The 57,671-nt window shown below is 66.7% G+C and carries 38 protein-coding genes (2 of these 38 running past the window's edge); 20 read left to right on the top strand and 18 right to left on the bottom strand.

The window, feature by feature from the left end:
* Positions 1–1,121 carry the 5' portion of a molecular chaperone HtpG gene (htpG, locus tag H7A87_RS12035; protein ID WP_119128594.1) on the bottom strand. 784 nt of this gene lie to the left of the window's left edge, so the window shows 1,121 of its 1,905 coding nt (coding positions 1–1,121); the start codon lies at positions 1,119–1,121; its stop codon lies off the left edge, out of view.
* A 171-nt stretch (positions 1,122–1,292) separates the two neighbouring features.
* On the opposite strand from htpG, the gene rsmD reads away from it, so the two are divergent.
* The 6 genes from rsmD to H7A87_RS12005 all read left to right on the top strand — a co-directional run bounded on the left by rsmD (position 1,293) and on the right by H7A87_RS12005 (position 7,370).
* Entirely contained in the window at positions 1,293–1,982 is a 690-nt protein-coding gene (gene rsmD, locus H7A87_RS12030) for a 16S rRNA (guanine(966)-N(2))-methyltransferase RsmD (RefSeq protein ID WP_180497019.1), read from the top strand.
* Positions 1,979–2,485 carry a pantetheine-phosphate adenylyltransferase gene (gene coaD, locus H7A87_RS12025; RefSeq protein WP_104582103.1) on the top strand — a complete coding sequence of 169 codons (507 nt, stop codon included), beginning with the start codon at positions 1,979–1,981 and terminating at the stop codon, positions 2,483–2,485. Before rsmD ends, coaD begins: the two co-directional genes overlap by 4 nt.
* A gap of 47 nt (positions 2,486–2,532) precedes the next feature.
* A complete protein-coding gene (locus tag H7A87_RS12020; protein WP_180496655.1) occupies positions 2,533–3,030 on the top strand; it encodes a hypothetical protein in 498 nt (165 codons plus the stop codon).
* 231 nt (positions 3,031–3,261) lie between these two features.
* Positions 3,262–3,546, top strand: a complete 285-nt coding sequence (locus H7A87_RS12015) for a YfhL family 4Fe-4S dicluster ferredoxin (protein WP_029220241.1) — start codon at positions 3,262–3,264, stop codon at positions 3,544–3,546.
* A complete protein-coding gene (gene ggt, locus H7A87_RS12010) occupies positions 3,543–5,321 on the top strand; it encodes a gamma-glutamyltransferase (RefSeq protein WP_115677463.1) in 1,779 nt (592 codons plus the stop codon). Before H7A87_RS12015 ends, ggt begins: the two co-directional genes overlap by 4 nt.
* 288 nt (positions 5,322–5,609) lie before the next feature.
* Positions 5,610–7,370, top strand: a complete 1,761-nt coding sequence (locus H7A87_RS12005; protein WP_119128598.1) for a glycoside hydrolase family 9 protein — start codon at positions 5,610–5,612, stop codon at positions 7,368–7,370.
* A gap of 241 nt (positions 7,371–7,611) precedes the next feature.
* On the opposite strand, the gene upp is transcribed toward H7A87_RS12005, so the two are convergent.
* Positions 7,612–8,244 (bottom strand): uracil phosphoribosyltransferase, encoded by a 633-nt coding sequence (gene upp, locus H7A87_RS12000; RefSeq protein WP_119128599.1) that lies wholly within the window; start codon positions 8,242–8,244, stop codon positions 7,612–7,614.
* Between the two features lie 151 nt (positions 8,245–8,395).
* On the opposite strand from upp, the gene H7A87_RS11995 reads away from it, so the two are divergent.
* The 4 genes from H7A87_RS11995 (at position 8,396) to H7A87_RS11980 (ending at position 14,419) form a co-directional block, all read left to right on the top strand.
* The gene (locus tag H7A87_RS11995) at positions 8,396–10,957 is read left to right on the top strand and encodes a TonB-dependent receptor (RefSeq protein ID WP_180496653.1); all 2,562 of its coding nucleotides are present in this window, start codon (positions 8,396–8,398) and stop codon (positions 10,955–10,957) included.
* A gap of 11 nt (positions 10,958–10,968) precedes the next feature.
* Positions 10,969–12,090 carry a phytase gene (locus H7A87_RS11990; RefSeq protein ID WP_232087849.1) on the top strand — a complete coding sequence of 374 codons (1,122 nt, stop codon included), beginning with the start codon at positions 10,969–10,971 and terminating at the stop codon, positions 12,088–12,090.
* The gene (locus tag H7A87_RS11985; protein WP_119128854.1) at positions 12,087–13,466 is read left to right on the top strand and encodes a metallophosphoesterase family protein; all 1,380 of its coding nucleotides are present in this window, start codon (positions 12,087–12,089) and stop codon (positions 13,464–13,466) included. Before H7A87_RS11990 ends, H7A87_RS11985 begins: the two co-directional genes overlap by 4 nt.
* A 245-nt stretch (positions 13,467–13,711) precedes the next feature.
* Positions 13,712–14,419 (top strand): glycosyltransferase, encoded by a 708-nt coding sequence (locus H7A87_RS11980; RefSeq protein WP_104582108.1) that lies wholly within the window; start codon positions 13,712–13,714, stop codon positions 14,417–14,419.
* Positions 14,420–14,673: 254 nt separating this feature from the next.
* On the opposite strand, the gene H7A87_RS11975 is transcribed toward H7A87_RS11980, so the two are convergent.
* A complete protein-coding gene (locus tag H7A87_RS11975) occupies positions 14,674–16,170 on the bottom strand; it encodes an aminotransferase class III-fold pyridoxal phosphate-dependent enzyme (RefSeq protein ID WP_119128600.1) in 1,497 nt (498 codons plus the stop codon).
* Positions 16,171–16,292: 122 nt separating this feature from the next.
* Between H7A87_RS11975 and H7A87_RS11970 the strand changes: the two genes are divergently transcribed.
* The 6 genes from H7A87_RS11970 to secF all read left to right on the top strand — a co-directional run bounded on the left by H7A87_RS11970 (position 16,293) and on the right by secF (position 22,736).
* Complete coding sequence (locus H7A87_RS11970; RefSeq protein ID WP_104582110.1) at positions 16,293–16,724, top strand: Lrp/AsnC family transcriptional regulator; 432 nt, start codon at positions 16,293–16,295, stop codon at positions 16,722–16,724.
* Between the two features lie 171 nt (positions 16,725–16,895).
* Positions 16,896–17,966 carry a tRNA preQ1(34) S-adenosylmethionine ribosyltransferase-isomerase QueA gene (gene queA / locus H7A87_RS11965; RefSeq protein ID WP_119128601.1) on the top strand — a complete coding sequence of 357 codons (1,071 nt, stop codon included), beginning with the start codon at positions 16,896–16,898 and terminating at the stop codon, positions 17,964–17,966.
* An 81-nt stretch (positions 17,967–18,047) separates the two neighbouring features.
* The gene (gene tgt / locus H7A87_RS11960; RefSeq protein ID WP_119128602.1) at positions 18,048–19,193 is read left to right on the top strand and encodes a tRNA guanosine(34) transglycosylase Tgt; all 1,146 of its coding nucleotides are present in this window, start codon (positions 18,048–18,050) and stop codon (positions 19,191–19,193) included.
* 131 nt (positions 19,194–19,324) lie between these two features.
* Positions 19,325–19,678, top strand: a complete 354-nt coding sequence (yajC, locus tag H7A87_RS11955; RefSeq protein WP_104533651.1) for a preprotein translocase subunit YajC — start codon at positions 19,325–19,327, stop codon at positions 19,676–19,678.
* A 185-nt stretch (positions 19,679–19,863) separates the two neighbouring features.
* Positions 19,864–21,708, top strand: coding sequence for a protein translocase subunit SecD (gene secD / locus H7A87_RS11950; RefSeq protein ID WP_180496651.1), 1,845 nt, complete (start codon positions 19,864–19,866; stop codon positions 21,706–21,708).
* A gap of 59 nt (positions 21,709–21,767) precedes the next feature.
* Positions 21,768–22,736 carry a protein translocase subunit SecF gene (gene secF, locus H7A87_RS11945; protein WP_119128604.1) on the top strand — a complete coding sequence of 323 codons (969 nt, stop codon included), beginning with the start codon at positions 21,768–21,770 and terminating at the stop codon, positions 22,734–22,736.
* A 2,066-nt stretch (positions 22,737–24,802) separates the two neighbouring features.
* On the opposite strand, the gene H7A87_RS11940 is transcribed toward secF, so the two are convergent.
* The 4 genes from H7A87_RS11940 to ptsP all read right to left on the bottom strand — a co-directional run bounded on the left by H7A87_RS11940 (position 24,803) and on the right by ptsP (position 31,589).
* Positions 24,803–26,080, bottom strand: coding sequence for a carbohydrate porin (locus H7A87_RS11940; protein ID WP_180496649.1), 1,278 nt, complete (start codon positions 26,078–26,080; stop codon positions 24,803–24,805).
* Between the two features lie 186 nt (positions 26,081–26,266).
* Positions 26,267–28,003 carry a fructose-specific PTS transporter subunit EIIC gene (locus H7A87_RS11935; protein ID WP_119128606.1) on the bottom strand — a complete coding sequence of 579 codons (1,737 nt, stop codon included), beginning with the start codon at positions 28,001–28,003 and terminating at the stop codon, positions 26,267–26,269.
* A 113-nt stretch (positions 28,004–28,116) separates the two neighbouring features.
* On the bottom strand, positions 28,117–29,073 hold the full coding sequence (pfkB, locus tag H7A87_RS11930) for a 1-phosphofructokinase (RefSeq protein WP_119128607.1): 957 nt from the start codon (positions 29,071–29,073) through the stop codon (positions 28,117–28,119).
* Positions 29,070–31,589 carry a phosphoenolpyruvate--protein phosphotransferase gene (gene ptsP, locus H7A87_RS11925; RefSeq protein ID WP_119128608.1) on the bottom strand — a complete coding sequence of 840 codons (2,520 nt, stop codon included), beginning with the start codon at positions 31,587–31,589 and terminating at the stop codon, positions 29,070–29,072. Before ptsP ends, pfkB begins: the two co-directional genes overlap by 4 nt.
* Positions 31,590–31,750: 161 nt before the next feature.
* Here ptsP and H7A87_RS11920 point away from each other — a divergent pair, with 161 nt between their 5' ends.
* Positions 31,751–32,740: a LacI family DNA-binding transcriptional regulator gene (locus tag H7A87_RS11920; protein ID WP_104582121.1), complete on the top strand. Its 990-nt coding sequence runs from the start codon at positions 31,751–31,753 to the stop codon at positions 32,738–32,740.
* A 277-nt stretch (positions 32,741–33,017) separates the two neighbouring features.
* Here the strand turns inward: H7A87_RS11920 and H7A87_RS11915 are convergent, their stop codons facing one another.
* Genes H7A87_RS11915 through H7A87_RS11905 form a run of 3 tightly spaced genes read right to left on the bottom strand, consistent with a single transcriptional unit; the run spans position 33,018 to position 38,179 of the window.
* Positions 33,018–36,188 (bottom strand): multidrug efflux RND transporter permease subunit, encoded by a 3,171-nt coding sequence (locus H7A87_RS11915; RefSeq protein ID WP_104582122.1) that lies wholly within the window; start codon positions 36,186–36,188, stop codon positions 33,018–33,020.
* Positions 36,189–36,200: 12 nt separating this feature from the next.
* Positions 36,201–37,505: an efflux RND transporter periplasmic adaptor subunit gene (locus H7A87_RS11910; protein ID WP_119128609.1), complete on the bottom strand. Its 1,305-nt coding sequence runs from the start codon at positions 37,503–37,505 to the stop codon at positions 36,201–36,203.
* A gap of 14 nt (positions 37,506–37,519) precedes the next feature.
* On the bottom strand, positions 37,520–38,179 hold the full coding sequence (locus H7A87_RS11905) for a TetR/AcrR family transcriptional regulator (RefSeq protein ID WP_119128610.1): 660 nt from the start codon (positions 38,177–38,179) through the stop codon (positions 37,520–37,522).
* Positions 38,180–38,469: 290 nt separating this feature from the next.
* Between H7A87_RS11905 and H7A87_RS11900 the strand changes: the two genes are divergently transcribed.
* Together H7A87_RS11900 and H7A87_RS11895 are read left to right on the top strand one after the other, a co-directional pair.
* A complete protein-coding gene (locus H7A87_RS11900; protein WP_119128611.1) occupies positions 38,470–43,479 on the top strand; it encodes an NAD-glutamate dehydrogenase domain-containing protein in 5,010 nt (1,669 codons plus the stop codon).
* Between the two features lie 517 nt (positions 43,480–43,996).
* Positions 43,997–44,293: a hypothetical protein gene (locus H7A87_RS11895; protein WP_119128856.1), complete on the top strand. Its 297-nt coding sequence runs from the start codon at positions 43,997–43,999 to the stop codon at positions 44,291–44,293.
* A gap of 268 nt (positions 44,294–44,561) precedes the next feature.
* On the opposite strand, the gene H7A87_RS11890 is transcribed toward H7A87_RS11895, so the two are convergent.
* The 3 genes from H7A87_RS11890 to H7A87_RS11880 form a co-directional block, all read right to left on the bottom strand.
* Positions 44,562–45,563: an NADP-dependent oxidoreductase gene (locus tag H7A87_RS11890; protein ID WP_119128612.1), complete on the bottom strand. Its 1,002-nt coding sequence runs from the start codon at positions 45,561–45,563 to the stop codon at positions 44,562–44,564.
* A 226-nt stretch (positions 45,564–45,789) separates the two neighbouring features.
* Positions 45,790–46,578, bottom strand: a complete 789-nt coding sequence (locus H7A87_RS11885; RefSeq protein WP_119128613.1) for an SDR family oxidoreductase — start codon at positions 46,576–46,578, stop codon at positions 45,790–45,792.
* 48 nt (positions 46,579–46,626) lie between these two features.
* Entirely contained in the window at positions 46,627–47,709 is a 1,083-nt protein-coding gene (locus H7A87_RS11880; protein ID WP_115677447.1) for an alkene reductase, read from the bottom strand.
* Between the two features lie 131 nt (positions 47,710–47,840).
* On the opposite strand from H7A87_RS11880, the gene H7A87_RS11875 reads away from it, so the two are divergent.
* Positions 47,841–48,416, top strand: a complete 576-nt coding sequence (locus H7A87_RS11875) for a TetR family transcriptional regulator (RefSeq protein ID WP_104647918.1) — start codon at positions 47,841–47,843, stop codon at positions 48,414–48,416.
* A 91-nt stretch (positions 48,417–48,507) separates the two neighbouring features.
* Here the strand turns inward: H7A87_RS11875 and H7A87_RS11870 are convergent, their stop codons facing one another.
* The 5 genes from H7A87_RS11870 to H7A87_RS11850 all read right to left on the bottom strand — a co-directional run.
* Positions 48,508–49,944 (bottom strand): DHA2 family efflux MFS transporter permease subunit, encoded by a 1,437-nt coding sequence (locus H7A87_RS11870; RefSeq protein ID WP_119128614.1) that lies wholly within the window; start codon positions 49,942–49,944, stop codon positions 48,508–48,510.
* A gap of 482 nt (positions 49,945–50,426) precedes the next feature.
* Complete coding sequence (locus H7A87_RS11865) at positions 50,427–51,419, bottom strand: HD domain-containing phosphohydrolase (RefSeq protein ID WP_119128615.1); 993 nt, start codon at positions 51,417–51,419, stop codon at positions 50,427–50,429.
* A gap of 31 nt (positions 51,420–51,450) precedes the next feature.
* Positions 51,451–55,545, bottom strand: a complete 4,095-nt coding sequence (locus tag H7A87_RS11860; protein WP_119128616.1) for a CHASE domain-containing protein — start codon at positions 55,543–55,545, stop codon at positions 51,451–51,453.
* Positions 55,546–55,697: 152 nt separating this feature from the next.
* On the bottom strand, positions 55,698–57,002 hold the full coding sequence (locus tag H7A87_RS11855; protein ID WP_119128617.1) for a DUF445 family protein: 1,305 nt from the start codon (positions 57,000–57,002) through the stop codon (positions 55,698–55,700).
* A 377-nt stretch (positions 57,003–57,379) separates the two neighbouring features.
* Positions 57,380–57,671 carry the final stretch of a plasmid replication/partition related protein gene (locus H7A87_RS11850; protein ID WP_119128618.1) on the bottom strand. Its footprint extends 566 nt past the window's final position, so 292 of the gene's 858 nt are visible here — the last part of the coding sequence; the start codon falls outside the window, past its right edge; its stop codon occupies positions 57,380–57,382.

The following is a 57,671-nucleotide window of genomic DNA, read 5'->3' as shown; positions in this document are numbered from 1 at the left end:
GGCTTGTCCTTGGCCAGTTTCTCCAGCATGTCCAGCGAGCGCTTGGTCAGTGCCGACTTCATCGAATCCACGACCGGGCCGGATTGCAGGATCTCGCGCGACACATTGAGCGACAGGTCGGATGAATCCACCACGCCCTTGATGAAACGCAGGTACAGCGGCAGGAACTGCTCGGCCTGGTCCATGATGAAGACGCGCTGCACGTACAGCTTCAATCCCTTGGCCGAATCGCGGTGATACAGGTCGAACGGGGCGCGGCCGGGCACGAACAGCAGCGAGGTGTACTCCAGCTTGCCTTCGACCTTGTTGTGGCTCCACGCCAGCGGGTTGCCGGCATCGTGGGCGACGTGCTTGTAGAACTCCTGGTACTCGGCGTCCTTGATTTCGGACTTGGGCCGCGTCCACAGCGCGCTGGCGCGGTTGACCGCTTCCCATTCGGGCTCGGCCGGCGCGTCGGCTGCTTCGCCGTGGTGCTCCTTGCGCATCTCGATCGGCAGGCCGATATGGTCGGAATACTTCTTGAGGATGCCGCGCAGCGTCCAGCCGTCGGCAAAGCTGTCCTCGCCGTCCTTCAGGTGCAGCACGATGCGGGTGCCGCGCTCGGGCTTGTCGACGCTGGCCACTTCGAACTCGCCCTCGCCACGCGAGGACCAGTGCACGCCCTCGTTGGCCGGCAGGCCGGCGCGACGCGAGTAGACATCGACCTGGTCGGCGACGATGAAGGCGCTGTAGAAGCCAACGCCGAACTGGCCGATCAGGTTGGCGTCCTTCTTCTGGTCGCCGCTCAGATGCTTGAGGAAGTCGGCGGTGCCGGACTTGGCGATCGTGCCCAGATGCGAGACCGCGTCCTCGCGGCTCATGCCGATGCCGTTGTCGTCGATGGTGACGGTGCGCGCGTCCTTGTCGTAATCCACGCGGATGCGCAGCTCGCCGCCGCCTTCCAGCAGCTCCGGCTTCACCAGTGCCTCGAAACGCAGCTTGTCGGCGGCGTCGGCGGCATTGGAGACCAGCTCGCGCAGGAAGATTTCCTTGTTCGAGTACAACGAATGGATCATCAGCTGCAGCAGCTGCTTGACCTCGGTCTGGAAGCCAAGCGTCTGCTTGTCGGTTTCAACGGTCATTGGGGTCGTGCTCCATGGTGGCCCAGGCCGCAACGCGGCCGATGGCCTGGGGGATGAGGCCGTGTGGGGATTTTTCAAGGCGAGCGTGCGCCAGATCGCCTGCGTCGATGCCGGTTGGGGAGGGCGGTTGCGGCAATCGCGGCGGTATCATGGCCGGCCAACCGTCCTGCCCTGAGCCATGTCGCCATCCGTGCCGCCGCTGTCCCGCCCCCGTTCGCCCGCACCCGGCGCGTGGCGATGAGTCGCCCCGCACGGCCGGCGCCACGCGGCGCGGAAGGGCAGGTGCGCATCGTCGGTGGGCGCTGGCGCAACACCAAATTGTCGGTGCCGGACCTGCCCGGCCTGCGCCCGAGCAGCGACCGCGTCCGCGAGACGGTATTCAACTGGCTGATGCCGCGCCTGCCAGGCGCGCGTGTGCTGGACCTGTTCGCCGGCTCGGGCGCGCTGGGCCTGGAGGCGGTGTCGCGCGGCGCCGCGCACGCGACCCTGATCGAACGCGACCCTGGCCTGGTGCAGCGCTTGCGCCAGCACGTGACCCGGCTGGATGCGGCCGATCAGGTGCAGGTGCTGCAGGACGACGCGTTGCGCTGGCTGGAGCGCGCGCCGGTGGCGCAGGCCAGCATCGTGTTCGTCGATCCGCCGTTTGCCGCCGGCCTGTGGCCCAGCGTGCTGGAACGCCTGCCCGCGCACCTGAGCGCCGATGCCTGGCTGTATCTGGAAGCCCCGGCCGAGCTGCCGCCGCAGGTGCCGGCCGGCTGGCACCTGCACCGCGAAGGCGCCACCCAGCAGGTGCGCTATGCGCTGTACCGCCGGGCCGCTGCTACACTGAACGGCGATCCGACCCCGGTAGTTTCCGTATGAGCGTGGCCAATAGCCGCACCGCCGTCTATCCCGGTACCTTCGACCCGATCACCAACGGGCATATCGATCTGGTGAACCGCGCCGCGCCGTTGTTCGAGCGCGTGGTGGTCGGCGTGGCCTACAGCCCCTCCAAGGGCCCGGCCCTGCCGCTGGAACGTCGCGTGGAGCTGGCCCAGGAAGCACTGGCCGCGCATGCCAACGTGGAAGTGCGCGGCTTCGACACGCTGCTGGCTCACTTCGTCCGCGACATGGGTGCCGGCGTGCTGCTGCGCGGCCTGCGCGCGGTGTCCGACTTCGAATACGAATTCCAGATGGCCAGCATGAACCGCCATCTGATCCCGGAGGTGGAAACGCTGTTCCTCACCCCGGCCGAGCAGTACAGCTTCATCTCGTCCTCGCTGGTGCGCGAAATCGCGCGGCTGGGCGGGGACGTGTCCGGTTTCGTTCCAGCTTCGGTCGTCGAAGCCCTGCGGCAGGTGCGGCAAGCCCGCGCGCAGGCCTGATTCTCTAGCAGTCACATCACCACATGCTTTTCAAAGGGAGGAGTTTCATGAAACACACCATGCGCGCGCTGGCGCTCGCTTCGATCGCCGCTCTGGCCGTCACCGCCTGCAAGAAGGAGGAGCCGGCACCGACCGCCGCCGCGGCTCCCGCGCCGCTGAAGGCGCCGGCCAAGGACGACAACCCCGGCTGGAAGAAGTACCTGCAGGAAGTGGTCGGCCAGAACCTGGGCGCCACCACCAACAGCCCGTTCCTGTACTACTTGCCGCCGGAGTCCGATGCTGAATTCGCCGGCAGCTACGAGCGTCAGCTGGAAAGCGTCAAGACCGCACTGGCGCGTGGCGTGCAGCCGGGCAACATGCTGGCCTTCGGTTCGTCGGCTTCGACCAAGATGGCCGACCTGATCGACGCCGCGTTCAAGGACGTGCAGCCGGATTCGATGAAGGGCGTGCGTGTGCTGTTCATCGGCGATGCCGCCGAGAATGCCCGCGTGCAGGCCATCGTCCAGCCCAAGGGCGTGGAATACACCTTCGTTGAAGCCAAGTAATGCCGTACCGGGCCGGATGCGCGGGAGGGCGCATCCGGCCGCCGTGCGCAATCGCGGCATGCCGCTGATTCCGCACCCCATCGGGGCCGGTCCGCTCGGACCGGTTGCCGACCGCGTGCGTGGCGGTGTCCATGCCTGGCCCCGGGCCGGGCGCGTTGGCGTCCGGCAGCACGTTGCGTTCCAGCGCCTGGCGTTGCATTGGGCCGCGTCGCATCGCATGGTGGTGCCGCCATGTCGCTGAAGATCAACGAGCTCTGCGTCAACTGCGATGTCTGCGAGCCGGCGTGCCCGAACCAGGCCATCTCGATGGGCGAAACCATCTACGTGATCGACCCGGCACGTTGCACTGAGTGCGTGGGCCATTTCGACGAGGCGCAATGCGTGGTGGTGTGCCCGGTCGAATGCATCGACCCGGATCCGGACATCCCGGAAACCCACGATCAATTGCTCGCCAAGCTCATGCAGCTGCAGCGCGATCACCCCGAACTGTACGAACAGGAGCCTCCCGCCCCGTGAGCATCTTTTCCCGACGTTTTCCTTCGCGCGGCCTGTTGCTGCTGGCCTTCGTACTGGCACCGCCGGCCTGGTCGGCCGATGGCGCCAGGCCGGCGGCGGCCGCTTCCTCGCCGGTGGCGGGGCATCCGCCCGGTGCGGCGATCGCCAGCGGGCACGCACTGGCCACCGACGCCGGCCTGCAGATCCTGCGCGAAGGCGGCAATGCGTTCGATGCGGCGATCGCGGTGTCGTCCACGCTGGCGGTGGTCGAGCCGATCAGCTCGGGCCTGGGCGGCGGCGGCTTCTTCCTGTTGCACGATGCCAAGACCGGCAAGGACGTGATGCTGGATGCGCGCGAGACCGCGCCCGAGTCGGCCAGCGAGGCGCAGTTCCTCGACAAGCAGGGCGCGCTGGACCGCGACCGCTCGGTCAACGGCCCCTGGTCGGCCGGCATTCCCGGCTTGCCTGCAGCGCTGGTGGAGCTGGCCACCCGGCACGGCCGGCTGCCGCTGAAGCAGTCGCTGGCACCGGCGATCCGCATCGCCACCGAAGGTTTTCCGGTGTACGCGCGCATGGCCAAGGGCTATGCCTCGCGGCGCGAGGTGATGGAGCGTTATCCCGGCACGCGCGAGGTCTATCTGCGCGGCGGCAAGCCCATCGCCGAAGGCGACATCTTCAAGCAGCCCGAATTGGCGCACACCTTGAAGCTGCTCGGCGACAAGGGCTTTGACGGCTTCTACAAGGGCGAAACCGCCAGCAAGCTGCTGGCCGGCGTCAAGCAGGCCGGCGGGCAGTGGAAGGCCGCCGAGCTGGCCGGGTACCGGGTCAAGCAGCGCACGCCGATCCAGTTCGATTACCGCGGCTGGAAGATCACCACCGCGCCGCCGCCGTCTTCCGGCGGTATCGCACTCGCCGCCATGCTGCAGATCCTGGAAGGCTGGGAGCTGGACACGCTCGACGATGCGCACCGCACCCATCTGGTGGTGGAAGCGATGCGCCGCGCCTACCGCGACCGCACCTTCTTCCTCGGCGACCCGGACTTTGTGGCGGTGCCGCAGCGCGTGCTGACCAGCAAGGATTACGCGCAAGGCCTGCGCGCCACGATCAACCCGGACAAGGCCACCCCCAGCGACCTGCTGTCGGGCAATCCGACCCCGCTGGAAGACGACGAGACCACGCACTTTTCCATCATCGATGGCGAAGGCAACCGCGTCGGCGCCACCCAGACCGTCAACCTGCTGTACGGCTCGGGGCTGATCCCCAAGGGCACCGGCGTGCTGCTCAACGACGAGATGGACGACTTCGCGCTCAAGCCGGGCACGCCCAATGCCTTTGGCGTGATGGGCTACGCGGCCAACGCCCCCAAGCCGGGCAAGCGCATGCTCAGCTCGATGACGCCGACCTTCATGGAATCGGCCGACAAGGTCGCGGTGATCGGCACCCCGGGCGGTAGCCGCATCATCACCATGGTGCTGCTCGGCATTCTGGGCTATGACGCAGGCCTGGACGCACAGCAGGTCAGCGCCTTGCCGCGCTATCACCACCAGTGGCTGCCGGACGTGATCGAGGCCGAGAGCAACGCGTTCTCGCCACAGACCGCCAAGGCGCTGCAGGCGATGGGACATGCGCTCAAGCTGCCTGGCGACACCGCCGAGGGCGGCCGCGGTTCCAGCCACGTCTGGGGCAACCTGCAGACGGTGGAGTGGGACAAGCGCAGCAATGTGCTCACCGGCGGTAGCGACCCGCGCAACCCGGTGGGCAAGGCGCAGGTCCAGCTGGCGACACCTGCACGGTGAGTGCCGCATGCCTGCTCCGTGCGTCGGGGCAGGCGTCACACGGCGAACGATGAGAACCGGCGTGCACTGAGGCGCGGGCCTGGCCTGTCGGTTCGGCGCAGCGGCACAGGTGCCGAACACGCGGCGCGGCGAACCGTGTCGCTGTCTCGGCAACTATGTGCAGCACGCCTGCACCGGCCTGAGTGGGGGCCGGAAGGTCACTGGCTGCCTGCAGCAATACGGTTTGGTGTCGTGTCCTATGTCGGGATTGGACTTGTCGCTGTGCATCGATTTGGCGACCATCGTGGCATGACCATTTTGCAGACCCTGCTCACCGCCGTGGTGATCGCATCGCCCATCGCCGCCTGCGCGGCCGATACGAGCGGCACTGCCGGCAGCACTGCCGCTGCCGGCGCCGCGATCCACGTCAACCAACTCGGTTATCTGCCGGGCTCGGCCAAACTGGCGGTGGTCGGCTTGCCGCCGCCCGCTGCGGCTGCGGCAGACCGCTTCACGGTCGAGGATGCCAACGGCCGCCGCGTGCTGGAGGGCCGCTTGTCGCCGGCGGCCACCTGGGCACCAGCGGGGCAACAGGCACGCGTGGCCGACTTTTCCGCGCTGCGCGCCCCAGGGACATATCGGGTGAAGATCGCCGGTTTGCCGGCGTCGGATCCATTCCCGATTGCGGCCGGTGCCTACCAGCCCGTCGTGGATGCCTCGCTCAAGGCGTTCTACTTCAATCGCGCCAGCACCGCGCTGCCGGCGCAGTTCGCCGGGCGCTATGCACGTGCGGCCGGGCATCCGGACACCGATGTGCGCATCCATCCTTCTGCTGCGTCTGCCACGCGCCCGGCCGACAGCGTGATCCGTGCGCCCAAGGGCTGGTACGACGCCGGTGACTACAACAAGTACATCGTCAATTCCGGCATCAGCACCTACACCTTGCTGGCCGCCTACGCGCAGTATCCGGCGCTGTTCAAGGCGCAGCCGCTGACCATCCCCGACGACGCCCCCGGCGTGCCCGGCATCCTGCAGGAGACCTGGTGGAACCTGGAATGGATGCTGGCCATGCAGGACCCGGCCGATGGCGGCGTGTACCACAAGCTCACCGACAAGCAGTTCGATGGGCTGGTGATGCCGGACCAGGCCAGGCAGCAGCGCTACGTGGTGATGAAGGCCACTGCCGCCACGCTGGATTTTGCCGCGGTGATGGCCGCCGCCAGCCGCGTGTATGCCCCGTTCGACGCGCAGTATCCGGGCGCGTCGGCACGTATGTTGAAGGCCGCGCGTAGCGCCTGGGCGTGGGCGCAGCAGCATCCGGATGTGATCTACCGCCAGCCCGACGATGTGCGCACCGGCGGCTACGACGACGCGCAGGTGGACGACGAATTCGCCTGGGCCGCGGCCGAGCTGTATGTGAGCACGCGCGAGGACGGCTTCTATGACGCAATGCTGGCGCGCAACGTACCAGCCAGCGTGCCGGGCTGGAGCAACGTCGGCGGCCTGGCCTGGATGTCGCTGGCCGAACATCGCGACCAGCTCACTCCGCATGCCGATCGCGCACGTATCGCCCATGAGATCACCGGTCTGGCACAGCGGCTTGCCGAACAGTGGCAGGCCTCGCCCTGGCGTCTGGCGATGACCGACACCGATTTTGTGTGGGGCAGTAATGCAGTCGTGCTCAACCGCGCGATGATGTTGATGCAGGGCTATCGGTTGACCGGGCAGCGGCCGTATCTGGATGCCGCGCAATCGCAGCTGGACTACATCCTGGGGCGCAATCCGTTGGGGATGTCGTTTGTCACCGGGGTCGGGTTGCGCAGCCCGCTGCATATCCATCATCGCCCTTCCGAAGCCGATGGCATCGACGTGCCGGTGCCGGGCTGGCTGGCTGGCGGCCCGCAACCGGGCCAGCAGGACGCCAAGGACTGCAAGGTGGCCTATCCCTCCAAGCTGCCGGCGCTGTCGTACCTGGACGACACCTGCAGTTATGCCAGCAACGAGGTGGCAATCAACTGGAACGCGCCGCTGGTGTATGTGAGCGCGGCGATCGAAGCGTCGACGCGCTGAGGCGGCGGGCTCCAGGCGGCAGCGCGATTTTCCCTTCTCCCATCGGGAGAAGGTGGCGCGCAGCGCCGGATGAGGGTGCGGCAGCGGCAGCAACAGCAACACCGACACACCGTACCCTCACCCCAACCCCTCTCCCGTGGGGAGAGGGGCTTGAATCCGCCGATTACCTCACCGGCGCTATGCCAGCGCGATGGGCAATCGTCCAGCGCGCATCAGCTTTTGATCTGGTCGCTTCAGACACTCACTCCACCCGCGTGCCGAAGATCCGGTCGCCGGCATCGCCCAGGCCGGGCAGGATGTAGCCCTTGTCGTTGAGGTGGTCGTCGATCGCGGCGGTGTAGATCTCCACGTCCGGGTGCACGGCTTCCAAGGCTTTCAAGCCTTCCGGTGCGGCCACTAAAAAGATGCCTTTGATTCGCCGTGCGCCGGCGCGCTTGAGCATGTCGATGGTGGCGATCAGCGTGCCGCCGGTGGCCAGCATCGGGTCCAGGATCAGCGCGTCGCGCTCTTCCAGGCGGCCGGTGAGGCGTTCGAAGTAGGGCACCGGCTGCAGGGTTTCTTCGTCGCGTTGCAGGCCGACCACGCTCACGCGCGCGGCCGGGATCAGCGCCAGCACGCCGGGCAACATGCCCAGGCCTGCACGCAGGATCGGTACCAGGGTGATTTTCGCGCCGGCAATCCGCTGCACGGTCACCGGGCCGGCCCAGCCGGGTTGCACGTGCGATTCGGTATCCAGATTGGCGGTGGCCTCGTAGGCCAGCAGCGTGCCCAGCTCGGTGACCAGTTCGCGGAAGCCCTTGGTGCTCAAGGCGGCATCGCGCAGCAGGCCGATCTTGTGCTGGACGAGGGGGTGACGGACTTCGACGATTTTCATGGGCAGCGACAGGCGGGAGAGACCCACAGTGTGCCGCAGCCAGCGGCAGCGTCGCCACACATTGGGCGTGATCGTGCTTGCAGATGTCATGTCAGTGAAACGTCGTAGACATAGTGTGCCCACCCATTCTTAACCGATTGGGGAAGCACCCGTGTTGAACAAGACTCCGCTGTGCCTGGCGATCACGCTGACGTTGGCGGCGGCCACGTGGAGCCCGCTTGCGCAGGCGGCCGAGGGTGCAGCAGCGGCAACCGGCGCCTCCGGTGCGGCAGCCATCGACCTGGAGCGCCTGGAAGTGCGCCCGCAGGTGGAATCGCAGGTGCGCGCGGTCGATCTCAAGCGGGGTTCCGATGCGATCCAGGATGCGGTCGCCTCCGATGCGCTGGGCCGGTATCCCGACAAGAATGTTGCAGAATCCTTGCAGCGCCTGCCCGGCGTCAGCGTCACCCGCGACCAGGGCGAAGGCCGCTTCGTGGTGATCCGCGGTCTGGATTCGGCGCTCAACAGCGTCACCATCGACGGCATGACCATGGGCACGCCGGAAGACGGCACGCGCTCGGCGCCGCTGGACGTGATTCCCTCCGACTCCACCGAGCGCCTGAAAGTGGTCAAGTCGCCGACCCCGGACATGCCGGGCGATTCCATCGGCGGTGCGATCCAGGTCGAGTCCACCTCTGCCTTCGATCGCGATGGCCGCACGCTGCGCGGCTCGATCGAAGGCAGCCACCAGTCGTTGTCGGGCAAGACCAGCCCCAAGGGCGCGTTCAACTACAGCGACATCTTCGATGGCACCTTCGGTGTGGCGGTCGGCGTGAACTACCAGGACCGCGAATTCGAATCGGACAACACCGAAGTGGCCTACGACAGCTTCGACGGCGGTGCGGCCGACGATCTGTTCGCCGGTGAAGTGCAGCGCCGCAAATACTTCATCGAGCGTACCCGCATGGGCGCCAACCTCAACCTGGACTGGCGCCCGGACGCGGACAACCGCTACTACCTGCGCACGCTGTACAGCCGTTTCGACGATGCCGAAACACGCCAGCGCACCATCTTCGGCCTGGCCGATGGGCAGGTCAGCGCCAATGGCGATGGCACCTACACCGTGGCCGACCTGCCGGCCGATTCCATCTCCAAGCGCGTGCGCTACCGCACCAAGAAGGAGGACACCATGGCCTTGAGCGTGGGTGGTGAAAACCGTCTGAGCGCGGCCACGGTGGACTACAAGCTGGGTTACACCAAGACCACCGAGCGCGTGAACGACGAGATGGAAGCGCGCTTCAACTACGCCGGCGACGATCTGTCGGCCACGGTCGACCAGAACAGCGGCATTCCGCGCCTGGGCTTTTCCGACAACGGCTGGCAGAGCAACGACGATTTCGTGTTCGACCGCTTCGTGCTTGCGCCCAAGCGGGTGGACGACAGCGAGCGCAGCGCGCAGGTCAACGTGCGCTTCGATGGCGAGCATTCCAGCCTGAAGATGGGCGTGCTCGGCCGCTGGCGCGAGCGCGATGTCAACGTGGACGAAAACGAGCTGCGTCGTGGCCCGGCGATCGATCTGAGCGACTGGACCACCGCCGCACCGGAACATCGCGGCGGCACGCTGGGCGAAAGCATCGGCTCGGACGGCATGCGCCGCTACTGGAACACCTCCGGCACTCTGTACAGCGCACGTCCGCAGGATGTGGGCAGCAACCTGCAGGTCTCGCTGCAGGACGACTACAGGGCCACCGAAGATGTGTTCGCCACCTATGCGATGGGCACCTGGGACATCGGTGCGCTGCGCATGATCGCCGGCGTGCGGGTGGAGAACACCCAGTTCGACGCCACCGGTAACCAGGTCGACGTGGCCGAGAACGGCCGCACCGCCACGGTGACGCCGCGCGAAGCCTCCAGCAGCTACACCAATGTGCTGCCGGGCCTGCATCTGCGCTACGACACCGGCAACGACTGGGTGCTGCGGTTCGCGGCCAACAAGACCTTGTCGCGGCCTGCGTTCGGCGATGTCTCCCCGCGCGTGAGCATCAATCGCGGCGACGAAGAGGTGAGCCTGGGCAATCCCGATCTCAATCCGTATCGCTCAAAGAATCTGGATCTGTCGTTCGAAAAGTACATCGGCAGCACCGGCCTGATCTCGTTGGGCGTGTTCAACAAGTCGATCGACGACTACATCGTGCAGACCATCAGCACCAACGATGCCGAGTTCCCCAACCTGCAGGTGACGCGCTCGATCAACGGCGACACCGCAAAGGTGCGCGGCGCCGAATTCAATTGGCAGCAGGCGCTGGACTTCCTGCCCGAGGGCTGGAATGGCCTGCTGGTCGGCGCCAGCGCCACCGTGCTGGACAGCGATTTCAATCCCGGCCTGAGCGATCGCGCCGGCGAGGACTTCACCTTGCCGCGCTCGTCCAGGCGCATCTACAGCGGGCATCTGGGGTATGAAAAATACGGCTTCAGTGCACGCGTTGCGGCGGTGTATCGCAGCGAGTACCTGGACACCATCGGCCAAAGCCGCGCGTACGATATCTACGTCGCCCCGCACACCCAGCTGGATTTCAGCATGAACTACCAATTCAACAGCCACGTCAGCCTGTATCTGGAGGCGCAGAACCTGCTGGACGAACCGCTGGAGCTATACCAGGGCGTGCCCTTGCGCACGCTGCAGAACGAGGAATACGGCCGCACATATGCGCTCGGCCTGAAGGTGGCACTGTGATCGCAACGCGCATGCGGCTCCACACCACGTTACTCCACACCACACTGCTCGCCACCACGCTGGCGCTGACCGCCTGCGCCAGCGCACCGGCCGACCGCGAAGCCGACGAGGCGCTGTTGAAGGACCCCTTGCTCAGCGAGGCCAGGGTGGCGCACGAAGTGGTGCCGGAAGCCTTCATCACCGCGCTGACCCCGGCCGACAACCTGGATTCGCCGGCCAGCTGGAGTGCGCCCGATGGCAGCCGCTGGTTGATCGCCACCGCCAAGGCCACGCATGCGCTGGTGGTGTTCGATGGCGATAGCGGCAAGCGCCTGCGCGTGGTCGGCGGCAAGGGCAAGGCCCTGGGCAAGCTGGATCGGCCAAACGGGATTTCGGTCGTCGACGATCTGGTGTTCGTGGTCGAGCGCGACAACCGCCGCGTGCAGGTATTTTCGCTGCCGGATTTCAAGCCGCTGACCAGCTTCGGCCAGGACGAATTGCGCGAGCCCTACGGCCTGTGGGTGCGCAAGCACGACGGCGGCTACGAGGTGGTGGTCAGCGACAACTACATGTCGCCGGCCAACAAGGATGAGCCGCCGCCGCTGGCCGAACTCGGTCAGCGTTTCCGTCGCTATCAGGTGGAAAACGCAGGGCAGGGCTGGCAAGCGCACCTGACCCAGAGCTTCGGCGATACCACCGAGGCGGGCGCGATACGGATCGCCGAGTCGGTGTTCGGCGACGAAGCCCATGCGCGCCTGATGATTGCCGAAGAAGATGTCGCCGTGGGCACGCAGTTGCGCGAATACGGGATGGACGGACGCTATCGCGGGCGCAATGTCGGCAGCGGCCTGTTCAAGGCGCAGGCCGAAGGCATGACGCTGTTTGCGTGCAAGGACGGTAGCGGTTACTGGATCGCCACCGATCAGTTCAAGGACCGCAGCGTGTTCCAGGTGTTCGACCGCCAGAGTCTGGCGCATGTCGGTGCCTTCGCCGGCCGGGTGACCGCCAACACCGACGGCGTGTGGCTGGATCAACGTGGCGATGCGCGCTTTCCGGGCGGGGTGTTCTACGCCTTGCACGACGACCAGGCGGTGGCGGCCTTCGACTGGCGCGATATCGCGCGCACGCTGCGTTTGAAAGAATGCGCGCCATGATCGCCGCACGTGCGGTGCTGTCTTGCGCGCTGTTGCTGGTGGCGATGACGGGCACTGGATCGTTCGCCGCCGAGCGCGCGGTCGAACCCAACACCCAGGTGCCGGCCGGCTCCACCCACTATGTTGCCGACGGCTTTCCGGACCGCATCGTCGCCACGCCCGCGCAGGCGGCGGCGACCGGTTTCGCGGTGGCCTGGCGTACCGATACCAGCGTCGACCAGCCGTGGCTGGAACTGGTGGTTGCCGGCGACTCGCCCGATGTGGGCACGCCGCGCCGCATCCGCGCCAGCACCACCACGCTGACCAGCGAAAACGGCAGCTCGCATCACCACCGCGCCGATATCGACGGGCTGACGCCGGACACGCTGTATGCCTACCGCGTGCAGGGCAACCACACCTGGGGGGCGTGGAATCATTTCCGCACAGCCGCCACCGCGGATACGCCGCTGACGCTGCTGTATTTCGGCGACACCCAGAACAAGAACCTCAGCCTGGTCTCGCGGGTGATCCGCCAGGCCTGGCGCTCGGCACCGGATGCGCGGCTGGCGCTGTTCGCCGGCGACCTGGTCAGCGGCAAGGACGGCCAGGACGACAACGAATGGGCCGAGTGGTTCGACGCCGGGCGCTGGCTGCTGGAAGGCGCCGCGGTGGCGCCGGCGCCGGGCAATCACGAGTATCACGAAGAGGGCGAGGACACCCCGCAGGCCACGCGCACGCTTGGCACGCATTGGCCGGTGACCTTCGCGCTGCCGCGTAACGGGCCGTCGGCCACCGCACGCACCAGCTACTGGTTCGACTATCAGGGCGTGCGCATCGCCGTGCTCGATGGCACCTCCGTTCTGGATCTGGGCACCGGCCCGGCACAGGCGCAGTGGCTGGACAAGGTACTGGCCGACAACCCGCATCCGTGGTCGATCGTGCTGATCCATCAGCCGTTCTTTTCCCCGCGCGCCGATCGCCAGAACGAGAAACTGGTCGAGCAGGTGCTGCCGGTGATCCGCCGCCACAAGGTCGATCTGGTGCTGCAGGGCCACGACCACACCTACGGCCGGCGCGGCGATGCGGCAGGGCAGGCCACGCCGGTGTTCGTGGTCTCGGTGGCCGGGCCCAAGCAGTACCGGCTCTCGGACATGGCGCGCAAGACCATGCGTCCGGTCGGCGAGGAGACCCAGCTCTACCAGGTGCTTCGCATCGACACCCACACCTTGCGTTACGAGTCGCGCACCGCCACCGGGCGTCTCTACGATGCGTTCGAACTGGAGCGCGGCAGCGATGGCGGCAAGCGACTGGTGGAGAAAGAGGCCGGACGCATCGCACCACGCGATTGCCCGCGCAGTGCGACCCTGAAAGGACGCGCCGACAGATGCTGGGAATGACGGAAACGCGGCACAGGCGAGCTGGTCTGGATGAGGCTGCCGTTCCGGATGACGACCCGGTGAGCAAACTTCGGTGCTGCATTGATTTTGCACATCGACGGTAAGCGTAACCATTTAAAATTGTGAATTACGTCACACTAATAATGGGACTACTGTTAGGGCCGACCGGGTCTCCACCCGGGTAGCCGGCTTCGACGCGGGTGCTTCGGTGGAGGTTCAGCCTCCCCCAGCCCCGAGAAGCCCCCATGATTCCCCACGTGTTCCATCTCACTGCGCCGACCAAGCACCTGCTTTGGGAAGAGCGCAAAATCCAGGCCCGTCTGCAACGGCTGCTGCCGGGCTGGACCTGCCATGTCTGGGACGATGCCGACAACTCGGCGCTGATGCGTCGCGCCTTCCCGGAATTGGCCGACCGCTACGAAGCGATCCGCTTCGGTGTGATGAAGGCCGACATCGCCCGCTGCGCCTACATGCATACCTATGGCGGGTTCTATTTCGACACCGACTACAAGCTGCTGCGCACGCTTGGCGCGGACGTACTGGCACAGCAATGCGTGCTGCCGATCGAAGAGGGCGCGCCCGGCAACGAGCAGTTCAAGATCGGCAATGCGGTGTTCGGCTCGGAGGCAGGACATCCGTTCTGGCGCGCCTTCATCGAGCACATCTTCACCATGCATGCGCCCGAGACGCTGGAAGACCACCGGCAGATTCCGATGATTTCCGGCCCGCGCGGGTTGACGCGTTTCTACAACGCGCACGCCGGCGAGTTTGCCGGCATCGTGTTTCCGGCGCGCGACGCGTTCCATCCCGACCGCACCTGGTTCGGGCTCGGCCACCGCGGCGGCACGGTCGCGGTGGGCTCGCATCTGTGCTGGGCGTCCTGGCGCGGCAAGTCGCCACGCCGGGCAGTGACCAATTACCTGCGTCGCAAGCTGAGCGCCGTGCCGATCTGACCGGGCCAGGCAGCACCCCCGCCGCGCGCAGCGCCGACGGCGCGTGGCGGTTGCCCAGAAGTGGGCGCGCCTGTTCCGCAGGCGCGCAGGCACTGCCTGCGTCGCCTTGAAGTCGAGCGGTCTACAACACCATCGCTCTCACCGCCGGTGGGCGCGGCCGGTGCTCCGCATCGGCGTGTACCGCTCGGTGACCGACGTTCCTGCGCACCGTCCGCTTCCCGCTGGCGACCGCTCGCCATGCGTGTCGGTGGCGCTCAGGCCGCCTCGGCCTGGCTCTGGCGCGGACCTTCCTTCAGCGCACGCCCGATCAATCCGACCAGCAGGTCCAGCTCGTCTTCGTCCATCGCAAAGTGCGGGGTGAAGCGCAGCGAATTCTCGCCGCCATGGATGACGTTGACGCCGCGGTGGCGCAGCCATTCCTCGGTGGAACCGGCGCCATAGCACTTGAACTGCGGCGCCAGCTCGCAGGAGAACAGCAGCCCGGTGCCCTGCACCTTGGTGATCAGGCCGCCCAGCTCGGACTGCAGTGCCTGCAGCTTGGCGATTGCCTGCGCGCCGCGGGTGCGAATGTTCTCGCGCACCTGCGGGGTGAACAACGCCAGCGTGGCGCAGGCGACATCCAGCGCACGCGGATTGGTGGTCATGGTGTTGCCGTAGGTGCCCTTGCGATACACCTGTGCGGCGTGTTCGGTCACCGCCAGCACCGACAACGGGTATTGCGCGGCGTTGAGCGCCTTGGAGTAGGTCTCCAGGTCCGGCGGGTCGAGCTGTTCGAAGCCGGGGTAATCCACCACCGACAGCACGCCGTGCGCGCGCAGGCCGGCCTGGATCGAATCCACCAGCAGCAGGCTGCCGTGCAGGCGGGTCAGCTCGCGCGCGGCGGCATAGAACGCGGCCGGCAATGCGCGGCCCGGGTCGCCTTCGCCCATCACCGGCTCCAGGAACACCGCCTCGATGAACCAGTGATTGCGCGCGGCCTCGTCGAAGGCGCGCTGCAGCGCTGCCACGTCGTAGGGCGCGATCGCGATCACCGAGTCTTCGTCGCGGTAGCTGGCCAGGTACTTGGTGTAGGTCTTGCGGCTGGAATCGGAATACAGGCCGGGGCGGTCGGTACGGCCATGGAAGCTGCCCTTGACCACCACGCGCTTGATGCTGGCACCGGCGTGGCGCGCGCCCGGGTCGGTGTGCAGCTTGGCATTGGTATCGACGATGCGCGCGGCCAGGCCGACCGCCTCGGAACCGGAGTTGAGACACATGAAACGTGCGAACGGACAGCCGCCGCGGGTATGGCCGATCTCGGCGCGCAGGGCGCGGTCGAGCCGGCGCTGCGCCAGGCTGGGGGTCATCACGTTGGCCATCACCTGCGGACGCGCCATCGCCTCGAGCACCGGCGCGGGGGTGTGGCCGAAGCCAAGCATGCCGTAGCCGCCGGCGTCGTACAGCACCGCGCCCTTGAGCGTGATCACCCAGGGCCCGCGCGCGGCCAGCGCCACGTACGGGGTCACCGCATCGTCGGCGTAGAAATTGATGAAGCCGTCCTGCACCGCGCGGATCTGTGCGTCTTCATCCAGGTCCAGCAGGTCCGCGGCTTCGGCGCGCACCAGCGCGTACTCGGCAGCGGCCGCGTCGATGGCGTGTGCGAGATCCGGGTGACTGGCGGCCAGGCGCGCGATGCTGGCATCGTCCAGGCCATCGGTCAGGCGGCGGCCGGCATGGGCGCGCAACGGGGCGAGCGGGGCGAGGACGGACATGGCGCATCTCCTGCAAGGTGGCGTTCCCTTTCTATTATCGGCAGAAGATCGGCGTTTGGCAGCGTGAATCCGGGCAGGAAGTCGGGTATTTTCGTCGAATCGACGAACCATTTGGGCAAAAAGTGAAAATCACTCCCTCCGACGAACGCCTGCTGTCGCTGCTGCGCGAGGACGCGCGCGCCTCCACCGCGCAGATTGCGCGCCGGCTCGGGCTGTCGCGCACCACCGTGCAGAGCCGGATCGACAAACTCGAGCGCGACGGGGTGATCAGCGGCTACACCGTGCGCACCCACGATGCCTACGAACAGGGCCGCATCCGCGCGCACATCCTGATCACCGTGCTGCCCAAGAAGATGCCCGCGGTGGTCAAGGCGCTGCGCGACATCCCGCAGGTGCGCCTGCTGCATTCGGTCAGCGGCGCCTACGACCTGATCGCCCTGGGCGTGGTCGGCGGCGTCAATGAGATGGACGTGCTCACCGACGCCATCGGCGCGATCGACGGCGTGGAGCGCACGACGACGTCGATCATTTTGTCAACGAAGTTCGAGAGGTGAGGGGCGGGAATCGGGAGTGGGGAATGGGGAATGGGGAATCGTAAGAGCCAGATCCGAGGGCCGAAACTCATACGGCGCAGACTGGCCCGCTTTTACGATTCCCGATTCCCGAATCTCCATTCCCCGCCGCAGTTACAATAGCCGGCTCCTCAGCCAACACATCCTGCGGCCTTGAAGAAGTCCGATTTCAACTATTCGCTGCCCGACGAGCTGATCGCCCAGGCGCCGTTGGCCGAGCGCGCGGCCAGCCGCTTGCTGGTGGTGCCGCCGTCGCCGCAGGCGCTGGTCGACCGGCAGGTGCGCGATCTGCCCGAGTTGCTGCAGCCGGGCGATCTGCTGATCTTCAACGATACCCGTGTGATCCCGGCGCGGCTGTTCGGGCAGAAGGCCAGCGGCGGGCGGGTGGAAATCCTGATCGAGCGCCTGCTGGGCGAGCGGCAGGCGCGCGTGCAGATCGGCGCCAGCAAGTCGCCCAAGGCCGGCAGCTGGATCGCGCTGGATGCCGGCGGCCAGGCCGAGGTGCTGGGCCGCGACGGCGAGTTCTACCTGCTGCGCTTCGAGATCCCCACTCCGCTGGAGCACTGGCTGCTGGAGGCCGGGCGCCTGCCGCTGCCGCCGTACATCCGCCGCGAGCCGGGGGTGGAAGACCGCGAGCGCTACCAGACCGTGTTCGCGCGCGAAGTGGGCGCAGTGGCCGCGCCCACCGCCGGGCTGCATTTCGACGAGGCGCTGCTGGCACGGCTGCGCGAGCGCGGGGTGGAGTTCGGCCATGTCACCCTGCACGTAGGCGCCGGCACCTTCCAGCCGGTGCGCGTGGACGCGCTGGATCAGCACGTGATGCACACCGAATGGCTCAACGTCGGCGCCGCGCTGGTCGAGCAGGTGCGGCGCGCGCGCGCGCGTGGCGGGCGCGTCATCGCGGTGGGAACCACGGTGGTGCGCTCGCTGGAAAGCGCCTGGCGCATCACCGATGCCGCGCCCGAGGGCGAGTTGCTGCCGTTTGCCGGCGAAACCCAGATCTTCATCCTGCCCGGCTACCGCATCCGCAGCGTCGACGCGATGGTCACCAACTTCCATCTGCCCGAAAGCACGCTGCTGATGATGGTCTCGGCCTTTGCCGGCCGCGAGCGCATCTTCGCCGCCTACCAACACGCCATCGAACAGCGCTATCGCTTCTTTTCGTATGGCGATGCGATGCTGTTGTGGAGCAGGGATTGGGGATTCGGGAGTGGGGAATCGTAAGTCGGCATCCGCCGAACGATCAGCCACCTGCCAACCGCTTCTCCGATTCCCCAATCCCGATTCCCCAATCCCGGCCCCTCCATGTCCCGACTCCAGTTCCAGCTCCAAGCCACCGACGGCCATGCCCGCCGTGGGCGCCTGACCTTTCCGCGCGGCACCGTCGAGACGCCGGCGTTCATGCCGGTGGGCACCTATGGCTCGGTCAAGGGCATCCTGCCCGAGCAGATCCGCGCGCTGGGTGCGGAGATCATCCTGGGCAATACCTTCCACCTGTATCTGCGCCCGGGCCTGGAGGTGATCGGCGACCACGGCGGGCTGCACGGGTTCGCGCGCTGGGACGGGCCGATCCTCACCGATTCGGGCGGGTTCCAGGTGTTTTCGCTGGCCCATCGCCGCAAGATCACCGAGCAGGGCGTCACCTTTGCCTCGCCGACCGACGGTGCGCGGGTATTCCTGGGCCCGGAAGAGAGCATGCAGATCCAGAAGGTGCTCGATTCGGACATCGTGATGATCTTCGACGAATGCACGCCGTACCCGGCCACCGAGGAGGTGGCGCGGCGCTCGATGGAGCTGAGCCTGCGCTGGGCGCAGCGTTCGCGGCAGGCGCATGACGGGTTGGGCAACGATGCGGCGCTGTTCGGCATCGTGCAGGGCGGGGTGCATCCGGACCTGCGCAGCCGCTCGCTGGACGGGCTGCAGGGTATCGGTTTCGACGGTTACGCCATCGGCGGGCTGGCGGTGGGCGAGCCGGAGCACGAGCGCAATGCGATGCTGGAACACCTGCATCCGCGCCTGCCGGCCGAGCGCCCGCGCTACCTGATGGGCGTGGGCCGGCCCGAAGACCTGGTCGAAGGCGTGGCGCGTGGCGTGGACATGTTCGACTGCGTGATGCCCACCCGCAACGCGCGCAACGGGCATTACTTCACCTCCTTCGGTACCGTGCGCATCCGCAACGCCAGGTACGAGCGCGACCTGGACACCATCGAGCCGGGCTGCGGCTGCCATGCCTGCAGCAGCGGCTACACGCGTTCGTATCTGCGCCACCTGGACCGCTGCAACGAGATGCTGGCGCCGATGCTTGGCACCCTGCACAACCTCTGGTACTACGAGAAGCTGATGGCCGACCTGCGCGCGGCCATCGCAGCGGGAACCTTTGCGCAGTTCCGGCGGTCCTTCTATGCGGCACGCGGCGCCACCACGCCGCCGTTGCCGGGGGAAACCAGCTGAGGCCGGCCGTCCGCGCCCCGCGCGGACGGTTTGGAACCTGCATGGCATAATTCCCGGCTGTTCCGCTCCGGCGGTACCTGAATAGCGAGCGGGCCGCTTGGCGCGCTGGCACCAAAACTAGGACGCACTGAATGAATCTGCTCGATTTCCTGATCCCCGTCGCCCAGGCGCAGGCCACTGGCGGCGCGCCGGCGCCCGGCCCGATGGGAAGCCTGTCCACCTTCGCGCTGCCGATCATCCTGATCGCGGTCATGTATTTCCTGATGATCCGCCCGCAGATGAAGCGCCAGAAGGAGCACAAGTCGCTGCTGGACAAGCTGGCGCGCGGCGATGAAGTCATCACCTCCGGCGGCGTGGCGGGCGTGATCACCGACATCGGCGACAACTTCATCACCGTGGAAGTGGCCGACAACGTGCGCATCCGCGTGCAGAAGAGTGCCGTGGGCCACGTGCTGCCCAAGGGCACGCTGAAGTCTGCCAACTAAGCGGCAACCAACCTGCTGCGCCCACTGTCAGGTGGGCGCAGTCGGTGCCGTGAACCGGCGCGCATCGCTCCGCTCCGCGCACCGCCGCATCCACCTGACGACCGCTGGCGTCATTGTGTTGGCCGCTGGAAGTCGTTTTCACTGCTAGGCGCGTCGCCGGGATGGTGTCGCGCGGGACTGTCGCAATGCTCGAATTTCCTCGCTGGAAGTATTTCCTGATCCTGCTGGTGCTGGCGGTCAGCGCGTTGTACGCGCTGCCCAACATCTACCAGAAGGACCCGTCCGTGCAGATCACCGCCAGCCGCGGTGCCCAGCTCGACGACGCCTTGCGCAGCCGCATCGACGCCGACCTCAAGGCCGCCGGCATCACGCCGAAGGCCGTCACCAAGGAGGGCGACAGCCTGATGGTGCGCCTGCCCAGCCTGCAGGCACAGACCCGCGCCAACGACGTGCTGCGCCAGCAACTGGGCGAGAACTACACGGTGGCGCTGAATCTGGCCTCGACCGTGCCGGACTGGCTGGCCAAGCTGGGCGGCCGGCCGATGGTGCTGGGCCTGGACCTGGTCGGCGGCGTGCACTTCGCCATGCAGGTGGACCAGAAGGCCGCGCTGGAAAAGCGCCTGGACGGCTTTGCCGAAGACATCCGCACCACGCTGCGCGATGGCCGTATCGCCTATCGCTCGGTCGAGCGTCGCGGCGACAACAGCATCCAGGTCAGCCTGAGCGAAGGCGCCAGCGTCGACGCCGCGCGCACCGCGCTGGCCAAGTCGCAGCCGACGCTGACCTATGACGTCAGCGGCCAGAACATCTCGGTGAAGGTGCCCGAGGTCGAGCTCAAGCAGATCGCCAGCGGCGCGATCGAGCAGAACCTCACCACCTTGCGCAACCGTGTCAACGCGCTGGGCGTGTCCGAACCGACCATCCAGCGCCAGGGCGAGGACCGCATCGTGGTCGAACTGCCCGGCCTGCAGGACACCGCCGAGGCCAAGCGCCTGATCGGTGCCACCGCCTCGCTGGAATTCCGTGCGGTGGTCGAAGGCAATGCCGAGGACGCGGTGCGCAGCGGCAGCATCCCGCCGGAAGCCAAGGTCTACCGCGTGCGCGATACCGGCGCGCCGGTGCTGCTGAACAAGCGCGCGCTGGTGACCGGCGACCAGATGGTCAGCGCCAGCGTCAGCACCGACCAGAACGGCATGCCGGCGGTGGCGGTGACGCTCAACAACGTCGCCGGCCAGCGCATGCTCGACTACACCAGCGCCAACGTCGGCAAGTTGATGTCGGTGGTCTACATCGAGCGCATCCCCACCGTGACCATGGTCGACGGCAAGGAAGTGCGCAGCGTTCGGGTCAAGGAAGAAGCCTTGTCGCCGACCCGCATTGCCGGCGTGTTCGGCAAGAACTTCCAGACCACCGGTCTGGAGAAGACCGAGGCCGAAAACCTGGCCAAGCTGCTGAAATCCGGCTCGCTGGCCGCGCCGATGGATTTCGTCGAGGAATACGTGATCGGCCCCAGCCTGGGTGCGGAGAACGTGGAGCGCGGCGTCACCGCAGTGATCTACTCGTTCCTGTTCACGCTGGTGTTCTTCACCGTCTACTACCGCGTGTTCGGCGCGATCACCTCGGTGGCGCTGCTGTTCAACCTGCTGATCGTGGTGGCGGTGATGTCCTTGTTCGGTGCCACCATGACGCTGCCGGGCTTTGCCGGTCTTGCCCTATCGGTGGGCCTGTCGGTGGACGCCAACGTGCTGATCAACGAGCGTATCCGCGAGGAGCTGCGCCTGGGCGTGCCGGCCAAATCGGCGATTGCCGCCGGTTACGAAAAGGCCGGCGGCACCATCCTGGACGCCAACCTCACCGGCCTGATCGTGGCGGTGGCCCTGTACGCGTTCGGCACCGGCCCGTTGAAGGGCTTCGCGCTGACCATGATGATCGGTATCTTCGCCTCGATGTTCACCGCGATCACCGTGTCGCGTGCGCTGGCGGTGCTGATCTACGGCCGCCGCAAGAAGCTGAAGACCGTCGCTATTTAATGCGAGTCCCTCGCAAGAGCCCGCACATCCATGTGCGGACTTTTTAGGAAGATCTTTCAATGAAAATTTTTCCGCTTCATCTGATCCCGAACGACACCAGGATCGACTTCATGCGCCTGCGCAAGCCGGTGCTGATCCTGATGCTGGTGATCGCGGTGGCCTCGGTCGGCGTCATCGTCGGCAAGGGCTTCAACTACGCGCTGGAATTCACCGGCGGCACGCTGGTGCAGACCTCGTTCCAGAAGACCGTGGACGTGGACCAGGTGCGCGAGCAGCTGGCTAAGGCCGGCTTCGAGAACGCCCAGGTGCAGAACGCACGTGGCGGCAACGAAGTGATGATCCGCCTGCAGGCGCGCGAGCAGCACAACAACCGCGACGATGCCGCTAGCACCGTGGCCGAAGAAGTGCGCAAGGCCGTCAGCACCGAGCAGAACCCCGCCACCGTGCAGCCGGGCGAATTCGTCGGCCCGCAGGTCGGCAAGGACCTGGCCTTGAACGGCGTGTACGCCACGGTGTTCATGCTGGTGGGCTTTCTGATCTACATCGCCTTCCGCTTCGAGTGGAAGTTCGCGGTTGTCGCCAGCCTGACCGCCTTGTTCGACCTGCTGGTCACGGTGGCCTTCGTGTCGCTGACCGGCCGCGAGTTCGACCTGACCGTGCTGGCCGGCCTGTTGTCGGTGATGGGCTTTGCGATCAACGACATCATCGTGGTGTTCGACCGCGTGCGCGAGAACTTCCGCGCGCTGCGCGTGGAACCGCTGGAAGTGCTGAACCGCTCGATCAACCAGACGCTCTCGCGCACGGTGATCACCGCGGTGATGTTCTTCCTGTCGGCGCTGGCGCTGTACATCTACGGCGGCGAGTCGATGGAAGGCCTGGCCGAAACGCACATGATTGGCGCGGTGATCGTGGTGATCTCCTCGGTGATCGTGGCAGTGCCGATGCTGAGCATCGGGCCGTTTGCGGTGACCAAGCAGGATCTGCTGCCCAAGGCCAAGGACGTGGAGGCGCTGGCGCGTCGTCCTTGATCGGTTCGCAAAAGGTGTGACGAAAAAACCGCGCATTGCGCGGTTTTTTCGTTCTGGCGGTGTACGTCGTGAGTGTACGGTTTTGCATTGTGACGCCGCTACGCGAGATCGTGAATATTAGGGATTAGGGATTTCGTCGCGTACGTGATGCTGATCGATACGCAATACGTTGCGGTAGAGCCACTGGCCAGGATGAAGCGCCGTATCCAACCGAGATCCGCCTGTCGGTGCGCAGGTTGTAGTACCGAACGCGCAAGCGGCCGCGCACTTGATCGAGCAACCGCGTCGGCGGACGTGCTGTTACACCATTGTTTTGGGGGGGTATTTCATACGCCTGCGTTCTTGCTGGATAACACTCCAAGCGTCTGCATGGTCGAGGCCGCTCTCCATCGTGCTACCCCGTGACCCCGACTAGGATCTCACCCATTCACAAGACGCCCGCGGTCGAAGATACTCGGCGCAACACCGCATTTCGGCGGTCCAATAGTTGTTAGGGGGCAGTGACAGTTTATGGATTGGCGCCACGTTCTATTTGCCGCAGAACAAGGCATACCAGGACTCATCGGGCTCACCGCTATCCTCCCGGTTTTTGCTCTCGCTGCAACACCAAACGGTAAGCTCAAGGCGTCAGCTGCAAGCCTTTCTGCTTTCCTTGTTTTTGCGGCCTCGTGTCTTCTGGCAGGCATTCCCGGCATTGAATCATCGCAACCCGCTATGTATTTCCCAGTAGCTGGGCTCGTCGTAACAGTCGCCCTAGTTGCCCCTTCGGTCTTGGCCCTTCGGTGGCGCTGGGTGGGCGTGCTGCACCTGCTTACAGTCTCAGCGTCTGCATACCTATGGTTCGTCGGCACCTTGGCGATCAGTCATGACGCCACGTAGGCTGCCCCCTAACAATTCAAGCCGAACCGCGCTTCGCGGGTCGGCTTAACTCAGGCGTTAGGCCCCATGATCATTTCCTTTCGAAGTCCAACATTCTTCGCCTCGGAGGATGAGGATCGGTTTTTTGGTTGGCTGTACTCGCTACCCGAATACAAAGACGTTCGCGGCAGGCTAAGTACTTTAGATTTGGAGCTAACCTATCCGGTGAGTGCTGGCTCCGTCCGGCAACTGTTGGTGGTCTTTCATCGTTGGTGCATTGACCCAACCCCATTGCTTCCTCTGCGGTCGCCTGAGACAGATATGTTCGTCCTTTGGGATACTTCCCTGCGAGAGGCCTCAGTCGGGGGCTAACAATTCATTCAAGCCGAAGCCGCTTCGCAACTCGGCTTAATCAGGCGTTACGGCTCAATGATCGATTCGCGCCCACTGTCACAATTGGCGGAGGCAGCCTGGGCTCTCCTAGCCGGTCAAATCACGAACGATGAATTTGAGCGGCGCGTGCCTCACTCAAGCGATCCGGCAGTCCGCGAGATCTATGCCAAAGGCTTTTGGCCTCAATACAGCGATCTAAAGGAGCATCGCTTGATCGGGCAGGACAAGTTGCTGGATGAGGAGCGCGAGTTTGCCGTACGCTGCATCCTGTTCTTAAAATCTGACCTTCCCTGTTGCTGGCCTACCCACTCGCAGCCGGAGGCATTCGGACGTTTCCTTGCCAACCTCCTAACGCTCGGCGCTTCAGGCCGGGGCGCGCGCAAACGCTTAAAGGCCATGGGGGATACAAGTGCTTGGCCCTTCCGCACTCACTCGGAGTACCTCGCCGTCATGGGTTGGCCTCCTTACCTCTTCGGGTTGGGCCCTAACAATTCATTCAAGCCGAAGCTGCTTCGCGGCTCGGCTTAATTCAGGCGCTAGGCATTGGTGGGTCATTACAGCTTCGACATCCGCTGTCGCGTGCTCTTACGTGTCCAGTGACTGGCCTGAGCGCGACCGGGTGGACCGATAAAGCCTCATTACGTGCGGTCGCGCGTCTACGCAGGTCATCGAACTCCGTCGGCTACCGGCAAATGCCTAGGCCAACCGAGTCGGCGCAATGCGTTGCACTGCAGTCAGATGCAACGCACCCGCCACTCACTTCAGGCGCTGGTGCCCGCCAATGATGCGCGCAACGCGCGCAGCTTCTCTACGGGTCACAAATTCCAGTCGATCCGCATGCCCGCAATCAGCGCGTTCTTCAGATCGTTGCTGCGCGTCGGCTCGTTGAACTGGTCGGGGTTGATTACGTAATGCAGGTTCGGCGCGATGCGCAGGCGCTTGGTGACCTGGATGCCGTAGCTGAGCTCCATCATGATCTGGTTGTCGGCCGGGGTGCCGGTGCCGCCGGCAGAGGCGCGGGCCAGGCGCAGGTTTTCGATGGCTTCGTCGCTGTACTTCTGCTGGGTGATCACAAACGCAATGTTGTCCTGCGGGCGACTGGCGAAGGTGCCTTTCTGCACCAGGCCCAGTTGCACGAAGTGGTCCTCGATCGCCTGGCCGCCGGTGCTCTTGAGGATGGCGCCGAACACGGTCAGGCCGCGGGCGCCGGACGGATCCGGGTTGGTGACCTGTTGTTCGAAGCGGGCGAACAGGCCCGAGCGGCCCTGCTTGTTCTCGTAGCCCAGGCCGCTGAGCACGGCCGGGTTGCCGTTGCGGTCGCGCAGCGGGTCGGTGTAGTCGGAGTTGTCCTGCCAGCCGCCCAGTTCGTACATCGCGGCCATGCTGCCGTCGCCGCCCTTGTTCTTGTAGCCGATGGCGTAAGGCACCACGACGCCGGTGGTGTCGTCGGTGCTCCACTTCAGGCCGTGCTGGCCGTCCTGGGCCTGCACCGGGTTCACCTCGTAGGCGCCCACATGCACGTAGACCTTGGGCGTGACCCAGGCGGTGGCATGCGCGGCCCAGCTGGACACCGGCCAGTAGGTGAAGTTGCTGGTGCGGAACACGAAGGTGGGATTGCCGCAGGCCGAGTTGCCCTGGAAGTACTGGCACAGGTCAGAGCCGAGGAAATGGATGTTGGCCACGCTGCGGCCGGCTTCCAGTTCCAGGCGGTCGTTGAAGAGTTTCTGCAGCAGGGTGAAGTTGGCCAGGCGCGTGCCCTGGCCGCCGTAGATTTCCTGCACCGAGGTGCTGTTGCCGATGCTGCTGTTGGCCAGGTTGGTGCCGTGGCGGTTGGTGACATACAGCTTGACCGTGGCGCCGCCCCAGCCGAACAGGCGGTCCATGTCGACGTCGGTACCGACCATCAGCTGGCCGGCATAGGCATCGCCGTTCTTGCGGCCGCCATCGATCATCGAGGCGGCTTCGCCGGTGTAACCCAGCTTGAGCTTGAAAGCATCGGCGGCATCCTGCGCGTGGGCGAGCGGGGTCAGCGCCAGTGCCAGCGACAGGCACAGCAGGCGGGGACGGGCATGGCGGGGGGCGAGGACGGTCATGGCAGGACTCCGAACGAAGGAAGGCGTGGCCGAGGTGGCGAACGCGACAGCTAGGGGATGGGCAAGCCGCCGGCCGCGCACGAAGGTGCGCAGCGCAGCGGTGAAACCAGTCAGGGGTGGAGTGGGGCGGCGATCAGGCGTAGCGCATGCGCGGGCGCCACGCGGCAATGGCGAGGTGGCCGACCGTCAGGCGACCACGTCGGCCACCGGCTTCTTGAGCAGGCGCAGCGCCACCGCAGTGACCACCACGCCGACCACCAGGGCCAGCACGTAATTGAGCAGGTGGGTCACCGCGTTGGGGATCAGCAGCACGAAGATGCCGCCATGCGGTGCCTTCAACTCGGCACCGGCGGTCATCGAGATCGCGCCGGCCACGGCCGAGCCGATCACCAGCGCCGGGATGGTGCGCAGCGGGTCGCGCGCGGCATACGGGATGGCGCCTTCGGTGACGAAGGCCAGCCCGAGCACGCCGGCGGCCGTGGCCGAGCCGCGCTCCTCCACGGTGAAACGGTTGCGGAACACCCAGGTGGCCAGCGCGATGCCCAGCGGAGGGGTCATGCCGGCCACCATGGCGGCGGCCATCGGGGTATAGACCTGGCTGGCGATCAGGCCAGTCGAAAAAGCGTAGGCGGCCTTGTTGACCGGCCCGCCCATGTCGAAGGCCATCATGCCGCCAAGCAACAGGCCCAGCAGCAGCGCGCTGCTGCCCTGCATGCCGCGCAGCCAGGCGGTGAGCCAGGCCAGCAGGTCGGCCACCGGTTGGCCGAACACGTACATCATCGCCAGGCCGACCAGCAGCGTGCCCAGCACCGGCAGGATCAGCACCGGCTTGAGTCCTTCCAGGTTGCGCGGCAGGCGGATGTAGCGGTTGAGCGCGGCCACGCCATAGCCGGCGATGAAGCCGGCGATGATGCCGCCAAGGAAGCCGGCATTGAGGTTGGCGGCGACCAGGCCGCCGATCATGCCCGGCGCGATGCCGGGGCGGTCGGCGATGGAGTAGGCGATATAGCCGGCCAGCGCGGGCACCATCAGGGTGAAGCCGGCCTTGGCGCCGATCTGGAACAGCGACCAGGCCAGCGTGCCCTGGTGCGCATCGTCGCCGGCATAGATGCCGCCGAGCGCGAATGCCAAGGCGATCAGCAGGCCGCCGGCGGTGACGAAGGGCAGCATGAACGACACGCCGGTCATCAGGTGCTTGTAGGCGCCGGTGCGGCCGTTGCCCGTGTTTTCGGCCTTGGCGGCGCCTGCGACCGGCGCCGCGCCGCCGTGCACGCCAGCTTCGGCCAGCGCTTTCTGGATCAAGGCCGGGCCATCGTTGATCGCCGGCTTGGTGCCGCTCTTGAACAGGCGCTTGCCGCCGAAGCGGGCCAGGTCGACCTCGCGATCGGCGGCGATCAGCACCAGGTCGGCAGCGCGGATTTCATCGTCGGTCAGTGCGTCCTGCGCGCCCACCGAGCCCTGGGTTTCCACGCGGATCTGGTAGCCGAGCTTCTTGGCTGCCTGCTGCAGGCCCTCGGCGGCCATGAAGGTGTGCGCGATGCCGGTGGGGCAGGAGGTGATCGCGACGATGCGCTTGCTGCCGGCGCCTGCGCTTGCTGCGGCAGCCGATGCATTCGCGGCGGCCGGTGCGGCGAGCTGGTGCACTGCGGCGGTCGGGTCGTCGAGTACCGCGCCCAGGCTCAGGCGCAGCAGCTGCGCATCGCCGAAGCGGGCGGTGTCGGCATCGGCGTCGCCGATCACCAGCACCTGGGTGGCGCCGCTGGCCAGGTCGCCCGGCAGTGCGCCGAGCACACCCTGGTCGCTGCGGATCTCGATCGTCACGCTGCGCCCGGCGGCGGTGGCCGCGCGGCGCAGCGCTTCGGCCGCCAGGACGGCTTCGGTGCTGCGGTCGCCAGCGGCGATGACCACGATGGAAGAGGACATGCAAATCTCCTGCGTTGTTCGGTCGCCGGCGAGCGCCGGCGGGATACGTGGTGTCTTGCGCAAGACCCGGGCGCGTTGCGGTGGTGCTCCCACCGGGCGCGCCGCCGGCCTTGCTAGGAGAGCTGGTCGATGACGACCTCGCCGGTGAGCTTGCGTACCTGCTGCGGGTTCAGCCGGCGCGCATCGCCGCTTTCCAGCCGGCTGACCGAGAACGCCGTCGCCAGACGGGCGCACTGTTCCAGATCAGTGGAGTCGTCGAGCAGCGCGGCGGCCAGGCCGGCCACCATCGCGTCACCGGCGCCCACGCTGCTGCCCTGCGCCAGGCGCGGCGGACGCGCGATCAGGCGCTGGTCGCGCTGCACGAACAGGGCGCCCTCGGTGCCCATCGAAATGACCACCAGCTGGATGCCGCGGGCGATCAGTTCGTGCGCGGCGGCGCTGAGGGCGGCGCGGTCGGTTAGCGGGCGGCCGGTCCAGGCTTCCAGCTCGTGCCGGTTCGGCTTGACTGCGTAGGGCAGCGCCTGGCGTGCGGCACCGAGTGCGGCCACCAGCGGCGCGCCACTGGTGTCCAGCAGCACGCGCGCACCGGCGGCGCCGGCCTGGGCCTGGAGCTGCGCCCAGCTGTCGTCCGGCAGGCCGGCCGGCAGGCTGCCCGACAGCACCACCGGCAGGCCGGGCCGCAGCAGCGGGGCGAGGTGGTCGGCCACGCCCTGCAGATGCGGCTGGCCCAGGCGCAGGCCGGGCAGGTTGATGTCGGTGGTGTCGTTGCTGCGCGCCTCGACCAGCTTGAGGTTGGTACGGGTCTCGCCGGCCACGCGCTGGCAGTGATCGGTGATGCCGCGCTCGCGGAACAGCGCCTCGAACACGCCGGCATTGCCGGCCCCGAGCACGCCGAGTGCGGCGACCTGGCTGCCCCAGTCGGCCAGGCACGCGGCCACGTTGATGCCCTTGCCGCCGGCATCGTTGCGCACGCTGCTGGCGCGATGCACCGCGCCCGGTTGCAGGCTGTCGAGCTGGATGGTCTGGTCAATCGCCGGGTTCAGCGTGACGGTGATGGCGTGCAGGTTCATGCCTGGCCCTCGCGCTGCGCTTCCAGTGCGCGCACCTGCTCTGCGGTTTCGCAGTTCAATGCCTGCTCGACCAGCTGCTGCAGCGCGCTCAATGCGGTGCCGCGCAGGCGGGCCTTGACCGCCGGGATGTCGTTGGGCGTCATCGACAACTCCTGCACGCCCAGGCCGGCCAGCAGGCTGGCGCCGAACGGATCGCCGGCCAGGCCGCCGCACACGCCGACCCAGCGGTCGTGTTTGCGCGCACCTTCGATGGTGCTGCGGATCATGCGCAGCACCGCCGGGTGCAGGCTGTCGGCTTCGGCGGCCAGTTCCGGGTTCTGGCGGTCGATCGCCAGAACGTACTGGGTCAAATCATTGGTGCCGATCGAGAAGAAGTCCGCATGCCGCGCCAGCACGTCGGCCTGCGCGGCGGCGGCGGGCACTTCGATCATGATGCCGATCGGCACCTCGGGCGCGTCGAGTTCGCCGCGGAGGCGCGCGCAGATGGCGCGCAGGCTGATCAGCTCCGGCACCGAGGTGATCATCGGGAACATGATCGACAGCCGTGCCCCGTCCTTGGCGGCGCGGTACAGCGCCCGCAGCTGTGGTTCGAGCAGGTCCGGGCGACGCAGCAGCAGGCGCGCGCCGCGCACCCCCAGGAACGGGTTTTCCTCGTGCGGCAGTTCCAGATGCGCCACCTGCTTGTCGCCGCCGATGTCCAGCGCACGCACGATCAGCGGGCGGCCATCCAGCGCCTGCGCCATCGCCAGGTAGGTCTGGTACTGCTCGTCTTCGCTGGGGGTGGCGCCGCTTTCCAGGAACAGGAATTCGGTGCGCATCAGGCCGACGCCTTCGGCGCCCTGGGTCAGCGCCATGGCGACCTGGTCGGGCAGGTTGACGTTGGCGCCGATGTCGATGTGGTGGCCGTCGGTGGTTTCGGCGGGCAAGGCGCGCTGCGCGGCCTCGCGCTCGCGGATGGCCTGTTGCTCGGCGATATGCGTGCGCGCCGCGTCAAGGTCGAGTGCGGACGGGTTGATGTACAGCCGCCCGCTGCTGCCGTCGATGATGGCGGTGACGCCGTCTTCGATGTCCAGCAACTGGCCGCCGGCCGCGACCAGCGCCGGCAGGCCCAGCGTGCGCGACAGGATCGCGGTATGCGAGGTCGGCCCGCCTTGCGCGGTGGCCAGGCCGAGCACGCGTGCGATGTCCAGGTTGGCGGTGTCCGACGGCGACAGATCGCCGGCCAGCAGGATGCAGGGCTGCTCGGGCAGGTCGGTCAGGCCGGCGCCGGCGGCAGCCGGGTCGAGCTGGGCCAGCACGCGGCGGCCGACATCGCGCAGGTCGGCCGCGCGGCCGGCCAGCACCGGGTTGCCGAGTGCGGCCAGGCCCGAGGCGATCTGTTCCACCGCCTGGTGCCAGGACCACGCCACGCCGTGGCCTTCGACCATCAGCTGGCAGGTGCGGGTGATCAGGTCGGTGTCGTTGAGCAGTTCGGCCTGGGCCTTGAAGATCGCCGCGTCCGAGGCGCCGAGCCGGCGCTGGGTGTCGTCCTGGATCGCCGCCAGCTGCTGGCGGGTGCGGGTCAGCGCGTCGTGCAGCAGCGCGCCGCCATCGCCCAGACCCACCGGTTGATCGGCCACCTCGGTCTGCGCCGCGCGCAGCCGGTGCACGATGCCGATCGCCACGCCCGGGCTGGCGCCGATGCCGACGATGGCCGGCTGCGCCTGCGGCGGCGTCCAGCCGACCACCGGGGCGGCGCGGCGTTGCGCGGCACGCTCGGCATCGGCCTTTTCCTGCGCGGTCAGGCTGTCCATCACTGCGCGCAGGCGCTTGAGCAGCGCACCCGCATCAGTGCCTTCGGCCGAAACGGTGATGCTGTCGCCGGCACGCAGGCCCAACTGCAGCAGGCCGACCAGGCTCTTGGCATCGGCGGCCTGGTCGCCGGCGCGCACCTGGGCGCGCGCCGAGAAACCGCGCGCGGTCTCGGCCCAGCGCGTGGCCGGGCGGGCGTGCAGGCCGCTGGGGTAGACGATGGTCCATTCGAAGGATTCGGCCAGATCGGTGGCCGGCGCGGCGCTGCTGTCGGGTGCGCGGTCGCCGGTCAAGGCCGCCACGATCACGCCGGGGTCGTCGGTGGTGAACAGCGCTTCCAGCTGGGCCGGGTCCTGGATCAGGCGGGTCAGCCGGCGCAGCAAGGTGATGTGGGTATCGGACTGGGCGGCGATGCCGACCACCAGCCGGGTGGTCTGGCCCGGGTTCCACTCCACGCCCTCGGGCAACTGCAGCACCGCGATGCCGTCGCGGCGCACCAGGTGGCGGTCTTCGCCAACGCCGTGCGGGATCGCCAGGCCATGGCCCAGGAAGGTGTTCGCCAGGCCTTCGCGGCGCCGCATGCTGGCGTCATAGCCCGGCGCCACGCAGCCGGCGGCGACCAGCAACTGGGCAGCCTGTGCGATGGCGTCGTCCTTGTCGCGGGCATGCGCACGCAGACGCACGAGTTCGGGGGTGACGGGGGCGGCTGGCGACGGAGAGGACAAGACGGACTCCGGGATGGGAACGGGCTGGGCAGTATAGTGGGAACGTTCCCACGTTCCAGGTCAATGTGCGCTGCACAAAAATGGTGTAGTGCTTTCGGGTTAGCATCGGATCAGGCACCGCACCTGGCTGCAGGTGCGCAAATGGAGCGGGAACGGTCCCAGTGAGTATCAGCATCAACGACGTGGCCCGCGTGGCCGGAGTTTCCAAATCGACGGTCTCGCGCGCGCTGGGCACTGGCCCGGTCAGCGAGGAAGTACGGGCTAAGGTCGAGGCGGCGGTGCGCCAGACCGGCTACCGGCCCAACCTGATGGCGCGACGCCTGCGCTCCCAGCAGTCCGGCATCCTGGGGGTGATCGTTGCCGACATCCGCAACCCGTACTTCACCGCGCTGATCCGCGCGGTGGAGGAGGTGGCCTACCGTGCCGGCATGCGCGTGACCCTGTGTAACACCGACGAAGACCCCGAGCGCGAGGCGCTGTACCTGCAATTGATGCAGGAAGAACGCATCACCGGGCTGATCTTCGCGCCAACCCGCAGCACGGTCGGGCGCATGCACGAGCTGGTGCTGGACTACCCGACCGTGCTGGTAGACCGCGCCGGCCCCGGCAGCCGCTACGACAGCGTGGTGCTGGACAACGCCGCGGCCATGGGCGAGCTGGTCGCGCATCTGCAGGCGCAGGGGTATCGGCGCATCGGCGGGCTGTTCGGCACCAGTACCACCGCGACCGAGCGTCGCAACGGCTATCTGGCCGCGATGCGCGCGCCCGGGCTGACGCCGGCCTACCGCGAAGTGGCGCCCACCGCTGAAGCGGCGATTGCCGAAGTCGGCCAATGGCTGGCCGGTGCAGACCGGCCCGAGGCCATTGTCACCAGTAACAGCCTGCTGTTGATGGGCGCGCTCAAGGCCGCCCGCACCGCGGGTCTGCGCCTGCCCGACGACCTGGCCCTGGCCGGCTTCGACAACGAGCGCTGGACCGACCTGGTCGAGCCCGGCATTACCGTGGTCGAGCAGCCGGTCGAGGACATGGGCCGCGCAGCGATGTCGCTGCTGCTGGAACGCCTGGGCAACCCGCAGCTGCCGATCCGCCGCATGGTGATGACCGGCCGCTGCGTGGTGCGCGGCTCCACCGGCCCCCGCACCCCACCGTAGGAGCGCACCCGGGCGCGACTGGCGTTACCGGTAGAGCCCATCGCGCCCAGGGGCGCTCCTACAACGGCGTGGCGGGTGTTGCGGATCGCGTAGTGCAGGTCTTGCCCGAGCACGGCATGTCACCAATCCCCTCACCGTAGGAGCGCACCCGGGCGCGACGGGCGTCGCCGGTCATGCACGTCGCGCCCGGGTGCGCTCCTACGAGCTATCACTGTTGCGCAACCCAAAAAAAAGCCCCGGCAGTGCCGGGGCTTTTCGTTCTACGCGATGTCCCAGATCAACGATCCGGACGATGGCTTCCGGCGTCGCCCTGTGCCGCGAGGTAGTCCTTGGACTGTTCGTCCAGCTTGTCGCCCAGCATGCGGCGCACCACCACGAAGAACAGCGGGATGAAGATCACGCCGAGCACGGTGGCGAACACCATGCCGCCGATCACGCCGGTACCGATGGAGTGACGCGAGTTGGCGCCGGCACCGGTGGAGATGGCCAGCGGCAGCACGCCCAGGATGAAGGCGAACGAGGTCATCAGGATCGGGCGGAAGCGCAGGTGTGCCGCTTCCAGCGTCGCCTCGCGCAGCGTCTTGCCTGCCGCACGCTGTTCCACCGCGAACTCCACGATCAGGATCGCGTTCTTCGCCGCCAGGCCGATCACGGTGATCATGCCGATCTTGAAGTACAGATCGTTCGGCAGCCCACGCAGCATCGAGAAGGTGATCGCACCCAGCACACCGATCGGCACCACCATCAGCACCGCCACCGGAATCGACCAGCTCTCGTAGAGGGCGGCCAGGCACAGGAACACCACCACCACCGACAACGCCAGCAACAGCGTGGCCGCATTACCGGCGATGATTTCCTGGTACGACATGCCGCTCCAGTCGAAGCCGAAGCCCGGCGGCAGATCGTTGTTGACGATCTCTTCCATCGCCGTCATCGCCTGGCCGGAGCTACCACCCGGCGCCGGGTTGCCGACGATGTTCACCGCCGAATAGCCGTTGTAGCGGTTCAACGCCGGCGAGGCGAAGGTCCAATCGGCCTTGACCACATTGCTCAGCGGAATCATTCCCGGCTGCCCATCGGCACCGACTGCTGTCGCACTGGGGCTGAAGAAGCTACGCAGCGACTCGGGGCCGGTGCGGAACTGGTCGTCGGCACGGATGTTGACGCGCTTGATGCGGCCTTCGGAGAAGTAGTCGTTGATGTACACAGGCGCCAGCATCAGCTGGATCGAGCTGTAGATATCGCTGACGTCCAGGCCCATCGACTGCGCCTGCACACGGTCCACGGACAGCTGCAGCTGTGGTGCGTCTTCCAGGCCGTTCGGGCGCACGCCCACCATGGTGTCCTGCCTTTCCGCAGCCTTGCCCAGCACGATGTTGCGCGCCTGGGTCAAGGCTTGCTGGCCGGCGCCGGAGCGGTCCTGCAGCCACATGTCGAAGCCGCCGAACTGGCCCAGGCCCTGCACGGTGGGCAGGTTGACCACGAAGATCTGCGCGCCCTTGATGCCGTAGAAGGCACCGTTGAGCTGCTGGATCAACTGTTCGGCAGTGACGTCGCGCTCTTCCCACGGCTTGAGCCGGATGAAGCCCATGCCGACGTTTTCGCCCGAGCCCAGGAAGCTGAAGCCGGCGATCTGCAGCATGCCTTCCACGGCCGGCTGCTTCTCCAGCACCGCACGCATCTGCGCGAACGCCTCGTTGGTGCGGATCTTGGTCGCGCCCGGCGGCAGCTGCACGATGGCCACCGCAAAGCCCTGGTCTTCTTCCGGCAGGAAGCTGCCCGGCATGCGGGTGAACAGGAAGCCGCACAGCACCACCAGCACCACGAACACGATCATCCACGGCGGCGAGCGCTTGAGGGTGTGGCCGACCACGCCGACATAGCGATGCGCCAGCTTGTCGTAGTACTTGTCGAAGGTGCGGTAGATCCAGTTCTTCTTGGTCGAGTGGGTGGACTTGAGGAACGCGCCGCACAGCGCCGGGGTGAAGCTCAACGCCAGGAACGCGGAGAACCCCATCGACATGGCGATGGTCAGCGCGAACTGCTTGTAGATCGCGCCCGAGGCGCCGGGTTGCAGCGAGGAGGGGATGAACACCGCCGCCAGCACCACGGTGATGGCCACCACCGCGCCGGTGATCTGGGTCATCGCCTTCTGCGTGGCCGCCTTCGGCTCCAGGTGCTCCTCGCTCATGATGCGTTCGACGTTCTCGATCACCACGATCGCGTCGTCGACCACGATGCCGATCGCCAGCACCATCGCAAACAGCGTCAGCTGGTTGATGGTGAAGCCGATCATGTACATGCCGAAGAACGTGCCCAGCAGCGCGACCGGAATCACCAGCGTGGGAATCACGGTGGCGCGGAAGTTCTGCAGGAACAGCAGCATCACCAGGAACACCAGCACGATGGCTTCCACCAGCGTGTGGATCACTTCCTCGATGGAGATGCGCACGAAGGTGGTCGATTCGTACGGCGCAAACCAGGTCACGCCCTGCGGGAAGGTCGGCTGCAGTTCGTCGAGCTTGGCACCGACCGCCTCGGACACGTTCAGGGCGTTGGCGCCCGGCAGCAGCTGGATACCGAAGGCGCCGGTGGGCTTGCCGTTGTACTGGGTGTCGAAGCCGTAGTTGCTCGGCCCCACGGTGACCCGCGCGACATCCTTCAAGCGCACCGTGGCACCGTTGTTGTCGGTGCGCAGGATGATGTTCTCGAACTGTTCCGGCGAGCTGAAGCGGCCCTCGGCCGACACGGTGGCGGTGAAGCTGATGCCTTCCGGAGTCGGGTCGGCGCCCACCGAACCGGCAGCGAACTGCACGTTCTGGTTACGCACCGCGGTCAGCACCTGGGTCGCCGACAGGTTGTAGCCCTGCAGCTTCTCCGGGTTCAGCCAGATGTTCATCGCGTATTCGGCGCCGAACTGGTTGGTGCTGCCCACGCCGGGCACGCGCGAGATCTGCTCGAGCACGCGCGAGCCGACGATGTCGTTGAGCGCGTCGCGGTTGATCGACGGGTTGTCCGAGCGCAGCGCGGCCACCATCAGGAAGCCGGCGTTGGCCTTGGCCACCACCACACCCTGCTGGGTGACTTCCGAGGGCAGACGCGGCGTGGCCAGCGACACCTTGTTCTGCACCTGCACCTGGGCGATATCCGCGTCGGTGCCGGTTTCGAAGGTCAGCGTGATGGTCACGCGGCCGTTGGCGGCCGAGGACGAGTTGAAGTACAGCAGGTGATCGATACCGGTGAGCTGCTGCTCGATGACCTGGGTCACCGCTTTTTCGGCGGTATCGGCGCTGGCGCCGGGGAAGTTGGCGGTGACGGTGACCTGCGGCGGGGCGATCGTGGGGTACGACTCGATACCCAGATTCAGGATCGAGATCACGCCCGCAAGCGAGATCAGGATCGCCACCACCCAGGCAAAGACAGGGTGTTCGATAAAAAACTTAGGCATGTCCGGGTTCCGTTACTGCTGCTTGGACTGGGATTCGGCCGGCTGCGCCGCAGCGTCTGGCTTGGACTGTTCCTGCGCGGCCGGTGCCGCCGCGTCGGCCTTGTCGGCTGCCGGTGCGGCCTGTGCGTTGCCACCCTGGGCGGCGGGAGCCGCGCCCGGTGCACCCGGCTGGCCGCCCTGCGCCGGCTTGTTCGGATCCCACGGCACGCCCTTGGCCGGCTGGCCTTCCTTGGCCTTCTGCACGCCATCGACGATCACCTGATCGCCCGGGGTCACGCCACCGGTGACGATCCACTGACCTTTCTGCTGGCCGTCGACGGTGAGATTCTTGCGCACCACCTTGCCGTCCTTGCCCAGCACCAGCGCGTAGGCGCCGGTGGCATCGCGCTGCACGGCCTGCTGCGGCATCAGGTAGGCGTTGTTGCGCTGGCCCAGGCTGGCCTTGAAGGTCACGAACGCGCCCGGCAGCAGTGCCTGTTCCGGGTTGGGCAGGGTCGCGCGCAGCGACACCGCACCGGTGCTCGGGTCCACCGTCACCGCCGACACGTCCAGCGTACCCGGGTGCGGGTACTGCGTGCCGTTGCCCAGTTCCACGTTGATGGTGGACTTGCCATCGCCGCTGAGCTGCACGTTGCCGCTGCTCTGGGCCTGGCGCAGGGCGGCGAGCTCTTCGCTGCTCATCGCAAAGTTCACATACAGCGGGTCGATCTGGTCGACCGTGGTCAGCAGGGTGGCCTCACCCGAGCCGACCAGCGCACCTTCGGTCACGCGCTGGATGCCGGCGCGGCCGGTGATCGGCGAGGTGACGCTGGCAAAGCCGAGCTGGATGCGGGCGGACTCGACCTGGCCGCGTGCCTGCTGCACGTTGGCGCGGGAGGAGCGCTCGGTGGCTTCGGCGTTGTCGATGTCGGCCCGCGACACGTACTGCTGCGGGGCCAGGCTGCGCGCGCGCTTGGCGGCGACCTGGGCATTGGCGTAGGTCGCCTCGGCGGCGGCCAGCTGGCCCTGCGCCTGCAGCAGCGTGGCCTTCAGCGGTGCCGGGTCGATCTCGAACAGCGGCTGGCCTTCCTTGACGTCGGTGCCCTCGGTGTACAGGCGCTTGAGCACCACGCCGTCCACGCGTGCGCGCACGTCGGCCGAGCGGAATGCCGACAGGCGGCCGACCAGGTCGCGTTCCAGCGGCAGCGTCTGCGGCTTCATTTCCAGCACCGACACTTCCGGCGGCGGCGGCGCCTGCTGTTGTTCGGGCTTGCTGCAGGCAGCCAGCGCCAGGGTGATGGCACAGGCCAGGCCGAATGTGCGGAGCGGGGCGATCATCAGGAGGAACTCCGTTAGGGTCTTGAAGTGAGAAAGGAAAGCGGGGACAGCGAAGGCGTGGCAGCGACCGCGGCAAAGGCGCGCAGGAAAGTGTCGACAGCGAACTGCGCCCACTGCTGCCTGGCGGGGAGGCCGGCGCGGTGGGGTACCTGAAAGCGTTGCCGGTCGAAATCCAGACCGACGATCATGCTCAACAGCAGTTCGGCCATACAGTGCGGATCGTCATGGCGCAGCTGGCCGGCCTGCATCGCCTGTTCGAAGCGCTGCGCCAGGCGCTGCTGCATGCCGACGACCCCGTCCTGGAAGATCTGCTGCGACTGGTCGGGAAACCGGTGCGATTCGGCCTCCACCAATCGGCAGGTCTGTAGCACATCGGGCCGGTTCAGGCGGTCAAGATGGGCCAGCGCAAAGGCCAGCAGATCCTCGCGCAACTCGCCGGAGGCGGTGCCCAGCGGCACCGTGGCCAGATGCACGTGGTCCTGAAGGACATCGCGCAGCAGGTTTTCTTTACAACCGTAGTAACTATAGAGCGTCTGCTTGGAACAACCGGCACGCTCGGCCACGGCATCCATGCTCAGCCGCATGCCACGCTCGGCAAGCAGCGTATGCACAGCCGCATGGATGCGGCGATCGCAATCCGAGCGCCGGGAAGCACGGTGGGAACGGGGGGCCATGGCGGTAGACTATACCGTCCAGTTTAGTTTTTAAACAGGCTTGACGGTCGCAATTGTGTCTGCACAGCGCCTTGTGCGCCAAGCGCCGGGCCCGACTTTGCCGGTTGTGGCGGTCCGGCAGGCCGATGCGCGGCCGCCAATCGGCCGCCGCCCGAGGAATTACAGTCGGGTAGCGCTTGGATGCCGCCTCCGGGGCCGGCGCCGGCGCCGGGAATTTGCGCTATGCAGCAAGGCGCCTTCATCCGGCGCCGGTACAATTCAGGTTTTCCACCGAGCATCCCAGCGCTCTCATGACAGCCAAGAAAGCTGCTTCGAAATCGTCCACGACGTCGGTCACACCGGTCGCCGAACATGCCGTCCCCGTGCTTGCCACCGCGCCGCAGGCGGTCACCCTGGAGCCGGTCTTTGCCGCGTTGCGCAAGCGCTACCCGGCTGCCCGCCAGTCCGAGGTGCAGCTGTTTGCAGCCGACTTCTACCGGCGCATGGAAGAGGACGAGTTCCCCAACCACCCACCCGAGCAGTGGGCGGCCCTGGCGGCCGACATGCTGGAGTTTGCGCGCACGCGCAAGGCCGGCACGGTCAATGTGCGGGTGTTCAACCCGACCCTGAAGAGCCACGGCTACGAGTCGCCGCACACGCTGCTGCAGATCGTCAACGACGACATGCCGTTCCTGGTGGACTCGGTGAGCATGACGCTGTCGGACCTGGGCATCGGCGTGCACGTGCTCGGCCACCCGGTGCTGCGCATCGCGCGCGACAAGGCCGGCAAGCTGACCGCGGTGGGCGAGGGCAAGAGCGAATCGCTGATGGTGCTGGAGATCGACCGCCAGCCCGCCGACGACATGCCCAAGGTGGAAGCGGCCGTGCGCAAGGTGCTGGCCGAAGTGCGCGCGATCGTGCACGACTGGGCGTCGATGCGCGAAAAGATGGTGATGCTGGCCGATGACCTGGCCACCCGCCGCCTGCCGATGGACGACATCAGCCGCCACGAGGCGCAGGAATTCCTGCGTTGGGCGGCCGCCGACCACTTCACCTTCTTCGGCTACCGCGAGTACCGCGTGGAGAAGCAGGACGGCCAGGACGTGCTGGCGCCGGTGGAAGAAACCGGCCTGGGCCTGATGCGCGGCCGCGACACCTCGCCGGCGCGCCCGGTGACCACGCTGGCGGCGCATGGCCTGAACACCTCGGCCAAGCTCAAGGACGCGCTGATCCTGACCAAGACCAATGCGCGCTCGCGCGTGCATCGGGTCGGCTACATGGATTACATCGGCATCCTGGAATTCGATGCCAAGGGCCGCATCGTCGGCGAGCAGCGCTTCCTGGGCCTGTTCACCTCCAGCGCCTACAACCGCCGCCCGTGGGAAATTCCGCTGGTGCGGCAGCGCCACGAATACGTGATGAGCAAGTCCGGGCTGACCCCGAGCAGCCACAGCGGCAAGGCGCTGCGGCATATTCTGGAGACATTGCCGCGCGAGGAGCTGTTCCAGTCCAACGAGGAAGAGCTGTACCGCACCGCGATCGGCATCCTCGGCCTGCAGGAGCGCGTGCGCAGCCGCATGTTCCTGCGCCGCGACAAGTACAGCCGCTTCATCTCCGCCCTGGTGTACATCCCGCGCGAGCGCTTCAACACCGATGTGCGGCTGCGCATCGAAGCCTTGCTCAAGGAGGCGCTGCACGGCGAATACATCGATTCCAGCGTGGTGCTGGGCGAATCGCCACTGGCGCAGCTCCACCTGATCGTGCGGCCCAAGAGTGGCGAGGCGCTGGAGTTCAACACCACCGAGCTCGAATCGCGGCTGGCGCATCTGCTGCGCAACTGGCGCGATGCGCTGCGCGAGGCGCTGGTGGCGCGGCATGGCGAGGTCAATGGCCTGCGCATGGCTGCCAACTTCGGGCGAGCGTTGCCGGCCGGCTATATCGAAGACTCGTCGATCGAATCGGCGGTGTCCGACGTCGAGCATCTGGCGGCACTGGAAGGCCCGGATGACCTGCATCTGAGCCTGCAGGAGATCCGCCGCGACGACGGCGTGCGGCTGGACGCCGGCGAAGGCCTGCGCCTGAAGCTGTATCGCCAGCTCGACGACATCCCGTTGTCCGATGCGATGCCGATGATGGAGAACCTGGGCCTGCGCGTGATCTCCGAGCGGCCGTACCGGCTGCAGGTCGGCGAGACGCCGGTCTACATCCAGGATTTCGAGGTCGAATCGACCTCCGGCAGGATCAATGCGGCCAACGCCGACGCCGGTTTCGGCGAAGCCTTCGAGCGGATCTGGAGCGGCGATGCCGAGAACGACGGCTTCAACCGCCTGATCCTGGCGGCCGGCCTGCACTGGCGCCAGGTCGCGCTGCTGCGCGGCTATTGCAAGTATCTGCTGCAAACCGCGGTGCCGTTCTCGCAGGCCTATGTCGAGGCGACGTTCACCCGCTATCCGTTGCTGGCACGCCTGCTGGTGGAACTGTTCGAGGCGCGCTTCGATCCGGCCACCGGCAGCGAGACCAAGGCGCAGATCGTTGCCGGGCAGGAACGCCTGCGCGAGGAACTGTCGGTACTGGCCGGTGGCGACGAGGCCACACTCAAGGCGCTGGAGCCGGTGCTGCAGGCGCGCGGCAGCGACCGCGATGCGCAGCAGGAGGCTGCGCGCGCCACGCTGCTGAAGCTGATGGACCGCGTTTCCAGCCTGGACGAGGACCGCATCCTGCGCAGCTTCATCGGCGTGATCGACGCGACGCTGCGCACCAACTACTACCAGACCGACAAGAGCGGCAAGCACGGGCACTGCATCAGCTTCAAGCTGGATTCTTCGATCGTGCCGGACCTGCCCAAGCCGCGTCCGTACCGCGAGATCTTCGTCTACAGCCCACGGGTGGAAGGCGTGCACCTGCGCTTTGGCGCGGTGGCGCGTGGCGGCCTGCGCTGGTCGGACCGACGCGAGGATTTCCGCACCGAGGTGCTGGGCCTGGTCAAGGCGCAGATGGTCAAGAACACCGTCATCGTGCCGGTCGGCGCCAAGGGCGGTTTCTACGTCAAGCGCTCCCCGGTGGGCGGCGACCGTGACGCGATCCAGGCCGAAGGCATCGCCTGCTACAAGTTGTTCATCCAGAGCCTGCTCGACATCACCGACAACATCGTCGGTGGCAAGATCGTGCCGCCGCCGCAGGTGGTGCGCCATGACCTGGACGACCCGTACCTGGTGGTCGCGGCCGACAAGGGCACCGCCACGTTCTCCGACATCGCCAACGGGCTGGCGCTGGACCACGGCTTCTGGCTGGGCGATGCATTCGCTTCCGGCGGGTCGGTCGGCTACGACCACAAGGGCATGGGCATCACCGCGCGTGGTGCGTGGGAGTCGGTCAAGCGCCACTTCCGCGCGATGGGGCGCGATTGCCAGAGCCAGGATTTCAGCGTGGTCGGCATCGGCGACATGTCCGGCGACGTGTTCGGCAACGGCATGCTGCTCTCAAGGCATATCCGCCTGCTGGCCGCGTTCGATCACCGGCATATCTTCCTGGACCCCAATCCGGATGCCGCCGCTTCGTTCGCCGAGCGCGAGCGCCTGTTCAAGCTGCCGCGTTCCAGCTGGGCCGACTACGAGGCCAGACTGATCAGCGCCGGTGGCGGCATCTATCCGCGCACGCTCAAATCCATCGACATCAGCGCGCCGGTACGCGAGGTGCTGGGCTTGGAATCCAGCGTCAAGCAGCTCTCGCCCAACGAGCTGATGAACGCCATCCTCAAGGCGCCGGTGGATTTGTTCTGGAATGGCGGCATCGGCACCTACGTCAAGGCGTCCAGCGAGTCGCACGCCGATGTGGGCGACCGCGCCAACAACGGCCTGCGCGTCAATGGCGGCGAATTGCGCTGCAAGGTGGTGGGCGAGGGCGGTAACCTCGGCCTGACCCAGCTCGGTCGCATCGAGGCCGCGCAGGCCGGGGTGCTGCTCAACACCGACTTCATCGACAACTCGGCCGGCGTGGACACCTCCGACCACGAGGTGAACATCAAGATCCTACTCAACGACATGGTGCAGGCCAAGAAGCTCACCTACGACGCGCGCAACACATTGCTCGCGTCGATGACCGACGAAGTGGCCGACCTGGTGTTGTGGGACAACTACCGCCAGAACCAGGCGATCAGCCTGATGGAGCGGATGAGCGTCAAGCGCCTGGGCTCCAAGCAGCACTTCATCCGCACGCTGGAACTGCAGGGCCTGCTCGATCGCCAGATCGAGTTCCTGCCCTCCGATGCCGAACTGTCCGCACGCAAGGCGCGCGGGCAGGGCCTGTCGCGTCCGGAGCTGTCGGTGCTGTTGTCGTACTCCAAGCTGGTGGCGTTCCAGCAGCTGCTGGAATCGGATATCCCCGAAGACCCGTATCTGTCCAAGGAACTGCAGCGCTACTTCCCGCAGCCGCTGCAGAAGAAGTACGCCGATGCGATGGAGCGTCACCGCCTCAAGCGCGAGATCATCGCCACCGCGGTGACCAACACCACCATCAACCGCATGGGCGCCACCTTCCTGATGCGCATGCAGGAAGACACCGGCCGCAGCATCGCAGAGGTCGCCAAGGCCTATACCATCAGCCGCGAGACGCTGGATGCACGCGCGCTGTGGACGCAGATCGACGCGCTGGACGGCAAGGTGCCCGAGTCGGTGCAGATCGATGCACTGGAAGTGATCTGGCGCCTGCAACGCTCGTTCGTGCGTTGGCTGCTGCTGCGTCCGGGCCAGATGCCGGGCATCACTGCGGCGGTGGAGCGTTACCACGGCCCGTTCAACGACATCCGGATCGCTTCCGGTGTGCTGTCGGATGCGCAGCGCCCGCAGTACGAAGCCAGCGTGCAGGAATGGCAGGACAAGGGCCTGCCGCCGCAACTGGCGCAACAGCTGTGCGAGTTGCGTTACCTGGAACCGGCCTTCGACATCATCGAAACCGCGCGTACCCGCAAGCTCAAGCCGGTGGACGTGTCCAAGGTGCATTTCCGCCTGGGCGAAGCGCTGCGCCTGCCGTGGTTGTTCGAGCAGATCGACGCGCTGGAGGTCAACGGCCGCTGGCATGCAGTGGCACGTGGTGTGCTGCGCGACGAACTGGCCGCGCATCAGCGTGCACTGGTGGCGCAGGTGCTGACCCTGCCCGGCAGCAGTGCCGAGGACAAGGTGGCCAACTGGCTGGCGCGCGACGATTCCAGCCTGCGCTTCACCCTGGCGATGCTGGCCGATGTGGCCGAGCAGAAGACGCTGGACTACCCGACCGTGTCGGTGGCGGTGCAGCGACTTGGGCAGCTGGCGGCACACGGGATGTAATGACGTGCAGCGAGGTGATGGCGGAGCAGGTGCTTCGTCATCACCTAGGCTGAGCTGGTGCAGTTATGGAGTTGTCTGCCCATGCACAAGGCGGCCCAAGGGTCGCCTTGTTTACGTGCGGAATTGCTCCGTACGATCGCGAGCCCAATGCGTCGTCCGGGTGTCGGCCAATCGCGTGGTCCACATCCGGTCAGCTACGACACGCGCGCTGCCTTTCTGTGAGCATGTCTGCATGCCAGAGGCATGTCAGACAACGCACGCGAGTAGGTGAACAATCCCAGGCTTCTTGACACTCTCGAATAGTCCGATGAGTATCGCTTAGCTGCAGTAGATCCTGCAGACGGGTGTGGAAGCCCGAAATCCAAGGCGCACGAGCGCCGGTCAACGATGGCGGTGCTCTCCACTATCCAAGGAGATCCTCATGCCGCGTACCAATCCTGCCCATTCGGCCACTACTGCAACCGCCTCGCAGCCGACCGCCCATACCGTGGCCGATCATGGTGATGCACGTGAGGACGTGTTCTTCCGTCGCCTGTCCGAGTCACGTGGTGCGGAAGCCACCAACGGCCTGCATTGGTCCGATCTGCCGATGCAATTTGGCCTGGCTCTCAAATGCGCACATATCGATCACTGCTTGCTCGGGCTGCAGGGCGTGTTGGAGATGCTGCACGCCGGTGAGGCGGCCCGCGAGGCGGGTCAACCTGGCCTGGGTGGCGAGCTCACCGATCGCCTGCTCTACGCGTCGCGTGCGCTGGCTGCGTCGGGAAAAGAATCGCTGCATGCGTTGCAGGAACGTCTTGCAGCTGCATCGTAAGGTGCAGTGCGAACGTCGGTCATCAACGGCGTCGGACTTCCTCCATTCTGGCTGCGAGCAGCGTTGTTGGCGGGAGACCCGGATGCGCTGGACCGAATTGCGCTCAAGGTTTAGCGATTGAGTGATACAGCGCAGGTGGCGCTCATCGATGGCGACCTGCGCACGAATGCCGCGATAGTGTGGTCATCAGTGACTGAATGGCATTCGCCGTCGGGGCGACCTTTCGCATGCGTGGGTCTGCACCGATTGCCGTGACCAGTTCACTGCCTTATCTGATCTTGACGACCACCTTGCCCTTGGCGCGGCCCTGGGCCAGATATTCCAGCGCCTGCTTTGCCTGGTCGAACCCAAAGACCTTGTCGATGACCGGGCGGATGCGTCCGGCTTCGAGCAGTTCGCCGATCTTCGCCAGTTGCGCGCCATCGGGACGCACGAACAGGAAGCCGTAGGCGACGTTGCGCTTGTTCGCCAGGCGGATGATCTTGCGGCTCATCATGGCAAAGACGAATTGCAGCACGACATTCAACCGGCGTGCGCGTGCGAAGGCTGCATCCAGCGGCCCGACCAGCGACACGATCCTGCCGCCGGGCTTGAGGATGGCGAGCGATTTTTCGATCGTATCGCCCCGCATCGTGCCCAGCGCGACGTCGTAGCCACGCAGCACGGTCTCGAAGTCCTGTTGCCTGTAGTCGACCACCTCGTCTGCGCCAAGGCTGTTCACCAGCGCGACATTGCCGGTGCTGGTGGTGGTGCCGACAGTGGCGCCGAGGTGTTTTGCCAACTGGATCGCGATGGTGCCGATGCCGCCGGAACCGGCAGGAATGAACACCTTCTGGCCGGGCTGCAGGCCGGCACGTTCCTTCAGGGCCTGCCAGGACGTGAGTGCGACCATCGGCAGCGATGCCGCCTGCACGAACTCCAGGTTGGCCGGCTTCAACGCTGCGGCGCTTTCCGGTACCGCGACATACTCGGCGATGGTCCCGCGGCCAAGATCGAACACGCTGGCGAAAATCGCATCGCCCGGCTTGAAGCGGGTGACGCGGCTGCCGACCTCGATGACGATCCCGGCCACGTCGCTGCCCAGCGTGGCGGGCAGCTCGAATTTCACCACGGGTTTGAAGATGCCGGTGGGAATCATGTTGTCGATGGGGTTCACGCCCGCGGCATGCACCTCGACCAGTAGTTCGTCGGGCTGCAGCGTCGGGCGGGCCAGCTCGCTGAAGCCGATGCCGGGAGCCTTGCCGTAGCGTTTGAAGGTGAGTGCTTTCATCTGGTTCCAGTCCAATGCCGTAGTTGTAGGGATGTGTGGCCGGGTACGACGCCGGCCCCGGCCGCCTTCATCCCTGCGCTGGCAGAGCGATGCCTGCCGCCTGATCGCCATATGGGCCATGTGAATCCATCGAACCCGTGCACGCGTGCGGCTGCGTGCCGTCTCCATGCAGGTCCGCAGCGCTCACCGTGGCGAGCGCTGCGGGGCAGCAGCGTCGTTCGGCCGGTCAGGCTGCCGGCTGATAACGCTCTGCGGCGTTCGCCTGCCGGATGTCCGACAACAAGCCCTGGCGCGCGCCATCCAGTGCGTCCCAACGTTCGGCCACGTGCAACGGCGGAATGGTGACCAGCTCGCGGCGATCGAAGCCGACCAGCGCGGCGTCGACCAGTTCGCCCACGTCCATCAGGTCGCTGAGCGTGTTGACGTCGATACCGGCGCGTCCCCAGATCTCGGTGCGCGTGCCGGCCGGCAGCACGGCCTGTACATACACGCCCTTGGCGCCCAGCTCCAGGTGCAGCCCCTGCGACAGGAACAGCACGAAGGCCTTGGTGGCGCCATAGACGCTCATGCCGAATTCCGGAGCGAAACCCACCACCGAGCCGAGGTTGACGATCGCGCCGCTGCCGGACTGTGCAAAGCGCGGCGCAACGGCGGCGGACAGGCGCGTCAACGCGGTGACATTGAGCGCGATCAGGCGGTCGACCGCCTCGGCGTCCTGCTGCAGGATGCCGCCGGACTGCGCCATGCCGGCGTTGTTGATCAGGATGCCGATCTTCGCATCCTCGCGCAGGCGGGTTTCCACCGCGACCAGATCGGCGGCCTGGGTCAGGTCGGCCTGCAGCACATCGACGCTGACGCCATGTGCATCGCGCAGACGCGCAGCCAGCGCATCCAGGCGGGCCTTGTCGCGTGCGACCAGTACCAGGTCATGGCCGCGTTGCGCGAAGCGCTCGGCGTAGACGGCGCCGATGCCGGTGGAGGCGCCGGTGATGAGGACAGCGGGAAGCGTGGACATGCAGGATTCCTTGATGAGAGTGGATGCAGGACGCCAGGCGAGACAGCCTCAGCCGGCGAGGGACGGGTAGTCGATATAGCCTTCGGCGCCACCGCCGTAGAGGGTGGCCGGATTCAACGGCGCCAGCGCTGCGCCGGTCCGCAGGCGCTGGACCAGGTCGGGGTTGCTGATGAACGGGCGGCCGAACGCCACCAGGTCGACGTTGCCTGCGCGCACCTGGGCGTTGGCCAGGTTCAGGTCGTAGCCGTTGTTGGCCAGGTAGGTGCGGGTGAACTTGCTGCGCAGCGCGGCATAGTCGAACGGGGCCGCATCGCGCGGGCCGCCGGTCGCACCTTCGACCACATGCAGGTACACGATGCCCAGCGCGTCGAGTTGCTCGGCGATGTAGTCGTATTGCGGCTGCGGATCGCTGCCGGAAATGCCGCTTGCCGGCGATACCGGCGAGATGCGCACGCCGGTGCGATCGGCGCCAATCTGCTCGCTCACTGCGGCGACCACCTCCAGCAACAGGCGCGCGCGGTTTTCGATCGAGCCGCCATAGGCATCGGTGCGCTGGTTGGCGCCGTCCTTGATGAACTGCTCCAGCAGGTAGCCATTGGCGCCGTGGATTTCGACGCCGTCGAAGCCGGCGGCAATCGCATTGGCCGCGGCCTGGCGGAAGTCGTCGACGATGCCCGGCAATTCGTGCAGCTCCAGCGCGCGTGGTTCGGAGACATCGGCAAAGCCGTTGTTGACGAACACCTTGGTCGCCGCGCGGATCGCCGACGGCGCAACCGGTGCCGCGCCGCCCGGCTGCAGGTCGACATGCGACACCCGGCCGACGTGCCATAGCTGCACGAAGATGCGCCCGCCGTTGGCGTGCACGGCGTCGGTAACCGCGCGCCAGGCGGCAATCTGCCCGGGCGTGTACAGGCCGGGGGTGTCCTGGTAGCCCTGGGCCTGGGGCGACACCTGGGTGGCCTCGGTAATCAGCAGGCCGGCCGAGGCGCGCTGGGCGTAATAGGTGGCTGCCAGTGCGCTCGGCACCAGGCCGGCGCCCGCACGGTTACGGGTCAGCGGCGCCATCACGATGCGGTTGGCCAGGGTCAGCGTGCCTAGTGCATAAGGTTCGAACAGCGAAGGGTGGGTCATTGACGGGGCTCGGACAGCAGGAAGCGGCAAAGATTACGATCAAAATCTAAGATGTCAACACTTTGATGTCGGTCAACATCAATGTACGCTCTCGCTTTCCCAGGCGCGCATCACCACGGAGTGTCCCAACGATGAAAGTGACCAAGGCACAGGCACAGGCGAACCGGGCGCACGTCGTCGAGACGGCCTCGGTGCTGTTTCGCGAGCGCGGTTACGAAGGGATCGGCATCGCCGATCTGATGGCCGCTGCAGGTTTCACCCACGGTGGCTTCTACAAGCAGTTCCGCTCCAAGGCGGACCTGATGGCCGAATCGGCGGCCTGCGGCCTGGCCAACACCGCCGCGCAGACCGAGCAGGTGGACAAGGCGGATTTCGTGACGTCCTATCTGTCGCGCGAACATCGCGACAGCCCTGCCACCGGCTGCACGATGGCTGCGCTGGGTGCCGATGCCGCGCGCCAGCCGGAGGAAGTGCGCGACGCGTTTGCTGCCGGGGTCGAGAACCTGTTGGCAACGCTCGACCGCAGCGGGGCTGCGCCCGGCACTGCGCAGGCTGCGGCCGAGCGCGCCAGCAACCTGGGCATGATGGCGCATGCCATCGGCGCCATCGTGCTGTCGCGGGCGTGCCCGAACGCCTCGCCGCTGGCCGACGAAATCATTGCGGTGTGTCGCGACCAGATCCTGTCGTCGCTGCAGCCATCCAATTGACCGGGGTGGGCTGTCCACCGGCGTTTTGCTGCTGACGCGTGCCGATTCCAGGTCACGCTCGCGCAGGTCCGCCGGCTGCGCGGTGGTGGTGTCAGCCGCTCGACGCCCGGTGCCCGCTCATTTCCTGCCCGGCGTCCTTGTCGAAACGCAGGTGCCACCAGGTGGCGCTGAGCGAGATCAGGCTCACCACGCAGAACGCCAGCGAGAAATCGCGTTGCTGCGGTTGCAGATGATCGCCGGCCAGCATCGCCAGTTTGAGGATCATCGCGCCGGCGCAGACGCCAACCGAGAGCATCAGTTGCTGCAAGGTGGTGTACAGGCTGCTGGCGCGGCTCATGCGCGATGTGGGCACGTTTTCGTAGGCGATGGTGTTGTAGGCGGCGAACTGGAACGACATGAAGGCGCCGCAGCACAGCAGCAGGCCGAACATCAGCGCCGGCGGCCAGTCGGGCCGGAACAACGCACACACCATGTAGCCCAGGCTGGCGAGCACGCCGTTGCCGATCAGGCTGTTGCGATAGCCGAAGCGGCGCAGCAACTGCGGGGTGATGCTGCGCATCAGCAGTGCGCCGAGTGCGGTGGCCAGGATCAGGCGGCCGCTGTGCGCGGCGCTCATGCCGAAGCCGATCTGGAACAGCAGCGGCAGCAGGAATGGATGTGCGCCCTGGGTGATGCGCATCAGCGCACCGCCGATCACCGATAAGCGGAACGAGTCGATCCGCAGCAGGCTCAGGTCCAGCAGCGGAGCGGGGTGGTGGCGGGCATGCCACAGATACCCCAGCGCTGCGCTGGCGCCGATGGCCAGCAGCCAGCTCGCGGTGCCGATGCCGTCCTGCTGGCTGACCATTTCCAGGCCGAACAACAGGCAACCCAACGCGGTACCGCACAGCACGAAACCGCGCAGATCGAAGCGGGCCGGGGCCGACTCGGTGGGGATTTCCGGAATGAAACGGCGCACCAGCAGGAAGCCGGCCACGCCGATCGGCACGTTGATGTAGAAGATCCAGCGCCAATCCAGGTACGAGACGAACAATCCGCCCAGCGGCGGGCCGAGCATCGGGCCGATGAAGGCCGGCACCAGCGTCCAGGCCATGGCCGACACCAGATGGCGGCGCTCGACGGTGCGCAGCAGGATCAGCCGGCCGAGCGGGGCCATCATCGCGCCGCCGGCGCCCTGCAGCACGCGCGCGGCGACCATGGTGGGCAGGCTGTCGGCCAGCGAACACAGGATCGAGCCGCCGACGAACACCCAGATCGACGCGCCGAACACGCGGCGCAGGCCGAAGCGGTCGGCGATCGCGCCGCTGGCCGGAATCAGTACCGCCAGCGCCAGCAGGTAGCTGGTCATGGCGATGCTCATTGCCGGCGCGGCAACGCCGAAATCGCGTGCCAGGGTCGGCAACGCGGTTGCCAGCACGGTGGCATCCATCTGCTCCATGAAGATGGCGCAGGCCAGGATCAGCGAGATGATGCGGTAATCGGGATAACGCGGCGGCGTGACGCCGGCCTCGGACACGCTGGAGGACATCGGACTCTCGGTTGCGGGGCCGCAGCGGTGGCGCGCAGATGGCGATCGGGCCGGCCCGCGTCGCACGGTGTTGTGCGGCGCAACATGGGTATTGTCCGCCGCTGCGCAGCGGGGTTCAAGCGTGCAGGGGTAACAGTGCGTGTGTCTGGAGGTGGGTGCGCCGGGGCTGTTCCAGGACGCTGAGGGAGCTGCGCTGGCGTCCGGATCGCCGTCAGCGTTGTTCCGGACGGCGCGGGTGGCTGATTGGTGTGGCGAGTCGGTCGCCAGTCGGTCGCCAGGCTGGGCGTCCCCTCATCCGGCGCTACGCGCCACCTTCTCCCGGGGGGAGAAGGGAAGCACCGGCGCGCATCTTTCTTCCGATCGGCACCTTTCTCCCGGCCGGAGAAGGAATGCATTGGCGCTCGTCTTTCTCCCCGACCGGAGAAGAACAGCTCCCTGTTGGTGCGAGATGCCGGGAGCGGCCGCAGCGCGCATGGTGTGGATCAACGCTGTGCGGCCGGATCGTCCCAGGCGTCCATGATCTGCAGGATCTGCGGCAATGCCTCGCGAAAATGCTGCACCAGGCGCGGCTCCAGTTGCTTGCCGGCCATGCTGTCGAGCTTGCGCATGGCGTCGTCCACCGTCCATGGCGCCTTGTAGGCGCGCCGTCCGCACAGCGCATCGAACACATCGGCCACCGCCACGATGCGCGCCGATTCGGGAATGGCATCGCCGACCAGGCCCGTGGGATAGCCGCTGCCGTCCCAGCATTCGTGGTGATGCAGCGCGATCTCCGCAGCCAGCTGAAACACCGGCCCGCGGCCGTGCCGCAGCAGGGCGTGGCCGACCTGCGGATGCTGGCGCACCACCGAGCGTTCGTGTTCGTCCAGCGTATCGGATGGGTGCAGCAGGCCGCCGGGTGCCGCAATCTTGCCGGCGTCGTGCAGGGGCGCGGCATCCTGCAGCAACTGCGCCCGTTGCGCCGGCCAGCCGATCTTTTCGGCCAGCACCCGCGCATAGGCGGCCATGCGCCAGATATGGGCGCCGGTGTCGGCATCCTGGCCCTGCCCGGCGGTGCCGAGCAGATGGATCGCATCGCGGTATTGCTGGGCCAGCCGCGCGTTTTCGGCCAGCTTCAACTGGGTGGCGATGCGGACCTTGAGCAGGGCCGGCGAGTAGGGCTTGCTGACGTAGTCGGCCGCGCCCGCTTCCAGGCCTGTGCGCTCGTCGTGCTCGCTGTTGCGCGAGGTCACGAACAGGATCGGGATGGCCGCGCTGGCCGGTTGCTGCTTGAGCGTGCGCGCCACCGCATAGCCGTCCATGTCCGGCAGCTCGACATCCAGCAGGATCAAAGACGGCATGTGGCGGATCACCGCCTCCAGCGCTTCGCGGCCGGACTTGGCGAACACCAGCGGGAACTCGTCGCGCAGCAACTGGCGCAGGGTGGCCAGGTTGCTGGATTCGTCGTCGACACACAGCAGGGGACGATGCGCCATGAAGACTCCTTGCGACCTGCGTGGCGACCGGTCAGTGCAGGTGAGTGGCTTGCCAGTCGCGCAACGTGGCCTCGGCGCGACGGAAGTCGAAATCATCCACCGCACGCTGCAGTCCTTCCTGCAGGGTGCGCGGCAGGCGTGGCGCGCAGATCAGCAGCGCGTGGTCGATCCTGTCGGCATCGTCGCTGCCCAGGGCCGCTTCCAGGATCTGCACGCTGTCTGCGTCCAGCGCGACCGCATCGTCACTTGCCGCCTCGTCGCTGCTGGCGTGTTGCAGGAAGGCATGGATCGCGGCGGTAGTGCGCTGCATGGTGTCCTTGAGCGCGATCAGCGCCGAGGTAATGTCGTGGCCTTCCTCGATGCGGGTCTCCAGATCGCTGGCGGCACCGGCCAGGGCCGGCAAGGCCAGCGACCCGGCTGCGCCACGCAGCTTGTGCGCCAGCGCGCCGATCGCCGGCAGCTCATTGCGGCGCAGATGCTCGGCTGCAGTCTCGGCCGGGTCGGGGTTGTCGCGCAGCAGTTTGAGCAGATAGCGCTCGTACGGCTCGCGCTCGCGCCACAGGCTGCGCGCACGTGCTGCATCCAGCACCTCCGGGTCGGCATGTTCCCATTCGGGGCCGGCATGGACGTCGGCTTCGTGCGGCAGCGAGGGGATGCGCCGCACGCCGGGCTGCAGGAAATGGCGGATGGCGGTGACCAGTTCCTCCACATTGAAGGGCTTGGCGATGAAACCGTTCATGCCGGCTTCCAGCGCCTTCTCCTGTTGCGGGCGAAAGGCGCCGGCGGTCAGCGCGATCACCGGCAGGCTGGCCAGCGCCGGGATCTGCCGCAGCCGCCGCGTGGCTTCGTAGCCATCGACCACCGGCATCTGCACGTCCATCAACACCAGCTGGAACAGCTCCGGGGCGCGCTTGAGCGTGTTGACGGCCTGCTCGCCATCGTGGGCGACCGTGACCATGGCGCCTTCGCCCTCGAGAATGCGCTGGGCCACTTCGCAGTTGATCTCGCTGTCGTCCACCAGCAGCAGATGCGCACCTTCGAGGCGGCGCGCCACGAAGGTGGGCGTCACCGGCCGCGCGCCGGGGCGTGCGTCGACCAGTTGCTCCATTAGCCGGTGCAGCGCTGCACTGGTGACCGGCTTGGTCATGACCGCATCCAGATCCTGTTGCTCCGGGTGCTGTTCAAGCAGGCGGCGCTCGTACGCGGTGACCATGACGATCACCGGATGCGGGCCGGGCACGGCGCGCGCGCGGATCTGCCGCGCGATCGCCACCCCGTCGATATCGGGCATGCGCCAGTCGAGCAGGAAGATGTCGTAGGGCTCGCTGGCCTGTTCGATCGCCTGCAAGGCGGCCTGGCCGCTGGCGACCGCATCCACGCGCCAGCCGAGTTCGGTGGCGATGCGCACCAGGTTGTTGAGCGCGGCATCGTGGTCGTCGGCGATCAGGACGCGCGGCATCGCTTCGGGCGGCAGCGCGGGCAGCTCGCGCTGGGCCGGCGGCGGGGCCGCTTTTTCCAGCGTGATCACGAAATAGAACTCGCTGCCGCGGCCGGGCACGCTTTCCACTTCCAGCTCGCCGCCCATCAACTCGATCAGGCGCCGGCTGATGGTCAGGCCCAGGCCGCTGCCGCCGTAACGCCGGCTGGTGGAGGTGTCGGCCTGCAGGAACGGCGAGAAGATCAGGCTCTGCTTTTCCTTGGAGATGCCGATGCCGGTGTCGCGCACCGAGAACAACAGCTTGAACTTGTTCGGATCGCCGCTGGGGAAGCGCCGTACCGACAGCACCACTTCGCCCTGCTCGGTGAACTTGATCGCGTTGCCGACCAGGTTGACCAGCACCTGGTTGATGCGCAGCGCATCGCCGAGCAACCAGCGGCAGTCGCGCGGCAGCGGTTCGACGATCATTTCCACCGGTTTGGTGCTGAGCGAGGAACGCATCAGGTCGGCGATGTTGTCAAACAGTTGATTGAGGTCGAACGGTGCGCGTTCCAGGTCGATGCGCCCGGCCTCGATCTTGGAGAAGTCCAGGATGTCGTTGATGATTTCCAGCAACGAACGCGCGGAGCGATCGATCTTGGTCACCATGTCCTGCGCCGCAGCGGGCAGTTCGCTGCGCTGCAGCAGGTACAGCATGCCCAGGATCGCGTTCATCGGCGTGCGGATCTCATGGCTCATGTTGGCCAGGAAATCGGACTTGGACTGGTTGGCGCTCTTGGCCGCGTCCATCGCCAGGCGCAGTTGTTTCTCGTGCAGTTTCTGTTCGGTCAGATCCACCGCCATGCCCAGGTAGCCGATCACCTGGTCGTTGTCGTCGCGCAGCGTGCTCAGGGTCAGCAGCACCGGCAGGCGGCGGCCTTCATGGCTGACGTAGGTCCATTCGCTGGTGTCGCTGCGGCCCAGGCTGGTCAGCGCGGCGATCGCCTCCAGGGTGTGCGCCACCGGCGCGCCGGTCTGCTCGGAGAGCATGTGCGCGCGCTGCTGCAGTTCCTCGGGCTCGATGAACTGGCCGGCCTTGCGGCGGCCGATCACCTCGTCGGCGTTGTAGCCCAGCAGTTTTTCCGCGGCACGATTGAACAGCGTGACAAAGCCAGCGGAGTCGGTGGCGATGATGGCAAAGCCGGCATGCGCCAGAATCGCCCGATGCAGCGCGGAGAACTTCATCAGTTCGCCGGTGCGTTCGGCGACCTGATGTTCGAGCGATGCGTTGAGCGCGACGATGCGCTGGTGCGACCGCACCCGCTCGGAGATGTCGCGGAAGAAATGCGAATGCCCACTCAGGGTGTCGTTACGTTCGATGATCGGGGCCTTGCTGGCCAGTACATGCACCAGATGCCCGTCGCGATGGCGCATGCTTTGCGCCGCGGAGGCATCGACCGACTGGTGTTCGTCGGCGTGCGCGATGTCGGCAATCGCATACGGCTGCGGCGACAGCAGCATCGTCAGGTTCTGGCCGATTGCCTCGTCCGCGCTGTAGCCGAACATCGCTTCGGCAGCGGGATTCCAGTGGGTGATGTCTCCGTCCGGGGTTTCGGCGACGATGGCTTCGCTGGAATGGCTGACCAGCGCCGCCAGCTCCATCTGCTTGCGCAGCACTTCCTCGCGCCGCAGTCCATTGCTGAAATACAGCACTAGCAATGCCGCAAGCAGCACCGACACGCCCAGCACCAGGCCGCCCATCAGCCATGGCGAGGTCTGGTTGAGCGAGGCCAGGAAGCTGGCGGTGGGGTGGGCGGTGATGATCCAGGTGCGGCCGTAGATCTGCAGCTGCTGGATCACCGGCGGGCGGCGTGCGCTGTCGCTGGACGGCGTGCCGCTTCGGTAGAAATTGTGGGTGGGCTCGTTCCTGTCGGACAGGTCCAGTGCCAGGTCGTCGCGCTCGCCCAGGGTGCTTTGCACCATCTGCTCGACGCTGAAGGGCGCATACACCCAGCCGCTGGTGGCGGCCATGCGCTGCTGCGGCGTCTGCAGCGGCATGCCTTCGCGATAGACGGCCAGCAGCACCAGGAATCCGCTCTCGCTGGGAATGCGATAACCGGACAGCGAGATCGGCGAGGTCATGATCGGCAGGCCGCTGCGCGCGGCCTGCAGTGCAGCGGCGCGGCGACGTGGCTCGGAGGCGATGTCCAGGCCGATCGGACGGTTGCCCGAGGACTCCGGCTCGAAATACAGCACGATGTAGCGCTCGCCGTCCCAGGGTTCCAGCGGCCGGCGCTTGATGTCCGGTGCGCCGTCGGCACGGGCGGCCTGCAGGAAGGCCTCTTCGTCGGCGGGCGCGACGCGATGGATGTAGCCGTAGCCCAGCACGCCGGGAAACTCGCGCGTGTAATCGCGCGAGCGGCTGTACAGGGTGAAGCGGTCGCGACTGATGATCTCCTTGCCGGCGCCGATCACCGCGCCGCGCGCGCCGCGCAGCCCGTGTTCGAAGGTATACATGCGCTCGCTGATATTGCGGGTCAGCGTGCGCACGACGTAGTTGAAACGCTGCTCGCGCTCGAGGTCGTTATGTCGCTGCAGCGACAGGCCGGCGAAAATGGCGGCAATCAAACCTGCGGCGAGAATCAGCAGGGCCCCGATCGACGCACGGCGCCCGTATTTCCTGCGCAGATCCCAGCGGCCATTCGGCATTTGTGTCCCTTTGCCTTGCCTGTTGCGTGCCCGGTGTGCTGACCGACAGTGAGGTCGGCTTCGTGGTGGCGCCTGACGATCATCAGAATGCGTGCGGTCTTCCCCGTGTCTGCACGTGCTTCCGGTGGGCGATCAACGTCATTGCCAATGCATCAGAACGCCAGCCAGATCGATAATGCGTGAAGGGCAAGACCGATCAGTCCGCCCACCAGCGTTCCATTGAACCGAATGTATTGCAGATCGCGTCCGACACCCAATTCCAATTGTTCGACGAGGTGACGTTCGTCCCAACTTTTCACCGTGGACGCAATATGCTCGGTCACCGATGCGCGCAAGCGCGTGGTGAGTTTGTCGGCTGCCTGCAACATGTGCTGGTTGAGCGCTTCACGCAGCGAGGGATCCTGCGACAATGCCTGGCCGAGCGATTGCATGGAACGCTCCATGTGCGCGGCCATCGATGATTCCTCACGCGCCAGGTCGTTGCGCAGCGCATCGCGGATCTCGCCCCACAGCCCTTGCACGTAGTCCTGCAGGGCCGGATGTTCGATCGCGCGCCGCTTGAGTTCTTCCACGCGCTCGGCCATTGCCGGCTCGTCGCGCAGGCGCGCGATGTAGCGTTGCAGCCACGCTTCATAGTCGAGCCTGATTGGATGCTCGGGCGTCTTGAGGATGTCCTGCAACTCCTCGATCGCCGCACGCGCCATGCGGTCGGCCAGGCTGTCGCCGATCTCTTCGATCGGCTTGACCCAGTTCACCGTGCCGACCAGCTTGGGCCACTCGCGCCGCGCGTAGCGCACGATCAACGCCGAGGCGCGCGTCTTGACCTGCTCCTGGTCCAGCCACTCGCCCAGGCGCAGCAGCACCTCGTCCAGCAATTTCTGGTGCCGGCCATCGGTGGTGAGCAGCGCCATGATATCGCCGACGGTGGCGGCAGCATTCCACTTGCGCAGACGGTCGACCACGAAGCGTTGGATCGCGCGGCGCACCGCGGCCTCGTCCAGCAGCTCCAGCGCCTGCAGCATCCAGCTGCGCGCCATCTGCGCGAGCATGCGCGCCTGCTCGGGTTTGGCCAGCCATTCGCCGAGGCGGCTGGCCGGGTCGAACACGCGCAGTTTGTCCATCAGCGCATCCGGGGCGAGGAACTGGTCGCGCACGAACACCGCCAGGCCATCGGCCAGACGGTCCTTGCCGCGCGGCAGGATGGCGGTATGCGGGATCGGCAGGCCCATCGGGCGGCGGAACAAGGCCACCACCGCGAACCAGTCGGCCAATGCGCCGACCGTGGCCGCTTCGCAGAAGGCCGAGACCCAGGCCCAGACGCCTTGTTCGCCCATCAGGTGGCTGACGACGAAGCCGGCGAACAAGGCCAGCAGCAGGGCCACTGCCAACAGCTTCATGCGCTGCAGCTGGGCACGACGGGGATCGACGGGACGGGGAGTGCTGAGACTGGGTTCCATGTCCGAAGTGTACCCAGTCGCCGGAGCAGGGCATGTCCACGGCGCGCGTCATGGGTTCGGTAGGAGCGCGCCTGAGCGCGATGGCGTTACCGATACAGCCCGGTCGCGCCCGGGTGCGCTCCTACGGGTGGTTGCAGCGATCGCGTTCGCCATTCGCGCAGCGGCCGATCGTTTTGTAGGAGCGCGCCTGAGCGCGATGGCGTTACCAGGACAGCCCGGTCGCGCCCGGGTGCGCTCCTACGGGTGGTTGCAGCGATCGTGGTCGCCATTCGCGCAGCGGCCGATCGTTTTGTAGGAGCGCGCCTGAGCGCGATGGGGTTACCGGGAAAGCCGTGTCGCGCCCGGGTGCGCTCCTACGGTGATGCACCGCCTGGTATTCAGCCGCGCAGGCGCTCCAGCTGTGATTGCAGCGCGGTCACCTTGGCCTGCAGCGCGGCGTTTTCGTTTTCCAGTTCGGTCACGCGGCGTTGCAGGGCTTTCACATCGCGGCGTTCGGCTTCGCCGCCTTCGGCCTCGTCGGGCCTGGGTTTGCGCTTGGCGTCGCGCACGCGCTTGGCCGCCTGTTTGAGCTCGGCTTTGCCGGCCTGCGCGGCGGCGCGTTGCTCGTCCTCGGACAGGGTGGCCACGGCAGCGGCGGCGCTGATCGAAATCTCGCCGGCCTTGACCGCC

This window comes from Xanthomonas sp. CPBF 426, assembly GCF_903989465.1.
GTDB classification, from domain to species: domain Bacteria; phylum Pseudomonadota; class Gammaproteobacteria; order Xanthomonadales; family Xanthomonadaceae; genus Xanthomonas; species Xanthomonas euroxanthea.
The sequence above is the reverse complement of the archived record's forward strand: the minus strand, read 5'-3'. Positions and strand labels throughout refer to the sequence as shown.

Coding starts and splice junctions, on each gene's coding strand:
- coaD (WP_104582103.1), top strand. CDS start 1,979: ATGAGCGTGGCCAATAGCCGCACCGCCGTCTATCCCGGTACCTTCGAC.
- H7A87_RS12020 (WP_180496655.1), top strand. CDS start 2,533: ATGAAACACACCATGCGCGCGCTGGCGCTCGCTTCGATCGCCGCTCTG.
- H7A87_RS12015 (WP_029220241.1), top strand. CDS start 3,262: ATGTCGCTGAAGATCAACGAGCTCTGCGTCAACTGCGATGTCTGCGAG.
- H7A87_RS12005 (WP_119128598.1), top strand. CDS start 5,610: ATGACCATTTTGCAGACCCTGCTCACCGCCGTGGTGATCGCATCGCCC.
- upp (WP_119128599.1), bottom strand. CDS start 8,244: ATGAAAATCGTCGAAGTCCGTCACCCCCTCGTCCAGCACAAGATCGGC.
- H7A87_RS11990 (WP_232087849.1), top strand. CDS start 10,969: ATGCGGCTCCACACCACGTTACTCCACACCACACTGCTCGCCACCACG.
- H7A87_RS11985 (WP_119128854.1), top strand. CDS start 12,087: ATGATCGCCGCACGTGCGGTGCTGTCTTGCGCGCTGTTGCTGGTGGCG.
- H7A87_RS11980 (WP_104582108.1), top strand. CDS start 13,712: ATGATTCCCCACGTGTTCCATCTCACTGCGCCGACCAAGCACCTGCTT.
- H7A87_RS11975 (WP_119128600.1), bottom strand. CDS start 16,170: ATGTCCGTCCTCGCCCCGCTCGCCCCGTTGCGCGCCCATGCCGGCCGC.
- tgt (WP_119128602.1), top strand. CDS start 18,048: ATGTCCCGACTCCAGTTCCAGCTCCAAGCCACCGACGGCCATGCCCGC.
- yajC (WP_104533651.1), top strand. CDS start 19,325: ATGAATCTGCTCGATTTCCTGATCCCCGTCGCCCAGGCGCAGGCCACT.
- secD (WP_180496651.1), top strand. CDS start 19,864: ATGCTCGAATTTCCTCGCTGGAAGTATTTCCTGATCCTGCTGGTGCTG.
- secF (WP_119128604.1), top strand. CDS start 21,768: ATGAAAATTTTTCCGCTTCATCTGATCCCGAACGACACCAGGATCGAC.
- H7A87_RS11940 (WP_180496649.1), bottom strand. CDS start 26,080: ATGACCGTCCTCGCCCCCCGCCATGCCCGTCCCCGCCTGCTGTGCCTG.
- H7A87_RS11935 (WP_119128606.1), bottom strand. CDS start 28,003: ATGTCCTCTTCCATCGTGGTCATCGCCGCTGGCGACCGCAGCACCGAA.
- pfkB (WP_119128607.1), bottom strand. CDS start 29,073: ATGAACCTGCACGCCATCACCGTCACGCTGAACCCGGCGATTGACCAG.
- H7A87_RS11915 (WP_104582122.1), bottom strand. CDS start 36,188: ATGCCTAAGTTTTTTATCGAACACCCTGTCTTTGCCTGGGTGGTGGCG.
- H7A87_RS11910 (WP_119128609.1), bottom strand. CDS start 37,505: ATGATCGCCCCGCTCCGCACATTCGGCCTGGCCTGTGCCATCACCCTG.
- H7A87_RS11905 (WP_119128610.1), bottom strand. CDS start 38,179: ATGGCCCCCCGTTCCCACCGTGCTTCCCGGCGCTCGGATTGCGATCGC.
- H7A87_RS11900 (WP_119128611.1), top strand. CDS start 38,470: ATGACAGCCAAGAAAGCTGCTTCGAAATCGTCCACGACGTCGGTCACA.
- H7A87_RS11890 (WP_119128612.1), bottom strand. CDS start 45,563: ATGAAAGCACTCACCTTCAAACGCTACGGCAAGGCTCCCGGCATCGGC.
- H7A87_RS11885 (WP_119128613.1), bottom strand. CDS start 46,578: ATGTCCACGCTTCCCGCTGTCCTCATCACCGGCGCCTCCACCGGCATC.
- H7A87_RS11880 (WP_115677447.1), bottom strand. CDS start 47,709: ATGACCCACCCTTCGCTGTTCGAACCTTATGCACTAGGCACGCTGACC.
- H7A87_RS11875 (WP_104647918.1), top strand. CDS start 47,841: ATGAAAGTGACCAAGGCACAGGCACAGGCGAACCGGGCGCACGTCGTC.
- H7A87_RS11870 (WP_119128614.1), bottom strand. CDS start 49,944: ATGTCCTCCAGCGTGTCCGAGGCCGGCGTCACGCCGCCGCGTTATCCC.
- H7A87_RS11865 (WP_119128615.1), bottom strand. CDS start 51,419: ATGGCGCATCGTCCCCTGCTGTGTGTCGACGACGAATCCAGCAACCTG.
- H7A87_RS11860 (WP_119128616.1), bottom strand. CDS start 55,545: ATGCCGAATGGCCGCTGGGATCTGCGCAGGAAATACGGGCGCCGTGCG.
- H7A87_RS11855 (WP_119128617.1), bottom strand. CDS start 57,002: ATGGAACCCAGTCTCAGCACTCCCCGTCCCGTCGATCCCCGTCGTGCC.